Source organism: Streptomyces sp. NPDC050418 (genome assembly GCF_044458745.1).
In the GTDB taxonomy this organism is placed as follows: domain Bacteria; phylum Actinomycetota; class Actinomycetes; order Streptomycetales; family Streptomycetaceae; genus Streptomyces.
This window is the reverse complement of sequence record NZ_JBITIG010000005.1, coordinates 410375-467265: the sequence shown is the minus strand read 5'-3', so window position 1 is coordinate 467265 and position 56891 is coordinate 410375. Positions and strand designations below refer to the sequence as shown.

The 56891-nt window shown below is 71.7% G+C and carries 51 protein-coding genes and 1 pseudogene (1 of these 52 cut by a window edge); 31 read left to right on the top strand and 21 right to left on the bottom strand.

Annotated features, from left to right (window positions below):
• Positions 1-307 carry the final stretch of a sacsin N-terminal ATP-binding-like domain-containing protein gene (locus tag ACIBI4_RS14870; RefSeq protein ID WP_399204219.1) on the top strand. It extends 2885 nt beyond the left edge of the window, so the window shows 307 of its 3192 coding nt (coding positions 2886-3192); its start codon lies beyond the left edge, outside the window; its stop codon occupies positions 305-307.
• A gap of 80 nt (positions 308-387) precedes the next feature.
• Here the strand turns inward: ACIBI4_RS14870 and ACIBI4_RS14865 are convergent, their stop codons facing one another.
• Together ACIBI4_RS14865 and ACIBI4_RS14860 are read right to left on the bottom strand one after the other, a co-directional pair.
• Positions 388-2814 (bottom strand): HAD-IC family P-type ATPase, encoded by a 2427-nt coding sequence (locus ACIBI4_RS14865; RefSeq protein WP_399204218.1) that lies wholly within the window; start codon positions 2812-2814, stop codon positions 388-390.
• A gap of 74 nt (positions 2815-2888) precedes the next feature.
• The gene (locus ACIBI4_RS14860) at positions 2889-3179 is read right to left on the bottom strand and encodes a DUF2530 domain-containing protein (protein WP_399204217.1); all 291 of its coding nucleotides are present in this window, start codon (positions 3177-3179) and stop codon (positions 2889-2891) included.
• Positions 3180-3368: 189 nt separating this feature from the next.
• Here ACIBI4_RS14860 and ACIBI4_RS14855 point away from each other — a divergent pair, with 189 nt between their 5' ends.
• Positions 3369-4814, top strand: coding sequence for an NCS2 family permease (locus tag ACIBI4_RS14855; RefSeq protein WP_399204216.1), 1446 nt, complete (start codon positions 3369-3371; stop codon positions 4812-4814).
• Here ACIBI4_RS14855 and ACIBI4_RS14850 read toward each other — a convergent pair.
• Positions 4784-5095, bottom strand: coding sequence for a hypothetical protein (locus ACIBI4_RS14850; protein WP_399204215.1), 312 nt, complete (start codon positions 5093-5095; stop codon positions 4784-4786). The genes ACIBI4_RS14855 and ACIBI4_RS14850 overlap by 31 nt on opposite strands.
• Positions 5096-5263: 168 nt before the next feature.
• Here ACIBI4_RS14850 and ACIBI4_RS14845 point away from each other — a divergent pair, with 168 nt between their 5' ends.
• The 4 genes from ACIBI4_RS14845 to ACIBI4_RS14830 all read left to right on the top strand — a co-directional run bounded on the left by ACIBI4_RS14845 (position 5264) and on the right by ACIBI4_RS14830 (position 8945).
• Positions 5264-5701, top strand: a complete 438-nt coding sequence (locus tag ACIBI4_RS14845) for a MarR family winged helix-turn-helix transcriptional regulator (protein ID WP_399204214.1) — start codon at positions 5264-5266, stop codon at positions 5699-5701.
• Positions 5702-5774: 73 nt separating this feature from the next.
• Entirely contained in the window at positions 5775-7121 is a 1347-nt protein-coding gene (locus ACIBI4_RS14840; RefSeq protein WP_399204213.1) for an MFS transporter, read from the top strand.
• 73 nt (positions 7122-7194) lie between these two features.
• Positions 7195-7788 carry an RNA 2',3'-cyclic phosphodiesterase gene (thpR, locus tag ACIBI4_RS14835; RefSeq protein WP_399204212.1) on the top strand — a complete coding sequence of 198 codons (594 nt, stop codon included), beginning with the start codon at positions 7195-7197 and terminating at the stop codon, positions 7786-7788.
• A 167-nt stretch (positions 7789-7955) separates the two neighbouring features.
• Positions 7956-8945 (top strand): aldo/keto reductase, encoded by a 990-nt coding sequence (locus ACIBI4_RS14830; protein WP_399204210.1) that lies wholly within the window; start codon positions 7956-7958, stop codon positions 8943-8945.
• A gap of 57 nt (positions 8946-9002) precedes the next feature.
• Here ACIBI4_RS14830 and ACIBI4_RS14825 read toward each other — a convergent pair whose 3' ends face one another.
• Entirely contained in the window at positions 9003-9563 is a 561-nt protein-coding gene (locus tag ACIBI4_RS14825) for a hypothetical protein (protein ID WP_399204209.1), read from the bottom strand.
• Positions 9556-10236, bottom strand: coding sequence for a hypothetical protein (locus ACIBI4_RS14820; protein ID WP_399204208.1), 681 nt, complete (start codon positions 10234-10236; stop codon positions 9556-9558). Before ACIBI4_RS14820 ends, ACIBI4_RS14825 begins: the two co-directional genes overlap by 8 nt.
• Positions 10237-10546: 310 nt before the next feature.
• Between ACIBI4_RS14820 and ACIBI4_RS14815 the strand changes: the two genes are divergently transcribed.
• Together ACIBI4_RS14815 and ACIBI4_RS14810 are read left to right on the top strand one after the other, a co-directional pair.
• Positions 10547-11686, top strand: coding sequence for a sensor histidine kinase (locus tag ACIBI4_RS14815; protein WP_399204207.1), 1140 nt, complete (start codon positions 10547-10549; stop codon positions 11684-11686).
• On the top strand, positions 11683-12348 hold the full coding sequence (locus tag ACIBI4_RS14810) for a response regulator (RefSeq protein WP_399204206.1): 666 nt from the start codon (positions 11683-11685) through the stop codon (positions 12346-12348). Before ACIBI4_RS14815 ends, ACIBI4_RS14810 begins: the two co-directional genes overlap by 4 nt.
• On the opposite strand, the gene ACIBI4_RS14805 is transcribed toward ACIBI4_RS14810, so the two are convergent.
• A complete protein-coding gene (locus tag ACIBI4_RS14805; protein ID WP_399204205.1) occupies positions 12345-12881 on the bottom strand; it encodes a MarR family winged helix-turn-helix transcriptional regulator in 537 nt (178 codons plus the stop codon). The genes ACIBI4_RS14810 and ACIBI4_RS14805 overlap by 4 nt on opposite strands.
• A gap of 25 nt (positions 12882-12906) precedes the next feature.
• Here ACIBI4_RS14805 and ACIBI4_RS14800 point away from each other — a divergent pair, with 25 nt between their 5' ends.
• On the top strand, positions 12907-13365 hold the full coding sequence (locus ACIBI4_RS14800; RefSeq protein ID WP_399204204.1) for a carboxymuconolactone decarboxylase family protein: 459 nt from the start codon (positions 12907-12909) through the stop codon (positions 13363-13365).
• Here ACIBI4_RS14800 and ACIBI4_RS14795 read toward each other — a convergent pair.
• Together ACIBI4_RS14795 and ACIBI4_RS14790 are read right to left on the bottom strand one after the other, a co-directional pair.
• Positions 13346-14518: a sensor histidine kinase gene (locus tag ACIBI4_RS14795; RefSeq protein WP_399204203.1), complete on the bottom strand. Its 1173-nt coding sequence runs from the start codon at positions 14516-14518 to the stop codon at positions 13346-13348. The two genes, ACIBI4_RS14800 and ACIBI4_RS14795, sit on opposite strands and share 20 nt — an antisense overlap.
• A 14-nt stretch (positions 14519-14532) precedes the next feature.
• A complete protein-coding gene (locus tag ACIBI4_RS14790) occupies positions 14533-15195 on the bottom strand; it encodes a response regulator transcription factor (protein ID WP_399204202.1) in 663 nt (220 codons plus the stop codon).
• Between the two features lie 139 nt (positions 15196-15334).
• Between ACIBI4_RS14790 and ACIBI4_RS14785 the strand changes: the two genes are divergently transcribed.
• Positions 15335-16768 carry an ABC transporter permease gene (locus tag ACIBI4_RS14785; protein ID WP_399204201.1) on the top strand — a complete coding sequence of 478 codons (1434 nt, stop codon included), beginning with the start codon at positions 15335-15337 and terminating at the stop codon, positions 16766-16768.
• Between the two features lies 1 nt (position 16769).
• Positions 16770-17450 (top strand): ABC transporter ATP-binding protein, encoded by a 681-nt coding sequence (locus ACIBI4_RS14780; RefSeq protein WP_399204200.1) that lies wholly within the window; start codon positions 16770-16772, stop codon positions 17448-17450.
• Positions 17451-17463: 13 nt separating this feature from the next.
• Here the strand turns inward: ACIBI4_RS14780 and ACIBI4_RS14775 are convergent, their stop codons facing one another.
• Positions 17464-18141, bottom strand: coding sequence for an SGNH/GDSL hydrolase family protein (locus ACIBI4_RS14775; RefSeq protein WP_399204199.1), 678 nt, complete (start codon positions 18139-18141; stop codon positions 17464-17466).
• 95 nt (positions 18142-18236) lie between these two features.
• On the opposite strand from ACIBI4_RS14775, the gene ACIBI4_RS14770 reads away from it, so the two are divergent.
• A complete protein-coding gene (locus ACIBI4_RS14770) occupies positions 18237-19229 on the top strand; it encodes a hypothetical protein (protein ID WP_399204198.1) in 993 nt (330 codons plus the stop codon).
• 40 nt (positions 19230-19269) lie between these two features.
• Here ACIBI4_RS14770 and ACIBI4_RS14765 read toward each other — a convergent pair whose 3' ends face one another.
• Both ACIBI4_RS14765 and ACIBI4_RS14760 read right to left on the bottom strand, forming a co-directional pair.
• Entirely contained in the window at positions 19270-19680 is a 411-nt protein-coding gene (locus ACIBI4_RS14765) for a PPOX class F420-dependent oxidoreductase (protein ID WP_399204197.1), read from the bottom strand.
• 32 nt (positions 19681-19712) lie between these two features.
• Positions 19713-20489 carry a TetR/AcrR family transcriptional regulator gene (locus tag ACIBI4_RS14760; protein ID WP_399204196.1) on the bottom strand — a complete coding sequence of 259 codons (777 nt, stop codon included), beginning with the start codon at positions 20487-20489 and terminating at the stop codon, positions 19713-19715.
• Between the two features lie 109 nt (positions 20490-20598).
• Between ACIBI4_RS14760 and ACIBI4_RS14755 the strand changes: the two genes are divergently transcribed.
• Positions 20599-21591, top strand: coding sequence for an ATP-binding cassette domain-containing protein (locus tag ACIBI4_RS14755; RefSeq protein ID WP_399204195.1), 993 nt, complete (start codon positions 20599-20601; stop codon positions 21589-21591).
• Positions 21588-22451, top strand: a complete 864-nt coding sequence (locus ACIBI4_RS14750; protein ID WP_399204193.1) for an ABC transporter permease — start codon at positions 21588-21590, stop codon at positions 22449-22451. The genes ACIBI4_RS14755 and ACIBI4_RS14750 overlap by 4 nt, the downstream gene beginning before the upstream one ends.
• Positions 22452-22523: 72 nt before the next feature.
• Here ACIBI4_RS14750 and ACIBI4_RS14745 read toward each other — a convergent pair whose 3' ends face one another.
• The 6 genes from ACIBI4_RS14745 to ACIBI4_RS14720 form a co-directional block, all read right to left on the bottom strand.
• Positions 22524-23168 carry a class F sortase gene (locus ACIBI4_RS14745; RefSeq protein ID WP_399204192.1) on the bottom strand — a complete coding sequence of 215 codons (645 nt, stop codon included), beginning with the start codon at positions 23166-23168 and terminating at the stop codon, positions 22524-22526.
• A gap of 7 nt (positions 23169-23175) precedes the next feature.
• The gene (locus tag ACIBI4_RS14740) at positions 23176-24441 is read right to left on the bottom strand and encodes a hypothetical protein (protein WP_399204190.1); all 1266 of its coding nucleotides are present in this window, start codon (positions 24439-24441) and stop codon (positions 23176-23178) included.
• Positions 24442-24765: 324 nt separating this feature from the next.
• Positions 24766-25884, bottom strand: coding sequence for a phosphoserine transaminase (gene serC / locus ACIBI4_RS14735; RefSeq protein ID WP_399204189.1), 1119 nt, complete (start codon positions 25882-25884; stop codon positions 24766-24768).
• 98 nt (positions 25885-25982) lie between these two features.
• The gene (locus tag ACIBI4_RS14730; protein WP_399204188.1) at positions 25983-26942 is read right to left on the bottom strand and encodes an EamA family transporter; all 960 of its coding nucleotides are present in this window, start codon (positions 26940-26942) and stop codon (positions 25983-25985) included.
• A gap of 131 nt (positions 26943-27073) precedes the next feature.
• On the bottom strand, positions 27074-29872 hold the full coding sequence (locus tag ACIBI4_RS14725; RefSeq protein ID WP_399204187.1) for an FAD-binding and (Fe-S)-binding domain-containing protein: 2799 nt from the start codon (positions 29870-29872) through the stop codon (positions 27074-27076).
• A 45-nt stretch (positions 29873-29917) separates the two neighbouring features.
• Positions 29918-30490 carry a dihydrofolate reductase family protein gene (locus ACIBI4_RS14720; protein WP_399204186.1) on the bottom strand — a complete coding sequence of 191 codons (573 nt, stop codon included), beginning with the start codon at positions 30488-30490 and terminating at the stop codon, positions 29918-29920.
• Positions 30491-30678: 188 nt separating this feature from the next.
• Between ACIBI4_RS14720 and ACIBI4_RS14715 the strand changes: the two genes are divergently transcribed.
• From ACIBI4_RS14715 to ACIBI4_RS14680, 8 genes are all read left to right on the top strand, one after another.
• Positions 30679-31479: a TIGR03084 family metal-binding protein gene (locus ACIBI4_RS14715; RefSeq protein WP_399204185.1), complete on the top strand. Its 801-nt coding sequence runs from the start codon at positions 30679-30681 to the stop codon at positions 31477-31479.
• Between the two features lie 140 nt (positions 31480-31619).
• Entirely contained in the window at positions 31620-33257 is a 1638-nt protein-coding gene (locus ACIBI4_RS14710) for an acyclic terpene utilization AtuA family protein (protein ID WP_399204320.1), read from the top strand.
• Positions 33254-34852 carry an acyl-CoA carboxylase subunit beta gene (locus ACIBI4_RS14705; RefSeq protein WP_399204183.1) on the top strand — a complete coding sequence of 533 codons (1599 nt, stop codon included), beginning with the start codon at positions 33254-33256 and terminating at the stop codon, positions 34850-34852. Before ACIBI4_RS14710 ends, ACIBI4_RS14705 begins: the two co-directional genes overlap by 4 nt.
• A 28-nt stretch (positions 34853-34880) precedes the next feature.
• Positions 34881-36851, top strand: coding sequence for an acetyl/propionyl/methylcrotonyl-CoA carboxylase subunit alpha (locus ACIBI4_RS14700; RefSeq protein WP_399204318.1), 1971 nt, complete (start codon positions 34881-34883; stop codon positions 36849-36851).
• Positions 36848-38005 carry an acyl-CoA dehydrogenase family protein gene (locus ACIBI4_RS14695; RefSeq protein WP_399204181.1) on the top strand — a complete coding sequence of 386 codons (1158 nt, stop codon included), beginning with the start codon at positions 36848-36850 and terminating at the stop codon, positions 38003-38005. The genes ACIBI4_RS14700 and ACIBI4_RS14695 overlap by 4 nt, the downstream gene beginning before the upstream one ends.
• Positions 38006-38056: 51 nt before the next feature.
• Entirely contained in the window at positions 38057-39607 is a 1551-nt protein-coding gene (locus tag ACIBI4_RS14690; RefSeq protein ID WP_399204317.1) for a 4-coumarate--CoA ligase family protein, read from the top strand.
• A 40-nt stretch (positions 39608-39647) separates the two neighbouring features.
• Positions 39648-40382 carry an enoyl-CoA hydratase family protein gene (locus ACIBI4_RS14685; protein WP_399204180.1) on the top strand — a complete coding sequence of 245 codons (735 nt, stop codon included), beginning with the start codon at positions 39648-39650 and terminating at the stop codon, positions 40380-40382.
• Positions 40370-40993: a TetR/AcrR family transcriptional regulator gene (locus tag ACIBI4_RS14680; protein WP_399204179.1), complete on the top strand. Its 624-nt coding sequence runs from the start codon at positions 40370-40372 to the stop codon at positions 40991-40993. The genes ACIBI4_RS14685 and ACIBI4_RS14680 overlap by 13 nt, the downstream gene beginning before the upstream one ends.
• Positions 40994-41044: 51 nt before the next feature.
• Here ACIBI4_RS14680 and pdxH read toward each other — a convergent pair whose 3' ends face one another.
• Entirely contained in the window at positions 41045-41743 is a 699-nt protein-coding gene (gene pdxH / locus ACIBI4_RS14675; RefSeq protein WP_399204316.1) for a pyridoxamine 5'-phosphate oxidase, read from the bottom strand.
• 289 nt (positions 41744-42032) lie between these two features.
• Here pdxH and ACIBI4_RS14670 point away from each other — a divergent pair, with 289 nt between their 5' ends.
• From ACIBI4_RS14670 to ACIBI4_RS14655, 4 genes and pseudogenes are all read left to right on the top strand, one after another.
• Positions 42033-43127, top strand: a complete 1095-nt coding sequence (locus ACIBI4_RS14670; RefSeq protein WP_399204178.1) for a citrate synthase 2 — start codon at positions 42033-42035, stop codon at positions 43125-43127.
• A gap of 573 nt (positions 43128-43700) precedes the next feature.
• The gene (locus tag ACIBI4_RS14665; protein WP_399204177.1) at positions 43701-45113 is read left to right on the top strand and encodes a family 2B encapsulin nanocompartment shell protein; all 1413 of its coding nucleotides are present in this window, start codon (positions 43701-43703) and stop codon (positions 45111-45113) included.
• A pseudogene (locus ACIBI4_RS14660) lies at positions 45073-46286 on the top strand (family 2 encapsulin nanocompartment cargo protein terpene cyclase). Before ACIBI4_RS14665 ends, ACIBI4_RS14660 begins: the two are co-directional and overlap by 41 nt.
• A gap of 5 nt (positions 46287-46291) precedes the next feature.
• Complete coding sequence (locus ACIBI4_RS14655) at positions 46292-47218, top strand: geranyl diphosphate 2-C-methyltransferase (protein WP_399204176.1); 927 nt, start codon at positions 46292-46294, stop codon at positions 47216-47218.
• Positions 47219-47262: 44 nt separating this feature from the next.
• Here ACIBI4_RS14655 and ACIBI4_RS14650 read toward each other — a convergent pair whose 3' ends face one another.
• The gene (locus ACIBI4_RS14650) at positions 47263-47835 is read right to left on the bottom strand and encodes a GNAT family N-acetyltransferase (protein ID WP_399204175.1); all 573 of its coding nucleotides are present in this window, start codon (positions 47833-47835) and stop codon (positions 47263-47265) included.
• A gap of 189 nt (positions 47836-48024) precedes the next feature.
• On the opposite strand from ACIBI4_RS14650, the gene ACIBI4_RS14645 reads away from it, so the two are divergent.
• Positions 48025-49458 (top strand): PAS domain-containing protein, encoded by a 1434-nt coding sequence (locus ACIBI4_RS14645; RefSeq protein ID WP_399204174.1) that lies wholly within the window; start codon positions 48025-48027, stop codon positions 49456-49458.
• A 36-nt stretch (positions 49459-49494) separates the two neighbouring features.
• On the opposite strand, the gene ACIBI4_RS14640 is transcribed toward ACIBI4_RS14645, so the two are convergent.
• A complete protein-coding gene (locus ACIBI4_RS14640) occupies positions 49495-50259 on the bottom strand; it encodes an SIS domain-containing protein (RefSeq protein ID WP_399204173.1) in 765 nt (254 codons plus the stop codon).
• A gap of 232 nt (positions 50260-50491) precedes the next feature.
• Between ACIBI4_RS14640 and ACIBI4_RS14635 the strand changes: the two genes are divergently transcribed.
• Together ACIBI4_RS14635 and ACIBI4_RS14630 are read left to right on the top strand one after the other, a co-directional pair.
• A complete protein-coding gene (locus ACIBI4_RS14635; RefSeq protein ID WP_399204171.1) occupies positions 50492-51184 on the top strand; it encodes a metal-dependent transcriptional regulator in 693 nt (230 codons plus the stop codon).
• A 578-nt stretch (positions 51185-51762) separates the two neighbouring features.
• On the top strand, positions 51763-52623 hold the full coding sequence (locus ACIBI4_RS14630) for an alpha/beta fold hydrolase (RefSeq protein ID WP_399204170.1): 861 nt from the start codon (positions 51763-51765) through the stop codon (positions 52621-52623).
• Between the two features lie 70 nt (positions 52624-52693).
• Here the strand turns inward: ACIBI4_RS14630 and ACIBI4_RS14625 are convergent, their stop codons facing one another.
• Positions 52694-53362: a bifunctional DNA primase/polymerase gene (locus ACIBI4_RS14625; RefSeq protein WP_399204169.1), complete on the bottom strand. Its 669-nt coding sequence runs from the start codon at positions 53360-53362 to the stop codon at positions 52694-52696.
• A gap of 241 nt (positions 53363-53603) precedes the next feature.
• Here ACIBI4_RS14625 and ACIBI4_RS14620 point away from each other — a divergent pair, with 241 nt between their 5' ends.
• Together ACIBI4_RS14620 and ACIBI4_RS14615 are read left to right on the top strand one after the other, a co-directional pair.
• Positions 53604-55019, top strand: a complete 1416-nt coding sequence (locus tag ACIBI4_RS14620; RefSeq protein WP_399204168.1) for a transcriptional regulator — start codon at positions 53604-53606, stop codon at positions 55017-55019.
• Between the two features lie 121 nt (positions 55020-55140).
• The gene (locus ACIBI4_RS14615) at positions 55141-56760 is read left to right on the top strand and encodes a hypothetical protein (RefSeq protein WP_399204167.1); all 1620 of its coding nucleotides are present in this window, start codon (positions 55141-55143) and stop codon (positions 56758-56760) included.
• Positions 56761-56891 lie beyond the last annotated feature (131 nt).

Genomic DNA, 56891 nt, shown 5'->3' with positions numbered 1-56891 from the left:
CAGCAACGTGGTCACGGGCACGGTCACAGGGGAGTCCGCCGAGCACGAGGTCCCGGCCTCGGTACGCACTCTGCTCGGCCCCTCGACCCCCGCCTCGTACCGCGAATACGAGGAACTCCTGGTCGACGGCCTGGAGGTCGACTGGCACCGCGCACCGGACGGCACCGTCCACGCCGCAACCCTGGAGGGCGTGGCAGCGGGCCTGGCCTGGGCGGCGGCCCAGTGGCCCCGCCGCTTCGAGGTCGCGGCCCTCCTGGAGGACCCGTCCCGCACGGAGGAACTGGCGCGGGACCGCTGGTTCGACTGAGGACGCACAGAGCCCGTCCCTCGCAAAGAGGGACGGGCTCTCGTGCGTCCGGACTACGCCGGGAACTTCCTGTATCCGGACTACGCCGGGAACTTCCGGTCCACCCACCGGAACGCGAACTCGATCCCCGCCGCCGCCACCGCGGCGATGGCGACCGCCGACCACGGCATCGTCGTGCCCGCGAGCTTCAGCTGGAAGAAGTCCTGGAGCCAGGGGACGACCATGACCAGCATGAAGCCGAAGCCCATCGTGCCGATCAGGAGCAGGCGCCACCACGTGTAGGGGCGGGCGATGATCGCCAGGACCCAGATGGCGACGAGGAACAGGCAGAGCGTCGCCGCGCTGGTCTCCGCCTCGCGGGCGCCCGGGCCCGAGTAGTGGCTGCGGGCCAGGATGTACGTGACGAAGGTGGCGGTGCCCGCGATCACGCCGCCCGGGATCGCGTACCGCATGACGCGCTTCACGAAGTGCGGCTTGGCGCGCTCCTTGTTGGGGGCGAGCGCGAGGAAGAAGGCCGGGACGCCGATGGTGAGGGTGGAGAGCAGCGTGAGGTGGCGGGGCAGGAAGAGGTACTCGACCTGCGTGCAGACCACCAGGAGGGCGATGAGGACGGAGTAGACCGTCTTCACGAGGAAGAGGGTCGCGACGCGGGTGATGTTGCCGATGACGCGGCGGCCCTCCGCGACCACCGAAGGCAGCGTCGCGAAGCTGTTGTTGAGCAGGACGATCTGGGCGACCGCGCGGGTGGCCTCGGAGCCCGAGCCCATCGAGACGCCGATGTCCGCGTCCTTGAGCGCGAGCACGTCGTTGACGCCGTCGCCGGTCATTGCGACCGTGTGCCCCTTGGACTGCAGCGCGCCGACCATGTCCCGCTTCTGCTGCGGGGTGACCCGCCCGAACACCGCGTTGTCGTCGAGGACCTGGGCCATCTCGCCCTGGTCGGTCGGGAGCGTACGGGCGTCGACGGTGTTCTCCGCGCCCGGCAGGTCGAGCTTGCCGGCCACCGCGCCGACCGAGACGGCGTTGTCACCGGAGATGACCTTCGCGGCGACGTCCTGGTCCTTGAAGTAGCGCAGGGTGTCGGCCGCGTCGGGGCGAAGGCGCTGTTCGAGGACGACGAGGGCCGTGGCGCGGGCGCCTTCGGCGACCGAGGGGTCGTCGACCTCGCGGGCGTCGCTGCGCGCCAGGAGCAGGACGCGCAGACCCTGCTTGTTGAGGTCCTCGATCTCGGCGAGCGACGGGTCGTCGGCGGGCAGCAGCACGTCGGGGGCGCCGAGCAGCCACGTCGAGTTCTCGCCGTTGCCCTCGCTGAAGCTCGCCCCGCTGTACTTGCGGGCCGAGGAGAACGGCAGCGACTCGGTGCAGCGCCAGTCCTCGGCGTCCGGGTAGGCGTCGATGATCGCCTGCAGCGAGGCGTTCGGCCGCGGGTCGGATTCGCCGAGCGCGCCGAGGACCTTGCGGACGTACGTCTCGTCGGAGCCGTTGAGCATCCGCAGATCCGTGACGTCCATGCCGCCCTCGGTCAGCGTGCCCGTCTTGTCCAGGCACACCGTGTCCACGCGCGCCAGGCCCTCGATCGCGGGCAGCTCCTGCACCAGGCACTGCTTGCGGCCCAGGCGGATCACGCCGATCGCGAAGGCCACGGACGTGAGGAGGACCAGGCCCTCCGGGATCATCGGGACAATGCCGCCCACGGTGTACGCGATGGACTGCTTGAGGTCGTCGTCCTTGACGACGAGCTGCGAGATGACCAGACCGATCGAGGTCGGGACCATCAGCCACGTCACGTACTTGAGGATCGTGGAGATACCGGAGCGCAGCTCGGAGTGGACGAGTGTGAAGCGGCTGGCCTCCTCGGCGAGCTGCGCCGCGTACGCCTCGCGCCCCACCTTCGTTGCGGTGTGCGCACCGCCGCCGGCGACCACGAACGAGCCGGACATCACCTGGTCGCCCGGCTTCTTCAGGACCGGGTCGGCCTCACCGGTGAGCAGCGACTCGTCGATCTCCAGGCCGTCGGCCTCGACGCATTCGCCGTCGACCACGATCTTGTCGCCGGGCCCGATCTCGATCAGGTCCCCGAGCACGATCTCGGCGGTCGACACCTCGGCGGCGACCCCGTCACGCCGTACGGTCGGCTTCGCCTCGCCGATGACGGCCAGGCTGTCCAGGGTCTTCTTGGCGCGCCACTCCTGGATGATGCCGATGCCGGTGTTCGCGATGATCACGAAGCCGAAGAGGCTGTCCTGGATCGGTGCGACGAACAGCATGACGAACCAGAGCACGCCGATGATCGCGTTGAAGCGCGTGAAGACGTTGGCGCGCACGATGTCGGCCATGGAGCGGCTGCTGCGCACCGGCACGTCGTTGATCTCGCCGCGCGCCACCCGCTCGGCCACCTCGGCGGTGGTGAGGCCGCGGGCCCGGTCGGCGGACTCGGGAGGCGCTACCGGGTGTACGGGGTCGAGTTCGGCCCCGGCGTCGATGGTGCCTCGTTGCTCCTGCGTCATGCCTCAGACGGTACGGGGCGAGTGTTGCTGTTACCCGTCGAGAGGCAGGGTTTCAGGGTTACGGGGCCAAAAGATCAGACCTCGGTATTACGCGCGCCTTCGTGCCCGGCGGCTTCCCGCTCGGCCGCGTGCCGCTTGATCGCCGCGTCCCGCTTGCGCACGTACCAGATGCCGATGATCCCGAGCCCGCCGCCGGCCAGGCAGGTCCACACCCACCAGGTCAGATCGCGGTCGTCGAACCAGCCGTAGAAGGGGACCTGCACCAGGAAGAGGACGAACCACAGGATCGTGCCGCCGGTGATGGTGGCGACTACGGGGCCCTCCAGGGGCTCCGGTGCCTCGTGCTTCGCTTCCCACTTCGCCATGCAGTCAGCTTAGGCGCTCGCCCGCGGAGCGTCGGTGGCCGCCCCTGATCGGGTGCGACGCGCGTAGATAGCTTTTTAGGGCCTGTTTATTCATACTGAAACAGCTCTGGTATGGCTTGATTCTTTCGTCTGTTGCCACAAATCGAGCACGGCGTCACCCCCTCCGTTTCCCTCCGTCGAAGGTCACGCATGTCCACCTCGGCCCCGGCCCCGGTCGATCCCAAGCTCCCGCCGCCCCCCGCGGACGGCGCGCTCGACCGCTTCTTCAAGATCTCCGAGCGTGGCTCGACCGTCGCCCGTGAGGTCCGCGGAGGCTTCGCGACCTTCTTCGCGATGGCGTACATCATCGTGCTGAACCCGATCATCCTGGGCAGCGCGAAGGACATGTACGGCAACCAGCTGGACAACGCCCAGCTGGTCACCGCGACCGCGCTCACCGCCGCGTTCACCACCCTGCTCATGGGCGTCATCGGCAATGTGCCGATCGCGCTCGCCGCGGGCCTCGGCGTGAACACCGTCGTCGCGCTGCAGCTCGCGCCCCGCATGAGCTGGCCGGACGCGATGGGCATGGTCGTGCTCGCCGGTTTCGTCGTGATGCTGCTCGTGGCGACCGGACTGCGTGAGCGCGTGATGAACGCCGTGCCGCTGGGCCTGCGCAAGGGCATCGCGATCGGTATCGGCCTCTTCATCATGCTGATCGGACTGGTCGACGCGGGCTTCGTCTCCCGTATCCCGGACGCCGCCCACACCACGGTCCCGCTGCAGCTCGGCGCCGACGGTCACCTCAACGGCTGGCCCGTCCTCGTCTTCGTGATCGGCGCGCTGCTCACGCTGTCGCTGATCGTGCGCAAGGTGCCCGGCGCGATCCTGATCTCGATCGTCGTGATGACCGTCGTCGCGATGATCATCAACGCGGTCGCCGACATCCCCAGCTGGGGTCTGACCACGCCCGAGTGGCCGGGCAACCCGGTGGCCTCGCCGGACTTCGGTCTGGTCGGTCAGGTCAGCCTGTTCGGCGGCTTCGAGAAGGTCGGCCTGCTCACAGGCATCCTCTTCGTCTTCACCGTGCTGCTCTCGTGCTTCTTCGACGCGATGGGCACGATCATGGGCGTCGCCGACGAGGCGAAGCTGGTGGACGCGGACGGCCAGATGCCGAACATCAACAAGGTCCTGCTCGTCGACGGCCTCGCGGTCGCCGCGGGCGGCGCCAGCTCCTCCTCGGCCACCACCTGCTTCGTGGAGTCGACGGCCGGGGTCGGCGAAGGCGCGCGCACGGGTCTGGCGAACATCGTCACCGGCGGCCTCTTCACCGCCTCGCTGTTCCTGACGCCGCTGGCCCTGATGGTCCCGTCCCAGGCGGCCACGCCCGCGCTGCTCGCGGTGGGCTTCCTGATCCTGTCCGGTTCGATCACCGCGATCGACTGGAAGGACTACACGATCGCCATCCCGGCGTTCCTGACGATGCTGATGATGCCGTTCACCTACTCGATCACCAACGGCATCGGCATCGGCTTCATCAGCTTCTGCGTCCTGCGCCTGGCCGCGGGCCGCGGGCGCGAGGTGCCGGTCGCGATGTACGCGGTGGCCGCCGTGTTCGGCTTCTACTACCTGATGCCGGCGCTCGGGCTGACCTGAGCGGGCGCGGCATGACGGCCCGGGCTCCTCCTTGTGGGGAGCCCGGGCTGTTCCGTTTCCGGCGCCTGGTCCGCGTACGCCTCCCCGTGCGTCTCCCCGTACTGCTCTCCGTAGAACCTCTGTGTCTCCTCGACGGCCGCCTTGAAGCGCTCGTCGAAGTCGTTCCGCACCAGGGCGCGGATCACATAGTCCTGGACGTTCATTCCCCTTATGCCGGCATGGTGACGGAGTCGGTCGAGCAGCTCTCCGTCTATACGCAGGCTGAGCACGCTGGTCCCCATGCGGTCCAGAGTCGCCGGGAGCGCTCCGGTTCCGCGTCACTTTCCGCGATGGGCTCACCCATATGGGTGATCTTCCCTTGTGAGCGGCGTAGAAATCTTGAGGAACTCTTGAGGCGCGTGGGGTGTCAGGTTGTTTCCTTAGCGAGAGTAATGAGTTACTCTAACTACATGCCTGACCTTTCCCATGGCGACGACGCAGCCGCCGTGAACTCCCTGCGTTCGGCCGTGATGCGGCTCGGACGCCGGCTCAAGCACCAGCGTGTGGACGAGTCGCTCAGCCCGACCGAGATGTCGGTGCTCGGCACCCTCGCCCGATGCGGCTCCGCCACACCCGGCGAGCTCGCCCGCAAGGAGCACGTCCAGCCGCCGTCGATGACCCGCATCGTGGCACTGCTGGAGGCCAAGGGGCTGGTCGAGCTGGAGCCTCACCCCGAGGACCGCCGGCAGAAGGTGGTCAGCCAGACCGAGCAGGCCGAGGCCATGCTCGAACAGAGCCGCCGCAAGCGGAACGCCTGGCTGGCGACGCTCGCCGACGGGCTCGACGAGGACGAATGGGCGAAGCTGCGCGCGGCCGCCCCCGTCCTGGAGAAGCTCGCGCACCTGTAGCGCCGCACCTGTGGCGCCACACCCGCGGCCGCCGCGACGAACGAAGCCCTGAACGCCGAGGAGGCGAGCCCTTTTGAGTACGGGATCCGGAGCAGACTCCGCCCCCGCACCGACCGCCCACGACTCCACCGCCCGTACCAAGCCTTCGACCTTCTCCTCCCTGAAGATCCGTAACTACCGGCTCTTCTTCACCGGACAGGTCGTCTCGAACACCGGCACCTGGATGCAGCGCATCGCCCAGGACTGGCTGGTGCTCAGCCTCACCGGATCCGCCATGGCCGTCGGTATCACCACGGCCCTGCAGTTCCTGCCCATGCTGCTCTTCGGCCTGTACGGCGGCGTCCTCGTGGACCGTCTGCCGAAGCGCCCCCTGCTCTTCTTCACGCAGTCCGCGATGGGCCTCACCGGCCTCGCGCTCGCGACCCTGACGCTCACCGGGCACGTCCAGGTGTGGCACGTCTACCTGACGGCGTTCGTGATGGGTCTCGTCACCGTCGTCGACAACCCGGCCCGGCAGACCTTCGTCTCCGAGATGGTCGGCAAGGACCAGCTCGCCAACGCGGTGAGCCTCAACTCCGCCAACTTCCAGTCGGCGCGGCTGATCGGACCGGCCGTCGCCGGTGTCTCGATCGCGGCGGTCGGCTCCGGCTACGCCTTCCTCTTCAACGGACTCTCCTTCATCGCGCCGCTCCTGTCACTCGCGCTGATGCGCACGTCCGAGCTGCACGAGGTCGAGACGTCGCCGCGCGCCAAGGGCCAGCTCAAGGAGGGCCTGCGGTACGTGGCCGGACGGCCCGAACTGATCTGGCCGATCGTGCTCGTCGGGTTCATCGGCACGTTCGGCTTCAACTTCCCGATCTGGCTCTCCGCCTTCGCCGACGACGTGTTCCACGCCGGCGCCGGCACGTACGGCATGCTCAACACGCTCATGGCGGCCGGTTCGCTGGCCGGTGCGCTGCTCGCCGCACGGCGCGGGGCCACCCGTCTGCGGGTGCTCGTCGGGGCGGCCATCGCCTTCGGCGGACTGCTCGTGATGGCCTCGCTCTCGCCGTCCTTCTGGATCTTCGCCCTGCTGCTCGTGCCGCTCGGCGTGGCCGGTCTGACGGTGAACGTCACCGCCAACTCGTCGATCCAGATGGCCACGGACCCGGTCATGCGGGGCCGCGTGATGGCGCTCTTCATGATGGTCTTCACCGGTGGTACGCCGGTGGGAGCGCCGCTCGTCGGCTGGATCACGGACGCGTACGGCGTGCGGACCGGAATGGCCTTCGGCGGGCTCATCGCGCTGCTCGCGGCGGCGGGGGTCGGCCTGATGCTGGCCCGCGCAGGGGACCTGCGGATGCGGGTCCGCTGGCATCACGGCCACCCGCATGTGCGGTTTGTTCCGCGGGACCAGGTGGCCACGGCGGTGGCTGCGTAGGCTGCTGCGGGTTCGCGGCGGCCGGATGCGCAGGCTGCCGCGGATCCGTGAAGGCTGGGATGGAGGCCAGAGAGTGCGACTCTTCGTGGCGGTGCTGCCGCCGCCCGCAGCCGTGGACGAACTGCGGTATGTCGTCGATGAGCTGAGGAACTTCCCGGGCGCCGACAAGCTCCGGTGGACCGAGCCGGACGGCTGGCACTTCACGCTCGCCTTCCTCGGCGAGGTGCCGGACACCGTCCGCCCGGACCTCGACGAGCGGCTGCGCAGGGCCGCGCACCGCACCCCGGCCTTCGAACTCGGCCTCTACCGCAGCGGGCGGTTCGGGCAGCGGGCCCTGTGGGCCGGGGCCAACGGCGACACCGCGACGCTGCGGCGGCTCGCCGAGCGCGCGCACGCCGCCGGGAGCCGGGCGGGCCTCGCCCTGGAGGACCCGCACCGGTTCGTGCCGCATCTCACGCTGGCCCGCAGCGGCGCCGGACGGCACCAGACGCACCCTCCGCTCGTGGACCTCGTCCCGTACGCCGCCGAGCTGGACGGATTCGCCGGGACGCCGTGGACCGTGGAGCACCTCAGCCTCGTCCGCAGCCATCTGCCCAGGAGCGGCGTCCCCGGCGAACAGCCGCGGTACGAGGAGGTCGGGCGGTGGCCGCTCGAAGGCAGCGGCTAACCTCGATGGCGTGGACCCGAAGACTCGTAACCGGATCATGGCCGGTGTGCTCGTGCTGATGTTCGCTGTGATCGCGGTGGCATCCGTCGTCGGGGCGTAGCGCCCCTGGCCCGCCCCGCTCGCCCACCCTTGCCTGGAGTGGGCTCCAAGGCGTTGGCTTGGGCCCCATGGAGTACACACAGCTGGGACGTACAGGACTCAAGGTCAGCCGCCTCGTGCTCGGCACCATGAACTTCGGTCCGCAGACCGACGAGGCCGACAGCCACACGATCATGGACGCCGCCCTCGCCGCGGGCGTGAACTTCTTCGACACCGCCAATGTCTACGGCTGGGGCGAGAACAAGGGCCGCACCGAGGAGATCATCGGGACCTGGTTCGCGCAGGGCGGCGGCCGGCGCGACAAGGTCGTCCTCGCCACCAAGGTCTACGGGAACATGGCCGGCGACGGCGACGTCTGGCCCAACCACGACCGGCTCTCCGCCCTCAACATCCGCCGCGCCGTGGACGCCTCCCTCAAGCGGCTGCAGACGGACCACATCGACCTGTACCAGTTCCACCACATCGACCGCCGCACCCCGGTCGAGGAGATCTGGCAGGCCGTCGACGTACTGATCCAGCAGGGCAAGATCCTCTACGCGGGCTCGTCCAACTTCCCCGGCTGGAAGATCGCCCAGACCAACGAGACCGCCCGCAGGCTCGGCTCGTACGGCCTGGTCAGTGAGCAGTGCCTCTACAACCTCGCCGAACGCCGCGCCGAGATGGAGGTCATCCCGGCCGCGCAGGAGTACGGCCTCGGGGTCATCCCCTGGTCGCCGCTGCACGGCGGGCTGCTCGGCGGGGTCATCAAGAAGGAGGTCTCGGGCGGGCGCCGCGCGAGCGGCCGCAGCGCGGAGGCGCTCGCGAACACGAAGGTGCGCGAGCAGGTGCAGGCGTACGAGGACCTGCTGGACAAGCACGGCCTCGAACCGGGTGAGACCGCACTCGCCTGGCTGCTCACCCGGCCCGGCGTGACCGGCCCGATCGTCGGCCCGCGCACCGCCGAGCAGCTCGAATCGGCGTTGCGGGCGGTCGAGTTGGAGCTGTCCGAGGAAGTCCTGGCCGGTCTCGACGAGATCTTCCCGGGTCCGGGTCCTTCGCCGGAAGCCTTTGCCTGGTAGGCGGTTGCGTCGTCGGCAGGGGTGACCGCCGCGCCTCGCGCGGGGCGGCCACCCCGGTCAGACCTTCCGCCGCCGGTAGTAGGCGACGGTGACGAAGCCGAGCAGCGGGCCCCAGGCGAGCAGGGGCGCGTAGCAGAGCGTCATGACCCACCGGAGGGCTCCCTGGGGTGCGTCGGGCGAGCCCATGGTGTCCGGCTCGTTCCAGGAGAACGCCCCGCTGATGGTGATGAAGGTGACCAGCGCCGCCCCGAGCGCGGCCGGGACCACCGCGGCGAGCGGGGGAATCGTGCGGCCGCCGAGCCGGGGAGCCCAGTGCGGCAGCACCTCGCCCCAGCGCTGGACCAGACCGAGCGTGAGCAGGCCGAGCGCCTCGGCGAACAGGCTCAGGCCGATCAGGTGGAAGGAGTGCGGGCCCGGGAAGTGCGCGGGATCGAGGTCCCCGCCGAACCCCGAGTCCCAGCCCAGGGCGATGGCCGTGCGCCACAGCCCGGTCGGTACGAGGGTGAGGGCCGCGGCGTGCGCGGCCCAGCGGACGGGGCGTGACACCCGCGGGGCGGGTGCGTGCCGGGAGCGGCGGGCCGCGGCCGGTGCGGCGCCGGCCGGCAAGGTCTCAGCCACGGGGGGCAGCCTCGGGGAGTGCGGGAAGACCGGCGTGCACCACGTCGAACCCGCCCCGGATCACCGGTGCGAACGGCGCCGGAGCCATGCACGTACCGACCGGGGGCTGGACCGCGCGGCCCTCGTCGTCGGTCTCGCGCGGCTCGAAGTTCACGATGTCCCAGCCGAAGCCGAGCCGGCCGGGCTCCGCGCCCCGGCTCTCCTGGACGCTGATCCCGATGCGCCGGCCGACCTCCTGGACGTTCGACTTGGTGACGATCGCGGTGAGCGTCGCCGTCCGGCCGCCGGTCACCATGCAGTCGATCCGCGCGGTGGAGGTGCCGGTCTCGCCCGTCTCCGGCACGTAGTGGCTGATCCGCACGGTGCCCTTGGCGTCGGTGGGCAGTCCCGGCAGGTCGAGGCCCGGCATGGGGCGGGTGAACGGGGCAGCCTCGGCGTGCACGGTGAAGCGGATCGTGTGGTCGGGCGAGTAGGCGTACGCGATGCGCGCCGAGCCGTGAACACTCGCCTTCCGTACGGCAGTCGGCTTGACCGTGTGCGGGGAGCCGGCCGGTGCGCCGACCGCGGCCGGGGAGGCCGCGGCCACCGAGGCGAGCGCGATACCGACGGCGGCGAGCGAGGCGATGCGGCGCCCTCGTCGGGTGGCGGGGCGAGTGAGGGTGGTGCGTCCCATGGTGAACTCCCGTGTGAGGTGGGCCTGTTGTTGTCCGGCCGGGCTGACTGCCGGACTGTCTGCCGGCCTGCCAGCCGTCTGACTGCCAGCCGTCTGCCTGCCGGACGGGATCAACTCTTGTGTGCGGCGGCCGCCGGTCCCATCCGCCGATCGGCACAAAGCCCGGCCTCGCACGGAGGCGCTTTCTGCCGATCGGCAGAGGCGGGGAGGGATCTTCCTCTCGTACGCTGGCGGGTGGTGTGCGGTTGCCATGCGGTTGCCATGGGGTGCCGTACGGGCCGGGGGAAGGTCCGGGGGGACGGAGGGGACCGTGGTGACCGCGACGCTCGCCGCCGCAACAGGCGCTCGCGACCTGGTGCTCGGGGCGCTGCCCGCGGCGGCGGCGCTCGGCGTCCTGGCCTGGGTTCTGTTCCGCCCCCGCGCCCATCGCACCCGGCTCGCCCGCCCCGCTCTCGTCTGCGCGGCCCTCTCCCTCGCCACCTCGCTCGGCAAGCCCGCGCCGGGCCTGCCGACGGGGTCCGGCTGGAAGCTCCTGGAGGCCGCGCTCCTGCTGCCGCTGCTCGCCGCGGTCGTCCGCTGGTCGCCCCCGGTGCCGCGGTGGGAGCCCCGCGCCGCCGTGCCGCTCGCCGCCCTGGCCGTCGCGGTCTGGCCCGCGGTGCTGATCGACGGGTCGTTCCTGGAACGCGCGGGCGCCTTCGCGTTCTGGCTGCTGCCCGCGCTGGGGGCGGTGGCGGCCGGTGCGTATCTGCGCCGGATGGAGAGCCGGCGCCGGGCCGCCGTCACAGCGGCCCGGCGGGCTCAGCGGCTCCAGCTCTCCCGCGATCTGCACGACTTCGTGGCGCATGACGTCAGCGGGATCGTCGTCCAGGCGCAGGCAGCCCGCTTCATCGCCGCCACCGATCCCGAGCAGGCGGTGCTCGCGCTCGAACGGATCGAGCGGGCGGGGCTGAGCGCGCTGGCGGCGATGGACCGTACGGTCGAGATGCTGCACGGACCGGAGAGCGCGACCGCGCACGGCCTGCCCGGACTGGCCCAACTGCCGTCGCTGATCGACGACTTCACCTCGGTGGGTGCGACGCGTGCCGAGCTCCGTATGCCACCGGACGTGCCGGACGCTCTCTCCCGGGAGGCCGGCGCGGCGGCGTACCGCATCGTCGTCGAGGCTCTGACGAACATCCGCCGGCACGCACCCGGCGCCCGGCTGGCCCAGGTCTCGCTGACGTCGACACCCACGGAGGTGGAACTCCGTGTCACCGACGACGCACCCGCCACCCGGGCCCGGACCCCTCGCGCGCGCCGCGGCGGTCTGGGGCTGCCCGCGCTGACGGAGCACGCGCAGGCCGTCGGCGGCACGCTCACCGCGGGACCGGCCGACAGTGGTGGCTGGCACGTGACCGCCCTGCTGCCGAGGACTCCCGGCGCACCCCGCCCCACGAAGGAGCCGCAGTGATCCGCATCCTCCTCGCCGACGACCAGGACGATGTCCGCAGCGGGTTCCGGCTGATCCTCGGCTCGCAACCGGACATGACCGTCGTGGGCGAGGCCGCCGACGGGCTCACCGCGGTCGAACTGGCCCGGAGCCTGCGCCCCGATCTGGTCGTCGCCGACATCCGGATGCCGGGACTCGACGGCCTCGAAGTCACCCGGCGCCTCGCGGGCCCGGAGGCCGCCGACCCGATCCCGGTCCTGGTCGTCACCACCTTCGACCACGACGACCACGTACGGACAGCCCTGCGGGACGGCGCCTGTGGCTTCCTGCTCAAGCGGTCGGGCCCGGGGCTGCTGATCGAAGGGGTACGCGCGGCGATGTCCGGCGACCTGCTGATCAGCCCGCAGATCACCGTGCGGCTGCTGCGGACGCCGCCGCCCGTCGAGGCCCAGGCCCCCGCGAGAGGACCGTCCCCGCTCACGGCCCGCGAGGAGGAGGTCGCGCGGCTGGTCGCGGACGGGCTGACCAACACCGAGATCGGTGCCGCGCTGTTCATCTCCGCGGGGACGGCGAAGACGCATATCGCCCATATCCAGGGCAAGTTGGGAGCCCGTAACCGAGTGGGGATCGCCGCCTGGGTCTGGGACTCCGGGCTCGCGGGTCCCCGGACGGACACCCGCTAAGGCCCGCCCATCCAAGCCGCCGCGTCCAGCCGCAGCGCCGTCCGTGCCGGGACCACCGTGCGCAGGTCCTCCGTGAGGGCGCGGAGGCGGTCCTCGCCCAGGGTGCGGGTCCAGTCCGCCTGGAGGCGGTCGAAGATCTCGGCGGAGAGGCGAAGCATCTCGTTGCCGCGGGGGGTGCGGCGGATCAGTTTGCGGCGGGCGTCCGCGGGGTCGTCGGTGCGCTCGGCGTAGTCGAGGGCGATGAGGCGGTCGACCGTCTTGCCCGCGGCCTGCTTGGAGATGCCGAGGCGGCGGCCGATCTCGCTGGCGGAGGCGCCGTCGGGGCCGATGGCCTGCAGCGCGAAGCCGTACGCGGGCCTGCTGTCGGGGTGGCCGCGGTCGGCGAGCTCGGTGTGGAGCGCGTCGATGAGGGTGCGGAAGCCCGCGAAGAGGAGCAGGGGGAGCTCGAAGCCCGGACCTGGGGCGGGAGTTGGGCGCGCGGAAACCTCCTTGCCCGGATCGACAACCTGGTTTACCTTCTTCTCGTCAACCATGTTGTCGATTTTAGGGGGCGTACGCATGCTCGATGCACAGGCACAGAAGAAGGTCATGGCACTCCTCGGCGAATCGCCCGAACTGCTCAAGGGCTTCCTGGAGTTGAGCGCCGCCCTGGAGGGCAGCACCCTCGACCCCCTGGCCCGCGAGGTGGTCATCATGACCCTCGCCGTACGCAACGGGTGCCATGTGTGCGTGCTGATGCACACCGGCAAGCTGCGGGGCCTGGACGCGGAACCGGAGCGCGTCGAGAAGCTGATCAAGGAGCTGGGTGAGCAGCGGGAGTTGTCGGACGAACGCCTCGAAGCGGCCCGCCAGTTCACCCTCGACCTGCTCGCCACGACGGGTGCGGTGTCGGACCGGCGGCTCGCCGAGTTCCTGTCCCACGGCTACACGCGGCGCAACGCCCTGGAGGTCGTCCTGGCCATCGGCGCCTACACCATGTCCACCTTCGCCAACCGCCTCATGCGCGCGGAAGTGTGATCCGGATGGTCAGGCCGCCGGTGGGGTTGGGGCGGGCGTCCAGGGTGCCGTGATGGGCGGCCGTGATGGAGCGGATCAGGGGAAGCCCGAGGCCGTGGCCGGAGCGGTCGCTGGCGATCCGGGAGGAGTCCGCGCGGTGGAAGGGTTCGAAGAGCCGGTCCACCTCGGACTCCGGCACGTGCGGACCGGTGTTCGTGATCTCCACGACCACCTGGTCCGGGCCGGTGGCCGACTGGTCCGTCGTGCCGAACAGCGCCAAGTGCACGCTCCCGTCCGGCACGTTGTGCGTGAGCGCGTTGTCCAGGAGGTTGAGCAGCAGCTGCCGGAGCAGGGTGGTGCTGCCGGTCACCGCTACCTGCGGCTCGATCTCGGTGTCGAGCCGCAGGACGTACGAGGAGGCCCGGTCCGCGCGCTCGGCCGCGGCGGCCGTCGCGAGCCGGGAGAGGTCGACGGGCTCGGGGTCGAAGGGCACGTTCCCGGCGCTCGCGAGGCCGAGCAGCGCGCTGACGATCGCGATGCCCCGCTCGTTGGTCTCCCGCAGCATCGGGAGCAGCTCGGCCAGCTCCTCGCGGGTCGGGGCGTCGCCCGCGACCTGGAGGGCCGCGCGGGTGGTGGCGAGCGGGGTGAGCAGCTCGTGGGAGGCGTTCGCGGCGAAGCGCTGATGGGCCGCGAAGGACTCCTCCAGACGGGCCAGCATCTCGTCGAAGGTGTCGGCGAGCTGATGGAGTTCGTCGGGCGGTCCCTGCGCGGCGATCCGGCCGCTCAGGTTGCCGCCGGCAGCCTTGCGGGCCGCGTCGTTGATGGTGTGCAGGGGCGCGAGCAGCCGCTTGGACAGGAACCAGCCCGCGGTCAGGCCGAGTGTGCCGACCACGAGCACCCCGCCGATGGAGATCACCAGGACGGTGTTCCAGACGTCCTCCTTGGACGTGATGGCACGCGTGTCGAACTTCTGGCCGGGATCGGCGCTCTCCACCGGCTTGGCCGGCGTGTACTCGGGCAGCGGTGTGCTGGAGGGGTCGATACGGACCGGGGTGGTCAGGTCGTACGTGGGCACGTAGCGCATCCCGACGTAGATGACCGCGACCATCAGCGCCGCGCAGAGCCCGAGCGCGGTGGCGAAGCCGGCGAAGAGGCGGCCGTGGATGCTGAACATGCGGCGTACGGCCGTCATTTCGTCCCCAGGTAATAACCCGCACTGATCGCGGTGTGCACGAGCTGCGGTTCCCCCAGCTTTTTCCTCAGGGTGTGGACGACCAGCCGTACCGCATTCGTGAACGGGTCGGTCCGGGCGTCCCAGGCTTTGTCGAGCAGATACTCGGCGCTCAATACACCGCCTTCGGCGCGCATCAGGAGTTCGAGGACCGCGAGTTCCTTGGGCGTGAGTCTCACTTCCGCGCCCGCGCGCGTCACGCGGCGCCGGTGCGTATCGAATTCCACGTCCGCGAACGTGAGGACGGGGGAGTGGGCCATCGGACTGCGCCGGTACAACGAGCGCAGCCGGGCGACGAGTTCGGGAAAGTCGAAGGGCTTCGCGAGATAGTCGTCGGCGCCGAGGCCGAGCCCTTCCACCTTGTCGCCGAGCCGTCCCGCGGCCGTCAGCATCAGGATCCGGCAGCCCAGGTCCATCTCCACGATCCGCCGGCACACCTCGTCGCCGTGCACCCCAGGCAGATCGCGGTCGAGCACCACGGCGTCGTAGTCGTACACCGTCACCCGCTCCAGAGCGCTCGCCCCGTCGTGCACCACGTCGACGGCGATGGCCTCGCGGCGCAGTCCGATTTCCAGGACGCGCGCCATGTACTGCTCGTCCTCCACCACCAGCACCCGCACGGCCCGCACCTTTTCCTTCGGAGGCTCCTCAGGCTCCTCAGGTTTATCAGAGCCCGTATTTGAACGGTGTTTGAGGCGCACGCCCCGCGCCGACTTCGCGAAACGCTGCTCAAAACGGCCCGCTCCTAGCGTGGGGCGCATGAATTTGTTCAAGCGTGCCTGGTGGCGGCTGACCGCCCATCCAGGCAAGACGGCATTGATGACAGGGCTGTTCTTCGTCATCTGCACCCTTGTCCTGTCCGGATTCCTGATCCGGTCGGCCGCCGCGCGCGCCGCCGCCGAGGCGAAGCAGAGCGTGGGTGCCGTGGCCACCATGCAGCTGGACATCAACGCGCTGCTCGACGCGGGTGGCGGAACGAAGTCCGACGGTGCGCAGCCCGGCATGATCGGCGACGAGGGCGATCTGAAGCGCGCGCTCGTGGACCGGATCTGCGCCTCCTCGGTGGTCGCCAAGTGCAACTACTCCAAGGACGGAGTGGCCGCGCCCACCGACGAGGTCGAGCTGCACGAGCCGGTGCCCGCCCCCGCCGGGCAGGACGGCTCGCCGCCGTTCTTCAAGGCGGACGGCATCCGCGACCTCGACCAGGTCTCCGCGTTCCGCAACGGCGACGCGAAGCTGATCGCCGGCTCCGCGATCAAGCCGGACAGCAAGGACGACGAGGTGGTCGTCGAGGAGCGGGTGGCGAAGGACAACGGGCTGAAGGTCGGCGACCGGATCAAGCTCGGCGCCAACATTCAGCACCCGGACGGACGCCTGACCAGCAAGGACACCGAGTTCACCGTCGTCGGCATCTTCCGCGACAGCAGGCCCGACACCGACACGTACGTTCCGCCGATGATGGCGCCCTCGAACCAGATCTACGTCACCCCGGACGGCGCCACCCGGCTCGACGGCAAGAAGGTCGGCAAGGAGGGCGGCAACCTCAGGCAGGCCACGTTCACCCTGCGCGACCCGGCCGACCTCGGGCGGCTCAAGAAGGACGCCGAGGCGGCCGGCGCGGATCTGAAGATCTTCCCGATGGCCGTCAACGACAAGCAGTACAAGCAAGTCGTCGGGCCCATCACCAAGACCGCCGACTTCGCGACCGTCACCGTGTGGCTGGTCGCCGTGGCCGGCACGGTCATCCTCGCCCTGATCATCGCCTCGTCCCTGCGTGAACGCCGCAAGGAGCTGGGCATCCTGCTGTCGCTCGGCGAGAAGAAGCCCAAGCTGCTCGGCCAGCAGCTCGTCGAGGTCATGGCCTGCGCGCTGCTCGCCGTCGGGTTCGCGGCGGCCGGCAGCCAGTTCCTGTCGCAGGCCGTCGGCGACCGGCTCCTGGCCGGCAACGTATCCGCGGCCGCGGACGAGGCCGCCTCCGGCGACACCGGCCCCGACCACAGCAATACCAACGCGCTCCCGCAGGAGAAGGAGCCCGAGGCCGATCCCATCGACTCGATCGATGTGCGGCTCGGCGCCGCCGACATCGCCAAGGTCGGCGCCACCGGCCTGGGCATCGCGGCCCTGGCCACCCTCGTCCCCGGCGCACGGGTGCTGCGCCTCAACCCCCGCGACATCCTCACGAAGGGCGACTGACATGACCGCGATCCTCGAACTCGCCGGGGTGAGCCGCACGTACACCAGCGGCACCCGCCGCCGTACGGTCCTCAAGAACGCCGACTACGCCTTCGAACCCGGCCGCATGTACGCCATCGTCGGCCCCTCCGGCAGTGGCAAGTCCACCCTCCTGTCCCTGGCCGGCGGCCTGGACGCGCCGACCACCGGCACGGTCCGCTTCCGTGGCCGGGACATCGCGGACCTGGGCCCGGGCCGCTACCGCAACCGGCACGCGGCCACCGTCTTCCAGTCCCTGAACCTGCTCACGTACATGACGGCCGTCCAGAACATCACCTCCGCCATGGAGATCACCGGAGTACGGGGTCTGCGGGGCGGCCGCCGCAAGCAGCGCGCCGTCGAGCTTCTCGACCTGCTCGGAGTCGAGCGCGAGGACCAGCACCGGCGCACCCTGCAGCTCTCCGGCGGCCAGCAGCAGCGCGTGGCCATCGCCCGCGCGCTGGCCTGCGAGGTCGACCTGCTCTTCGCGGACGAGCCGACCGGAGCGCTCGACCAGGAGACGGCGGCCGGGATCATCGAGGTGTTCCGGAAGCTGGCGCACGACGACGGCAAGTGCGTGATCGTCGTGACCCACTCGCGGGAGGTCGCGGAGGCCTCGGACCAGGTCCTTCAACTCAAGCGCGGCAAGCTGGCAGTTGCCTAGAGCGGGTGTCGCCTCAGGACGGGTCGTACGGCCCGCACAGATCCCACGCCTGGTGCAGCGCGTCCGCGAACGCGGCGGCGAGCTTGTGCTCGCCGCTCGCGTTCGGGTGCGTGCCGTCGTACGTGTCGAAGTCGAGGTCGTACCCGGCCGGCGGCGAGGCGAGCAGCAGCGGCGAACGGTCCGTGTCCAGGTCGGCGACGGCCTTCGCGAGCAGTTCGTTGAAGCGGGCGACCTCGGCGGCGAAAGCGTGGTCGTCGCGCGCGCGGACGTTGGGGATCACCGGCAGGATCACGGCGGCGATCCGCGGGTTGGCCGCGCGGGCGTTCCCGACGAAGGCGCGCATGTTCCGCGCGGTGGCCTCGGCGTCCGTGTAGAAGCCGAGGTCGATCAATCCGAGCGAGATCAGGAGCAGGTCCGCGCGGCTCTCGCGCACGGTCTCCTCGATCACGGGGGCCATGTGCTGCCAGCCCTCGCCCCAGCCCGCGAGGTGCTGCTGCGGGAAGTCCGGGTCGGCGTACTCGTACGAGACCGGGGCGTCGAGCGCCTTGTCGTGCAGCGCGGTGCGCGGGCCGACCACCTGGAACGGGCCGTCGTACGAGGTGCGCAGGTGCTGCCACATGCGGTGGCGCCAGGTGTGTTCGCCGGCGCTGCCGATGGTCATGGAGTCACCGACGAAAAGGAGCCTGAGCATCCGCTCATCATGGCGGATCGGCGGCCCCGCCGCGCTGTGAGGCTGCCCACGCCCGCGGCCCCCGTGAGCGGCTCCCGGCCACGTACGGTGGGCGCATGCGTCTGCTTCTCGGTGCGGCGGTCACGGCCGCCTTGGTCCTTGGCCCTGCCTCCGGCGCGTTCGCGGACGGCGAGGGCAACGACGGCTTCACGATCGAGGACCCGCGGATCACGGAGTCGAGCGGCCTCGTCGCCAGCAGGAAGCACCCCGGCGTGTACTGGACGCACAACGACAGCGACGACGGCTCGTACCTCTACGCCGTGGACAGCAAGTCCGGGAAGACCCTCGCGCGGATCACGATGGCGGGCGTCGGCCAGGCGCGGGACGTCGAGGCGATCTCGATGGGTCCGGACGGCGATCTGTACGTCGGCGACATCGGCGACAACCTCGGCGGCACATGGGACCACGTGTGGATCTACCGGCTGCCCGAGCCCGCCGAGCTGCGCGACCAGACCGTCAAGGCCACGCAGTACGACGTGACATACGCGGACGGGGCCCGGGACGCGGAGGCGCTGATGGTGCACCCGAAGACCGGCAAGGTCTACATCGCCGACAAGAAGGACGACGGCACCGGCGGTCTGTACGAAGGTCCCGACGAGCTGAAGCCCGGCGCGGGCAATGTCTTCAAGCGGATCTCCGGCATCGACCTGTGGACCACCGACGGCGCGTTCTCGCCGGACGGCCGCACCCTCGTGCTGCGCAGCTACTTCGGCGCCCAGTCGTACACCTGGAAGGACGGGAAGCCCGACGGCGGTGAGCGGGTGGACGTGCCGATCCAGCGGCAGGGCGAGTCCGTGACGTACTCGCCGGACGGCACGACGCTGATGTTCGGCTCCGAGGGGCAGAGCAGCGACGTCGTCCCCGAAGAGGCGCCGGGCGCACCCGAGGCGTCCGGTGAGGGCGGTTCGGGCGGCGGCGGTTCGGACTCCGGCGGATCCGGCGGCTCGGGCGGGGACGGCGACGGGCTCAAGAACGGGGCCCTTGCGCTCGGGGCGGCCGTGCTCGCGATGCTCGGCCTGAAGGCGCTGTTCAAGCGCAAGGAGAAGTAACTCCCTTGGAGGCGGCGGGGCGGCGGGCGTTACCGCCGTCTCACTCGCCGGCCATCCGCACCTCGTAATGCAGCGTCCGGTACTTCTTCATCCGGTGGAAGAGCGGTACCAACACCCCTTGCAGGAGCCGGTGTTTGCGCTGCAGCAGCTGGGCCGCGCGCAGCGCCTCCGCGCTGTCCACGTCGAGCAGTCGCACCTGTGCCTTGGAGGACGGCCCGGTGGGCACGCCGCGTGCGGTGGACGGGGCGATCTCCACCTCGGGGTTGTTCCGCATCCGCTTGGCCTTCCAGGCCTTGTCGTACGTGCGGATGTAGGCGTGGTCGCCGTCCACGGCGATGTTGACCGGAGTGCCGACGGCCGTGCCGTCCCGCTTGTACGTGGTGAGCAGGATGTTGCGCTGCTTCACGAAGGGGGCGAGTTCGGGGCTCGGGGTGGCGCTGTCAGAAGGCATGCCTTTCATGGATGCACCGATCGCGCGTTCTGTCACGCCCCCGCGCCGGAACCCCGTTCCTCGACGAGCTGCGCGAAGCCGTCGATCAGCCGCCGCAGGCCGAACTCGAAGTGGTCGTAGTCGGTGCTGAAGGTGTCCTCGGACAGCGAGGCCATCTGCGGGAACGCGCCGCTGAGCATGGCCCGTTCGAGGAAGGGCTGCTGGCTGCCCCAGAACTCCTCGTCGCTCAGGCCCGTCTCCCTGGCCGCCTCGATCGCGTCGACCTCGGTCCTCACGTGGCCGGTGACCCAGCTGGTCACGGTGATGATGACGGAGAGGAGCTCGGGGTCGGTGAGGCCCATGGTGCGCAGCGGGGCGATCACCACCTCCATGCTGCGGATCGCGCTCGGGCCGAGCACGGCGCGCGCCTGGTTGACCTTGAGCAGCCAGGGGTGGGAGCGGTAGTAGTCGCGCTGGGTGCGGGCCATGGACTCGACGCACTCGCGCCAGTGCTGCGGGACCTCCGCCTCCTCGGCCACGGCCTCGCCCTGTACCCGGTCCAGCATCAGATCGAGGAGCTCGGCCTTGCCCGGCACGTACCGGTAGAGCGACATCGTGCCGGTGCCGAGCTCGGTGGAGAGCCGGCGCATCGACACCGCGGCGATCCCCTCGCGGTCGGCGAGTTCGACGGCGGCCCCGACGATCCGGTCGAGCGTGAGGGCCGGCTTCGGGCCGCGTGTGGGCCGCTCGGCGGTGCCCCACAGCAGTTCGAGGCTGCGCTGGATGTCACCGCTGCCGCTGGTCGCGATGCCGCTGTCCTTGCTGCTCATGGCCTCACCTTATGTCCTCGCACCACCGCCTCCACGGAAACTGGGTACGGTGTACTCGATTTAGGGTACGGTGTACTCAGATGGCTTGGCGAGTGGTCGGGAGGACCAGATGGACACGTATGCCGTGCGGGCCGAGGGCCTGCAGAAGAGGTACGGCGAGAAGCGCGCCCTGGACGGCTTCGACCTGACCGTCCACCGCGGCACGGTGCACGGCCTGCTCGGCCCGAACGGCGCGGGCAAGACCACCGCCGTCCGCGTCCTCGCCACGCTCCTGAAGTTCGACGGCGGCAGCGCGCGGGTCGCGGGCGTCGACGTGAACGAGGACCCGCGGGGCGTACGCCGCCGGATCGGGCTCGCGGGCCAGTACGCGGCGGTCGACGAGAACCTCACGGGACGCCAGAACCTGGAGATGTTCGGCCGTCTCTTCCACCTGGGCGGCCGCCGAGCCAAGCTCCGCGCGGACGAACTCCTCGAGCGCTTCGACCTGGTGGAGGCCGCGGGCAAGACCGCGGGCGACTACAGCGGCGGTATGCGCCGCCGTCTCGACCTCGCCGCGTCGATGATCCTCGCGCCCGAGGTGCTCTTCCTCGACGAGCCCACCACCGGCCTCGACCCGCGCGGCCGCGGTGAAGTCTGGGAGGCCGTACGGGCGTTGGTGGCGGGCGGCACCACCGTGCTCCTCACCACGCAGTACCTGGAGGAGGCCGACAAGCTCGCCTCCCGCGTCACCGTGATCGACCAGGGCCGCGCCATCGCGGACGACACCCCCGCCGAGCTCAAGAACACGGTCGGCGGCGACCGGATCGAGGTCGTGGTCGCCGACGACGCGGACCTCGTCGCCGCGCTCGCCGTGGTGGCCCGCGTGGGCGAGGGCGAGCCGTCGCTCGACCGTGCGGAGCGCCGGGTCCACGCCCCCGTCGCCGACCGCGTGGCGGCGCTCACCGACGTCGCAAGGACCCTGCAGGACCAGGGAGTCCAGGTCGAGGACATCGGACTGCGCAGGCCCAGTCTCGACGACGTCTTCCTGACCCTGACCGGCCACACCACCCGGGCCGACGACACCGAACGGACCCGGGCCGTACGCGAGGAGGTGGCGGCATGAGCGCCCCCACGATTCCCCCGGGCGCGGGCGTCGACCTGCGCGTCGACTCCGGCGCACAGCGCCGCCTGTACTGGGCGGTGGCCGACAGCGCCAACATCACCCGCCGCTTCCTCACCCACTACCGCAACAAGCCCTCCTACCTGCTCTGGCAGCTGGGGTTCCCGATCATCTCCGTGCTCCTGTACGGCTATGTCTTCGGCGGCGCGATGAAGGCGCCGGAAGGCGGCGGCGGCAGCGGCGCCTACCGGGACTTCCTGATGGCCGGCATGTTCGTGATGACGATGGCCTTCGGCTTCATGAACACGGCGACCTCCGTCGTCTACGACGCCACCAAGGGCGTCATCGACCGCTTCCGCTCCATGCCGATGGCCCCGTCCGCGGTGGTCTCCGGGCGCGGTCTGACCGACATCATCGTGGCCTGCGCCGAGCTGACCATCCTCGCGCTCACCGCGCTCGCGATGGGCTGGCGCGCCCACGGCTCGTTCACCGCGACCGCCGCCGGCTTCGCGCTGCTCCTGCTGCTGCGCTTCAGCCTGATCTGGGTGGGTGTCTGGCTCGGCCTGCTCGTGCCGTCCCCGGAGGCGGCCGGCGGCCTGTATGCCGTCGTCTTCCCGCTGACGATGGTCTCCAGCATCTTCGTCCCCACCTCGTCGATGCCGGGCTGGCTCGGCACGGTCGCCGCGTGGAACCCGATCTCGGCGACGGGCACGGCGGTCCGCGATCTGTTCGGCAACCCCGTGGCCGCGGACGGCAGTTGGATCGAGCAGAACGCGACGCTGATGGCCGTGGTCTGGCCGCTGGTGATCACGGCCGTGTTCCTGCCGCTGGCCGTGCGCAGGTTCCAGAAGCTCAGTCGCTGATACGAGGAGAGGGCGCCCTTCACGCAGAGGGCGCCCTCTCCTTGCCTGCAACCGGACTTCGTCCGGATCTCCTCAAACGCCGGAGGGGCTGGTTTCGCCCGTCAGGTGCGCGAACACCACGACGTTCGAGTCCCAGTGGCGGTCCTTCGTGAGGCTGCCGCCGCAGGTGATCAGACGGAGCTCCGCCCGGTCCGACGTGCCGTACACCTTCTGCGTCGGGAAGGCGTCCTTCTTGTACGTCGAGACCGCGTCGACCTTGAAGACGGCCGTCGTGCCGTCCTCGCGGCGGATGTCGATCTCCTGGTCCTTCTTCAGGTCCTTGAGGTCGTGGAACACCGCCTTCTCGACCTGCGGGGTGTCCATGTGGCCGGCGATGGCCGCCGCGCCCTTCTCGCCCGGCGTCGGACCGTCCTTGTACCAACTGGCCTCCATCGGCCGGTCGTACGGCGGGGTCTGCATCGCGCCGCTGCCGTCCAGGCCGACCGTGCCGAGGTCCGCGTCCACGGAGAGCGAGGGGATCGCGATGTGGTCGGGGACCGAGGCCTTCAGGACGGAGACGGGCGTGACATGCGCGGCGTTCTGCGCGCTGCCCGCCGGGTCGTCCGCCTGGGACGAGCAGCCCGTGGTGACGGCGACGGACAGGGCCGCCGTCACCACGAGCACGGCCGCGGAGGTACGCGCCCTGGTGCGGGTCCTGGCCGGGACCTCGGTGCGCATGGGCACCTCAGCCGCGGTTCTTGCGCTGACGCAGCAGACCGGCGCCCGCGAGCGAGCCGGCACCGAGGGCCGCGAAGCCCACGACCGCCGCGGAGTTGAGACCCTCCTGGCCGTGCGAGGCCGGGGCCATACCGGTGTTCACGGAGCCCTGCGGGGTCTTGTGGTCCGACGGGTTCAGCGGCTTGACCGCGCTCTTGGTGGTCACCTTGAAGGTGACCGAGTGGGCGCCGGTGCCGGTGGACACCTGGTAGGAGCCGGACTTCACATCGGCGACCGTCGCGGTGCCGTGCCACTTGCCGTCCTTGCCGAGCGCCAGGGAGACCTTGCCGCCGAAAGCCTGCGAGTTCGCGGAGACGTCGCTCTTGGGGTTGATCGAGGGCGCGTCGACCGTGACGGCGATCTTGTCGCCCTTCGAGCCGCTGCCGGGGTTCACGGCGAGCGTGGACTTGCCCGGGGTGGGCTGCGGCGTGGGCTTGTCGCTGCCCTGCACACCGAACTTCGCCGAGTCGACGACCTTGCCGTCGAGCAGCGCGTCCACCCGGTAGTAGCCGGACTTGGCGCTGTCCGCGACGGTCGCGGTGCCGTGCCAGGTGCCCTCGTGCTGAGGGTCGCGCTCCAGCTTCACGGTGCCGCCGAAGGCGTCGGACTTCACGGTGGCCACGGAGTCGGAGCCCGCGTCCTTGACGGTCACGGAGACCTTGTCGCCGACCTTGCCGCCGTCGGTGGACAGGGCGAGGGAGGGCTTGGCCGGGTCCGGGGTGGGCTTCGGGGTGTCGCCCGTGTTGACCGCGAAGGACGCCGAGCCCTGGGCGCCCGTGTCGCCGTAGTTCGCGGTGACCGTGAGCTTGCCGGTGCCGATGCCGTACCCGGCCTTCACCGTGCCCGTGCCGGTGTACGTGGTGTCGCCCTGCGCGCTGACCGAGATGCCGCTGAGCGCGTCGGAGGAGGCGGTGACCTGCGCCTTGCCGGACGTGGTGACCTGGAAGGTGACCTGCTCGCCCGCCTTGTAGCCGGTCTCGTCCTTGGGGGAGGACGTGATCGAGACCTGGGCCTCGGCCTTGTCGGGCGCCGGGGCCGTAGGGGTCGGGTCCGAAGGGGTCGTCGGGTCCGAGGGGGCGGTCGGGTCCGAGGGGGTGGTCGGGTCCGAGGGCGCGGTCGCCGAGGGGGACGGGTTGTCGGACGGCGTGGCGTCCGCGGCGAAAGCAGTCGCCGGTACGGCGAGGGCCATCGAAGCTGCTACGGCGATCGCCGAGACGGTGAGTGCCTTACGCATGAACGAACCTCCTTGCAGGGCCGGGGAATTGTTCCCCGGTGCACTGTTCATGAGGTTCATCCTGAGCGTGCGGTTTCCTGCCCGCACGTCCATGACCAGGGCCCTTCGCCGAAGGTCCTCCCCGCCATCGGGGGCTCCATCTGCGGGCTTTCCCGAACCCTTGGCCCGCCCTTTGCCCACGTATTAGGGACGAAGGTCCCCCGCCTCGCGTCAGCGGTGGATAAGCGCCGTTAGAAGGCCTTGATGAATGCAACACAACCGCAATACGGCGGAGGGCCGGCACCCACAGGTGCCGGCCCTCCGCCGTGTCGTGCCGGGGTCGCGCTACAGCTTCTCGATCACGTAGTCGATGCAGGCCGTCAGGGCCTGGACGTCCGCCGGGTCGATCGCCGGGAACATCGCGATGCGCAGCTGGTTGCGGCCGAGCTTGCGGTACGGCTCGGTGTCGACGATGCCGTTGGCGCGCAGGACCTTCGCGACGGCCGCGGCGTCCACGTCGTCGTTGAAGTCGATCGTGCCGATGACCTGCGAGCGCTTGGCCGCGTCCGTGACGAACGGGGTCGCGTGCTTGCTGTCCTCGGCCCAGCCGTAGAGCCGGCCCGAGCTGTCCTTCGTACGGGCCGTGGACCAGGCCAGACCGCCCTGCCCGTTGATCCAGTCCAGCTGCTCGGCGAGCAGGAAGAGCGTGGTGAGGGCGGGGGTGTTGTACGTCTGGTTCTTGCGCGAGTTGTCGATCGCCGTCGGGAGGCTGAAGAACTCCGGGACGTGGCGGCCGCTCGCGTGGATGCGCTCGGCGCGCTCGATCGCGGCGGGCGAGAAGACGCCGAGCCACAGGCCGCCGTCGGAGGCGAAGGACTTCTGCGGGGCGAAGTAGTAGACGTCGGTCTCGGTGATGTCGACCGGGAGACCGCCCGCGCCGGACGTGGCGTCCACCAGGACGAGGGAACCCTCGTCGGCGCCCGCGACCCGCTTGACGGGGGCGGCGACACCGGTCGAGGTCTCGTTGTGCGTGTACGCGTACACGTCCACGCCCGCCTCGGCCTGCGGGTCCGGGTGCGTGCCCGGGTCGGAGGCGATCACGGTGGGCTCGGCCAGCCAGGGCGCGAGCTTCGCGGCCTTGGCGAACTTCGAGGAGAACTCGCCGAAGTTCAGGTGCTGGCTCTTGTTCTCGATGAGCCCGTGGGTCGCGACGTCCCAGAACGCGGTGGAGCCGCCGTTGCCGAGGATGACCTCGTAGCCCTCGGGGAGCTGGAACAGGTTGCTCACCCCGTCCCGTACGCGCCCGACCAGGTTCTTGACCGGGGCCTGGCGGTGGGAGGTGCCGAGCAGGGAGGTGCCGGTGGCGGCCAGAGCGTCGAGCGCTTCCGTACGCACCTTGGAGGGGCCCGCGCCGAATCGGCCGTCGGCGGGCTTGATGTCATTCGGGATCTGGATCTCAGCCACGAGGGGAGCCTAGCGGCTCGCGATGTACGGGGATGGGGTGGTCCATCCCGCGAGATGGGCGCTGACGCCCCCGTACCCCCGGCCGCCCGGCGCAGGACCTACAGCGAGGGTGACTGCTTGACCTGGGTCCGCACCGCTCCCATGCTCGCCACGATCACCAGGCCGATCGCCACGACCTGTGCCACGGCCAGGCCCTGGTCGAGCAGCAGGAAGCCCGCCGCCGCGGCCATCGCCGGCTCCAGGCTCATCATGATCGCGAAGGTGGAGGCGGGGAGGCGGCGCAGAGCCAGGAGTTCGAGGGTGTACGGCAGGACCGAGGAGAGGAGGGCGACACCGATGCCGAGCATCAGCGTGGTCGGCACGAGCAGCTTCGAGCCCGCCTCCGCGATGCCCAGCGGCAGCATCACCAGGGCCGCGACGGCCATCGCGAGCGCGAGCCCGTCCGCGGACGGGAAGCGCTGCCCGGTCTTCGCGCTGAAGACGATGTACGCGGCCCACATCGCACCGGCCCCGAGCGCGTACGCCGCACCCACCAGGTCGAGGGACCCGAAGCCGCCCGCGCCCCCGAGCAGGAGCACACCGAGCAGGGCGAGCCCCGCCCACAGCAGGTTGACCAGGCGCCGGGTGGCGAACACGGAGAGCGCGAGCGGGCCGAGCACCTCCAGGGTGACGGCCGGGCCGAGCGGGATGCGGTCGACGGCCTGGTAGAACAGCCCGTTCATCGCGGCGAGCGAGAGACCGAAGGCGAGCACGGTGCCCCAGTCCCGGCGCGAGTGCCCGCGCAGCTTGGGACGGCAGACGACGAGGAGGACGAGCGCGGCGGCGACCAGCCGCAGCGTCACCACGCCCACCGCACCGGCGCGCGGCATCAGGCTCACCGCGAGCCCGGCGCCGAACTGCACGGAGAGCCCGGCCGCGAGGACGAGCCCGATCGGGCCGAGATTCCCCTGCGTGCCGCGCTGCCTGAGCCGCCCGAACGCCCCGACGGCCTCGGGTTCGGCGACGGCAGCCCCCGCGGCGACCACGGTGGAGCGGTCGGTCCCGGGCTGTGCGTTCACGGTGGCTCCTGGAGAGGGCGGTGCATCATCTTGGACGGTGCATCATCTTGGACTGTCACGTCCAAGGTACTGGACTGAGTCAGGCTTGTAACCCCATTTTGAACGTGACACGGACGACTCCGCCCGGTGTCTCACGCACCGGCCCGCTCGTCCAGCGCCCGGGCGAGAACCTCCGCAAGATGAAAACCCCGCCGGCCGGCCAGCTGTTCCAGCTGCGTACGGCAGGAATAGCCGTCGGCGAGCAGGACCGCGTCCGCGGGCGCCTCCCGTACGGCGGGCAGCAGCTGGTCCTCCGCGCAGGCCACGGAGACCTCGTGGTGCCCGGGTTCGAAGCCGAAGTTCCCCGCGAGGCCGCAGCAGCCACCGCTCAGCTCACCGCTCAGCCCGGCCCGCTCCCGCAGCGCGCGCTCGGCCGTCTCGCCCAGGACCGCGTGCTGGTGGCAGTGGGTCTGGCCGACGACCGGGCGGTCCAGGCGGGGCGGGGTCCAATCAGGGGCGAGTTCCTCCAGGGCCTGGGCGAAGGTGCGGACCGAGGCGGCGAGGCGGTGGGCGCGCGGATCGTCGCCGAGGAGTTCCGGCAGGTCGGAGCGGAGGGCGGCGGCGCAGCTCGGTTCGAGGACGACGAGCGGCCGGTCCGCAGGGACCCGGTCGAGCGTGCGGCGCAGGACCGTACGGGCCAGGTCGAGCTGCCCGGTCGACAGATACGTCAGGCCGCAGCACACCCCTGACGGAGGCAGCGCGACGTCGAGCCCGGCCGCTTCGAGGACCCGGACGGCCGCGGCGCCGACGGAAGGCGAGAGGTGGTTGGTGAAGGTGTCGGGCCAGAGGGTCACGGCGGGGGCGGCCGAGGGGCGCTCCGGTGCGCGGTGCCGCCGGAACCAGCTGCGGAAGGTACGCGGCGCCAGGCGCGGGATGGCCCGCTCAGGCGCGATCCCGGCGATCCGTCCCGCGAGCGCGGCCAGCGGCTTCACCGCGACCAGCGCGTTCACCAGGCGCGCGAAGGGCGCCGCGAGCCGCAGCCGGCGCGGCAGCCGCCCGAGCGTGTAATGCGCGCGCGGCCGTCGCCGTCCCGCGTAGTGCTGGTGCAGGAACTCGCTCTTGTACGTGGCCATGTCCACGCCCACCGGGCAGTCCGAGCGGCACCCCTTGCACGACAGACACAGATCGAGTGCGTCCCGTACCTCCTCGGACCGCCACCCGTCGGTGATCACCTCGCCGGCGAGCATCTCGTGCAGCAGCCGCGCCCGCCCTCGCGTGGAGTGCTCCTCGGCGCCCGTGGCGCGGAACGAGGGGCACATCACGGCGCCCGGACTCGCGCTCGTATTACGGCATTTGGCGACCCCGACGCACCGGCGCACGGCCGCCGAGAAGTCCCCGCCGTCGTGCGGATAGCCGAACGCGACCGGTACCGGTTCGCGCGGGAGCGGTGCGAAGCGCAGGTTGGCGTCGAGCGGGTCGGGGCGCACCAGCATCCCGGGATTGAGCCCGTCGGCCGGGTCCCACACGCCCTTGACCCGCTCGAACAGCCGGACCAGCGGCTCCCCGTACATCTTCGGCAGCAGCTCGGCCCGCGCCTGCCCGTCCCCGTGCTCACCGGACAGCGACCCGCCGTGCGCGACGACGAGCCCGGCCAGTTCCTCCGAGAAGCGGCGGAAGCGCGCGATGCCCGGCGCGGTGAGGAGGTCGAAGTCGATCCGGACGTGGATGCAGCCGTCCCCGAAGTGCCCGTACGGCGTGCCGCGCAGGCCGTGCGCGGCCAGCAGCGCGCGGAACTCCCGCAGATACGGGCCCAGGCGCGCGGGCGGTACCGCGCAGTCCTCCCAGCCGGGCCATGCCTCCGCGCCGTCCGGCATCCGGGTCGCGGTCCCCGAGGCGTCCTCGCGGATCCGCCACAGGGCGCGCTGCCCGGCCGGGTCGGTGACGATGCTCGCGTCCGCCGCGTCGGCGGCCCGTACGATCCGCTCGCCGTGCGCCCGCGCCTCGGCCGCGCTCGCGCCGCCCGTCTCGACGAACAACCAGGCGCGGCCCCGCGGGAGTTGCCGCTGCGCCCCGCCGCGTACGAGATCGGCGGCCATCCCCTCCACGGTCAGCGGACCGTACGGAAGGAGCCCGGGCGCGGCCTCGGCGGCGGCGCTCTCGTCGGCGTATCCGAGGATCACGAGCGCACGGGACGCGGGCGCCTCGACCAGCTTGACGGTGGCCTCGGTGAGCACACCCAGCGTGCCCTCGCTGCCGCAGAAGGCCCGTGCGTGGTCCACCCCGTGCTCGGGAAGCAGCGCGTCGAGCGCGTACCCGGAGATCCGCCGCGGCAGCTCGGGAAATCCCGTGCGCAACAACGCGAGTTGCCCGTCGACGAGCGGCCGCAGCCCCTGCGGCGCGCCTTCCCAGCCCTGTCCGAGCGTGAAGCTCTCGCCGCCGTACGACAGCACCTTCAGGGCCCGTACGTTGTCGGCGGTCGTGCCCCACGCCACCGAGTGCGAGCCGCACGAGTTGTTGCCGATCATCCCGCCGAGCGTGCAGCGGCTGTGCGTGGACGGGTCGGGGCCGAAGGTGAGACCGTGCGCGCCCGCCGCGGTCCGCAGCCCGTCCAGGATCACCCCGGGCTGCACCACGGCCTCGCGGCGCTCCGGGTCGAGGTCGAGGATCCGGTCCATGTGCCGGGTGAAGTCGAGGACGACCCCGACTCCCGTCGCCTGCCCGGCGATCGAGGTCCCCGCCCCGCGCGCCACGACGGGCACCCGCCGCTCGCGGCAGATCTCCAGGACGGCCTCGACGTCCGCCGCGTCCCGTGGCGCCACCACCCCGTCGGGCACCCGCCGGTAGTTGGACGCGTCCATCGTGAACAGCGCCCGCTGCCCGGCCGTGAACGCCACGTCGCCCCGGACGGCGCGTTCGAGGGCCTGCCTCAACTCCTGGATGTCGTTGTCCATGCCCCTCAGGGTGCCCGCATCACCGAGGGGATACGGGGGACGGCGTCACCGGACGACGTCGAAGACCATCTTCTGGATGCCGTTGGAGTACGCCTGCTGCTCCACCAGCTTCAGCATCTGCTTGTCCTTGTCCGTGTCACTGAACAGGCGCTTCCCTGCGCCGAGCAGCAGCGGGAAGACCAGCAGGTGGTAGCGGTCGATGAGGCCGGCGTCCGAGAGGTTACGGCCCAGTTCGGTGCTGCCGTGCATGCTGATCGGCCCGCCCTCGGTCTCCTTCAGGGCGGCGACCTCGTCGAGCGAGCGCAGGATCGTCTGCTCGCCCCAGCCGTCGACCAGGTCCTCCTGCTTGAGGGTGGTGGACACGATGTACTTCGGCAGCGTCTTGTACCGCGTGAACTCCTCCATCGCGGGCCACACGGGGCTGAACGCCTGGTAGCTGGCCCGGCCGAAGAGCATCGCACCGGCCTCCTCCTGCTCCCGGCCCTTGAGCTCGTACGCCTCGGGCAGGAACTCCAGGTCCTTGAAGGTCCAGCCGGAGCTGCGGTGCCCGGGCTCGCCGCCGGGGGCCTCCATGACGCCGTCGAGGGAAACGAAGGCCGTGCTGATGAGGGTGCGCATGTCGCGGTCTCCAAAGAACGGGTGCGTTGGTTACACCCTCTCTGACGGCCGGGGTCCGCGAAAGTCATCGGTCGCACCGGTGCGCCGTCCGGAAAATTTCCAAGCACGCTTGCTTGTTTCTGGTCGCGCTGCCATGCTCGCCGCACACACCGACGTCCCGCGATGTCCCGTGAAGGGGAGTGCGTGCCGTGTCCGAAGTCGTGCGGGCTGTACTCGACGATCTGGCCCAGGAATCGAGCGAACTCGACGGGATCGTCGGCGAGTTGGGTGAGGCGGCCTGGCGGCTCGCGACGCCTGCCGAGGGATGGACCGTCGCGCACCAGATCGCGCATCTCGCCTGGACCGACCGCGCCGCACTGCTGGCCGTGACCGACCCGGAGGGGTTCGGTGCGGAGGTCGAGAAGGCGCTCGAAGCGCCCGACACCTTTGTGGACGAGGCCGCCGAAGACGGCGCGCGTCTCGCGCCCGCCGAGCTGCTCGCAGGCTGGCGCGGCGGACGGGAGCGGCTGCTCGACGCGTTGCGGGCGGCGCCCGGAGGGGTGAAGTTCCCGTGGTTCGGTCCGCCGATGAGCGTGGCCTCGATGGCGACCGGACGCCTGATGGAGACCTGGGCGCACGGACAGGACGTGGCCGACGCGCTGGGCGTGCACCGCGCGCCGACGGAGCGGCTGCGGCATGTCGTACGGATCGGGGTGCGGGCGCGGGACTTCTCGTTCCTGGTGCACGGGCAGGACGCGCCGGGGGAGGAGTTCCGGATCGAACTGCGCGCGCCGAGCGGTGAGTTGTGGACCTTCGGGCCCGAGGACGCGGCCCAGCGGGTGAGCGGCGACGCGTATGACTTCTGCCGCCTCGTCACACAGCGCGCCCACCGGGACGACGTCGACGTACGGGCCCAGGGCCCCGACGCGGACCGCTGGCTCGACCTGGCCCAGGCCTTCGCCGGGCCGCCCGGGAAGGGGCGGGCCCCCGAGGGCGGTGGGGCCCGGTGACGGGCGGCGCGGCGCCCTCGCCGTCTGCCTCGCCCTCGCCGACTCCTTCGCTCTTGCCCTCGCCGGCTCCCTCGCCCGATCCGGGCCGTCCGCTGCGGATCGCCAACGCGTCCGGGTTCTACGGGGACCGGCACGACGCGATGCGGGAGATGCTCACCGGAGGGCCGGTCGATGTCGTCACCGGGGACTATCTGGCCGAACTGACCATGCTGATCCTCGGCCGGGACCTGATGAAGGACCCGGCGGGCGGGTACGCGAAGACCTTCCTGCGGCAGTTGGAGGAGTGCCTCGGGCTCGCGCGCGAGCAGGGGACGCGGATCGTCGTCAACGCCGGTGGGCTGAACCCCGCCGGACTCGCGGCGAAGGTACGGGAGCTGGCGGACCGGGTCGGCGTCGCGACGCGCGTCGCCCACGTCGAGGGCGACGATCTGCGGGACCGCGGCTGGGGCGCGGGCGTGCTCACCGCCAACGCGTACCTCGGCGGCGGCGGGATCACCGCCGGTCTGCGGGCCGGCGCGGACGTGGTCGTCACCGGGCGCGTGACCGACGCGGCGCTGGTCACCGGGTCCGCGGCCTGGTGGTTCGGCTGGGACGGCGAGGCGTACGACGCGCTCGCCGGAGCCGTCGTCACCGGGCATGTCCTGGAGTGCGGGGCGCAGGCCACCGGCGGCAACTACGCCTTCTTCACCGAGCACGACCGCGCGCGGATGCTCCGCCCCGGCTTCCCGCTCGCCGAACTCTCCGCCGACGGCAGCAGCGTCATCACCAAGCACCCGGGCACGGGCGGCGTGGTCGACGTCGGCACGGTGACGGCCCAACTGCTCTACGAGACAGGGCCGGTGCGCTACGCCGGACCCGACGTCACCGCCCGCCTCGACTCCGTACGGCTGAGCGGTGACGGCCCGGACCGGGTGCGGATCGAGGGCGTCCGCGGAGAGGCACCGCCGCCCACGCTCAAGGTGGGGCTCAACCGCATCGGAGGGCACCGCAACCAGGTCGAGTTCGTCCTGACAGGGCTCGACATCGAGGCCAAGGCCGCCTTCGTACAAGCCCAGTTGGAGGAAGCGCTCGGCAAGCAGCGGCCTCAGGAGCTGCGCTGGGAGCTCGTGCGGACCGACCGCGAGGACGCCGCGACCCAGGAGACCGCGAGCGCGCTGCTCCGCCTCGTCGTACGGGACGCCGACCCCGAGCTCGTCGGGCGGCGGCTGAGCGGGGCGGCCGTGGAGCTGGGACTCTCCGGCTACCCGGGGTTCACGCTCACCGGGCCGCCCGGGCGCGGGGCGCCGTACGGGGTGTTCGAGGCCGCGTACGTACCGCAGGACGAGGTCACCCACGTGGCCGTGCTGCCCGACGGGACACGGGAGACCATCACCGCGCCGGCGGTCACGCGCGCACTCGACCCCGTACCGCCTCCGCGGCTGCCACCGCCGCTGCCCCGCGACGGCGGCACGCGTCGTGCCCCGCTCGGAAGGGTCGCCGGGGCGCGCAGTGGTGACAAGGGCGGGGACGCGAACGTCGGCGTGTGGGTGCGGTCGGACGCGGCGTGGCGATGGCTCGCGCACGAGCTGACCGTCGAGCGGCTCGTCGGACTTCTGCCGGAGGCCGAGGGGCTGACGGTGACGCGGCATCCGCTGCCCGAGCTGCGGGCCCTGAACTTCGTGATCGAGGGCATCCTCGGCGCCGGCGTGGCCGCACGGCACCGCTTCGATCCGCAGGCCAAGGGCCTGGGGGAGTGGCTGCGCTCCCGCCACCTGGACATACCGGAGGTACTCCTGTGACGGTCCTGCCGTCCGCACTCGACCCCGCGAGCCCCGACTACCGCGCCCACCGCGAGGCCATGCTCACCAAGCTCACCGAGCTGGAGACCGAGCACGCCAAGGCCCTTGCGGGCGGCGGCGAGAAGTACACCGAACGGCACCGCGGACGCGGCAAGCTCCTGGCCCGCGAACGGATCGAGCTGCTGCTCGACCCCGACACCCCGTTCCTCGAACTCTCCCCGCTCGCCGCCTGGGGCAGCGACTACCCGGTGGGCGCCTCGATGGTCACCGGCATCGGGATCGTCGAGGGCGTCGAATGCCTGATCACGGCCAACGACCCGACCGTACGCGGCGGCGCGTCCAACCCCTGGACCCTGAAGAAGGCCTTCCGCGCCCACGAGATCGGGCACGCCAACCGGCTGCCCTCGATCCACCTGGTCGAGTCCGGCGGCGCCGATCTCCCCTCCCAGAAGGAGATCTTCATCCCGGGCGGCGCCCTCTTCAAACACCTCACGCAGTCCAGCGCCGCCGGCATCCCCACCGTCGCCGTCGTCTTCGGCAACTCCACCGCCGGAGGCGCGTACGTCCCCGGGATGTGCGACCACGTGATCATGGTCAAGGAGCGCGCCAAGGTCTTCCTCGGCGGCCCGCCCCTGGTCAAGATGGCCACCGGCGAGGAGTCCGGCGACGAGGAGCTCGGCGGCGCCGAGATGCACGCCCGTACCTCCGGACTTGCCGACTACCTCGCGGCCGACGAGCACGACGCGCTGCGCCAGGCGAGGAGCGTCGTCCGCCGCCTCAACTGGCGCAAGGCGTACGAGGACCCGGGCCCCGCCGCGCCGCCGAAGTACGACGAGGAAGAGCTCCTCGGCATCATCCCCGGCGATCTCAAGATCCCCTTCGACCCGCGCGAGGTCATCGCCCGGATCGTCGACGCCTCCGACTTCGACGAGTTCAAGCCGCTGTACGGCCCGAGCCTCGTCACGGGCTGGGCACAGCTGCACGGCTACCCCGTCGGCATCCTCGCCAACGCCCAGGGAGTGCTCTTCTCCGAGGAGTCCCAGAAGGCCGCGCAGTTCATCCAGCTCGCCAACCAGCGCGACATCCCACTGCTCTTCCTGCACAACACCACCGGCTACATGGTCGGCAAGGAGTACGAGCAGGGCGGGATCATCAAGCACGGCGCGATGATGATCAACGCCGTCTCCAACTCCCGCGTACCGCACCTCTCCGTCCTCATGGGCGCCTCCTACGGCGCCGGGCACTACGGCATGTGCGGCCGCGCCTACGACCCGCGCTTCCTCTTCGCCTGGCCCAGCGCCAAGTCCGCCGTCATGGGCCCGCAGCAGCTCGCGGGCGTCCTGTCGATCGTGGCGCGCGCCTCCGCCGCCGCGAAGGGACAGCCCTACGACGACGAGGGCGACGCCGCGCTGCGCGCCATGGTCGAGCAGCAGATCGAGGCCGAGTCGCTGCCGATGTTCCTGTCCGGGCGGCTCTACGACGACGGGGTCATCGACCCGCGCGACACACGCACGGTCCTCGGCCTGTGTCTGTCGGCGATCCACACGGCGCCGTACGAAGGGGCGAGGGGTGGCTTCGGTGTCTTCCGGATGTGAGGAACCCATGGGACAGAGAGAGAGCCGGATGATCGCCAGCGTGCTCGTCGCGAACCGCGGCGAGATCGCCTGCCGGATCTTCGGCACCTGCCGCGACCTGGGCATCGCCACGGTCGCCGTGTACTCGGACGCGGACGCCGCCGCCCTGCACGTACGCGAGGCGGACACGGCCGTACGGCTGCCGGGGTCGGCGCCCGCGGACACGTATCTGCGCGGCGACCTGATCGTGAAGGCCGCGCTCGCGGCCGGCGCGGACGCCGTGCACCCCGGCTACGGCTTCCTCTCCGAGAACGCGGACTTCGCGCGCGCCGTCACCGACGCGGGCCTCACCTGGATCGGACCGCCGCCCGCGGCCATCGAGGCGATGGCCTCGAAGACCCGCGCCAAGGCCCTGATGGGCCTCGCGCCGCTGGACAAGGTGACGGAGGACGACCTGCCGGTCCTCGTGAAGGCCGCGGCGGGCGGCGGTGGGCGCGGGATGCGCGTCGTACGCCAACTCGCCGAGTTGGACGGTGAGTTGGAAGCCGCGCGGGCCGAGGCTCTCAGCGCCTTCGGGGACGGCGAGGTCTTCGTCGAGCCGTACGTGGAGGGCGGACGCCACGTCGAGGTGCAGATCCTCGCCGACACCCACGGCACCGTGTGGACCCTCGGCACCCGCGACTGCTCGCTGCAGCGCCGCCACCAGAAGGTCATCGAGGAGGCACCGGCCCCCGGGCTCACCCGGGCCCTGGAGGCCCGGATGCTCGACCTCGCGACGCGGGCGGCGCGCTCCGTGTCGTACGTGGGGGCGGGCACCGTGGAGTTCCTGGTCGCCGGGGACACGGCGCACTTCCTGGAGATGAACACGCGCCTGCAGGTCGAACACCCGGTGACGGAGGCCGTGTTCGGGGTGGACCTGGTCGAGCTTCAGCTGCGGGTGGCGGAGGGCGAGGCCCTGCCCGCGCGGCCTCCGTCGGCCACCGGGCACGCCGTCGAGGTCCGGCTGTACGCCGAGGACCCCGCGGCGGACTGGGCGCCGCAGACCGGCACCCTGCACCGCTTCGAAGTGCCCGAGGGGGTACGGGTCGATACCGGCTTCACCGGGGGCGACGCCATCGGGGTGCACTACGACCCGATGCTGGCCAAAGTGGTGGCGTACGCCCCGACGCGGGCCGCTGCCCTGCGCAGACTCGCGGGGGCCCTCACCCGTTCCCGCCTGCACGGACCGGTCACCAATCGGGACCTGCTGGTCCGGGCCCTGCGGCATCCGGAGTTCGTGGGGGGTGGCGTGGATACCGGGTTCTTCGACCGGTACCTGCCGGAGCTGGTGGCCCCCGCGGAGGGGGTGGTCGCGGAGGTGTACGGGGCTGCGGCCACTGCTTCTCTCCCCCACCCCGCCCCTTCCCGAAACTGGGGGCTCCGCCCCCAGACCCCCGCATCCGAACTTCGTTCGGATCGCCTCAAACGCCGGCGGGGCTGGGTCGGCGCCTGGCGGAATCTCCCCTCCCAGCCCCAGGTCAAGACCTACGAGGGCCGCACCCGGCACACGATCCGCTACTACCGCACCCGCACCGGCATCCACTTCCCCGACCTCCCCGAGGTCCGCCTCATCGAGGCAGAACCCGGCCGAGTCGCACTCGAAATCCACGGCATCCGCCGGGAGTTCCACATCGCCACGTACGGCGACGGAAAGGTCTACGTCGACACCCCGGGCGGCCCCACCTGGACCCTCACCGAACAGTCCAGGTTCCCCGAACCGGAGACCACCACCGCCCCCGGCGACCTGCTCGCCCCGATGCCCGGCACCGTCGTCCGCATCGCCGACGGGCTCGCCGCCGGGGTCGAAGTCGAGGCCGGAAAGCCCCTGTTGTGGCTGGAGGCCATGAAGATGGAGCACCGGGTCACCGCCCCGGTCTCCGGCACGCTCACCGTTCTGCACGCCGCCCCCGGCCGCCAGGTCGAGGTCGGCACCCTGCTCGCCGTCGTACAGCCCGTGCCCGAGGAGGAACCACAGACATGACCGTTCTCGAGACCCAGGAGCACAAGGATCTGCGCGCGGCCGTCGCCGCGCTCGGCGCCCGCTACGGCCGGGACTATCTGACCCGGGTCGTCCGCGCGGGCGGCCACCCCGAGGAGCTGTGGGCGGAGGCCGGCAAGCTCGGCTATCTCGGCGTGAACCTTCCCGAGGAGTACGGGGGCGGCGGGGGCGGGATCGCCGAACTCTCCATAGTTCTGGAGGAGTTGGGGGCCGCCGGGTCCCCTCTGCTCATGCTCGTCGTCAGTCCCGCGATCTGCGGCACGGTGATCTCCCGCTTCGGCACCGAGGCGCAGAAGCGCGCCTGGCTGCCCGGCCTCGCGGACGGCTCGCGCACGATGGCGTTCGGGATCACCGAGCCGGACGCGGGCTCCAACTCCCACCGCATCACCACGACCGCGCGACGCGACGGCGACGAGTGGGTGCTCACCGGCCGCAAGATCTTCATCTCCGGTGTGGACATCGCCGACGCCACCCTCATCGTCGGCCGCACCGAAGACGCCCGTACCGGGAAACTCAAGCCCTGTCTCTTCATCGTTCCGCGTGACGCCGACGGCTTTCAGCGCCACCCTGTCGACATGGAACTCCAGGCCGCCGAGAAGCAGTTCGAGCTCGTCCTCGACGACGTGCGGCTGCCCGCGGACGCGCTCGTCGGCGACGAGGACGCGGGTCTGCTCCAGCTCTTCGCGGGCCTCAACCCCGAGCGGATCATGACGGCCGCGTTCGCGATCGGCATGGGCCGCTACGCGCTCGCGCGCGCCATCTCGTACGCCAAGGAGCGCAGCGTCTGGAAGGAGCCGATCGGCGCGCACCAGGCCATCGCGCACCCCCTCGCGCAGGCGCACATCGCCCTGGAGTCGGCGCGGCTGATGATGCAGAAGGCCGCGTACCTCTACGACGCGGGCGACGACGCCGGCGCCGGTGAGGCCGCCAACATGGCGAAGTACACGGCCGGTGAGGCCTGCGTCCAGGCCGTCGACCAGTCCGTGCACACCCTCGGCGGCAACGGCCTCACCCGCGAGTACGGTCTGGGATCCCTCATCACCGCCTCCCGGGTGGCGCGCATCGCGCCCGTCAGCCGGGAAATGATCCTCAACTACGTGTCCCACCAGACCCTCGGTCTGCCCAAGTCGTACTAGGAAGCAGTCGTACCAGGAAGCGCTACCGGCCGTACGGAGGACTCGACGATGGTGTTCCGCAGCGAGTACGCACCTGTACCACCCGTAGAACTGGCCATCCACGACGCCGTATTGGGAGGGGCCGCCGCCTACGGCGAGGCGCCCGCCCTGATCGACGGCGTCGAGGGCAGGACGCTCACGTACGCGCAGCTCGACGGCTTCCACCGCAAGGTGGCCGCCGGGCTCGCGGACGCCGGGGTGCGCCAGGGCGACGTGGTCGCCCTGCACAGCCCCAACACCATCCTGTGGCCGGTCGCGTTCTACGGGGCGACCCGGGCGGGCGCCACCGCCACCACCGTCCATCCGCTCTACACGCCCGAGGAGTTCGCGCGGCAGCTGCGCGACGCGCAGGCGAGCTGGATCATCACGGTCTCGCTGCTGCTGCCCGTCGCGCAGGCCGCCGCCGAACTCGCGGGCGGCATCCGGGAGATCATCGTCTGCGACGAGGCGCCGGACCACCGCTCACTCCTGTCGATGGTCATGGCGGACCTCCCGGAGCCCGCCGTCACCATCGACCCCGCCACGGACCTCGCGGTCCTGCCGTACTCCTCCGGCACCACCGGCGTCCCCAAGGGCGTCATGCTCACCCACCGGTCCATCGCCACGAACCTCGCGCAGCTCCATCCGACGATGCCGATGGGCCCGGGCGACCGCATCCTCGCGGTGCTGCCGTTCTTCCACGCGTACGGACTCACGGCGCTCCTCAACGCGCCGCTCGGCCACGGCGCCTCGGTGGTCGTGCTCCCCAAGTTCGACCTCGAAGCCTTCCTCACCGCCATCGAGAAACACCGCATCACCGGCCTGTACGTGGTCCCGCCGATCGCCCTCGCCCTCGCCAAGCACCCGGTCGTCGACCGCTTCGACCTCTCCTCGGTCCGTTACGTGATCAGCGCCGCCGCACCCCTGGACGGCGCCCTCGCCGCCGCCTGCTCGGCCCGTCTCGGCGGCGTCCCGGTCGGCCAGGGCTACGGCATGACGGAACTCTCCCCGGCCACCCACGTCACCCCGATCGACGGCCCCATTCCGCACGGCAGCGTGGGCAAACTCCTGGCCGGCACCGAGATGCGGATCGTCTCCCTCGACGACCCCGCGAAGGATCTCGGACCGGGCGAGGAGGGCGAGGTGGTGTTCCGTGGCCCGCAGGTGATGCACGGCTACCTCGGCCGCCCCGACGCGACCGCCGCCATGATCGACGAGGACGGCTGGCTGCACACCGGCGACATAGGACGGGTCGACGAGGAGGGCTGGCTGTTCATCGTCGACCGCGTCAAGGAACTCATCAAGTACAAGGGCTTCCAGGTCGCCCCCGCCGAACTCGAAGCACTCCTGATCGCGGACCCGCGTATCGCGGACGCGGCGGTCATCGGCGTCTACGACAAGGACGGCAACGAGTACCCGAAGGCGTTCGTGGTCCGCGCGGACCCGTCCCTCACGGAGGAGGACGTGCAGGCGTACGTGGCCGGGCACGTGGCGCCGCACAAGAAGGTCAGGGAGGTCGCGTTCATCGAGTCGGTCCCGAGGGCGGCCACCGGCAAAATCCTCCGCAGGGAACTGCGGGAGTAGGTTCCCGGTTCACGCAGCCGCACCCACCCGAGAGGCCCCTGTGAAGCACATCAGCCGTACCCACGACCGCGGCATCACCACCCTCACCCTCACCTCGCCCCACAACCGCAACGCCCTCTCCGCCGACCTCGTCGGCGAGCTCGCCACCGCCCTGCGCCGCGCCGCTGTCGACCAGGACGTGCGGGCCGTCGTCCTGACCCACGAGGGGCCCACGTTCAGCGCGGGCGCCGACCTCAAGTCCCCGGCGAACCCGTACGCGTTCGTCGACCTGCTGCGCGCGATCGTCGAACTCCCCAAACCCGTCGTCGCCCGCGTGAACGGCTCCGCGCGGGCCGGCGGCCTGGGGCTGCTCGGCGCCTGCGACCTGGTCCTGGCCTCCGCCGATTCGACCTTCGCGTTCACGGAGGTCCGGATCGGCGTGGCCCCCGCGATCATCTCCCTGACCCTGCTGCCCCGTATGGACGCACGGGCCGCGAGCCGCTACTACCTCACCGGCGAACGCTTCGACGCCGCCGAGGCCGCCCGGACCGGCCTGATCACCATGGCCGCCGACGACGTGGACACGGCGGTACGCGAGGTCTGCGAGACCTTCCGCAAGGCCGCACCGCAGGGGCTGGCCGAGGCGAAACGCCTTGTCACGGCTAGAGTCCTGGAAGCCTTCGAGCGCGACGCGGAAGACCTGGTGCAACGGTCGGCCACGCTCTTCGCCTCCGCCGCCGCCCGCGAAGGCATGACCGCCTTCTTCGAACGACGGGACGCTCCATGGGTGCTGTGACCAGGGCCGCCACGACCCCGGCCGACCGCACCCCGAAACAGGACCGCACCCCCAAGCAGGACCGCAGCCGCGCCACCCGCCGGCGCCTCCTGGAGGCAGCCGTCGCCTGCCTCGCCGAGCTCGGCTGGGCCCGCTCCACCGTCTCCGTCGTCGCCGAACGCGCCGGCGTCTCGCGCGGCGCCACCCAGCACCACTTCCCCACCCGCGAGGACCTGTTCACGGCCGCCGTCGAGTACGTCGCCGAACAGCGCTCCGACGCCCTGCGCGAGGTCTCCGCGAAGACCCGCGCCGAGGTCGTCGCCGCCCTCGTCGACCTGTACACCGGGCCCTTGTTCCGGGCCGCACTCCACCTGTGGGTCGCCGCGTCCCACGAGGAGCAGCTGCACGCCCGGGTTGCCGAGCTGGAGGCCCGCGTCGGCCGCGAGACCCACCGCATCGCGATCCGCCTCCTCGACGCCGACGAATCACGCCCCGGCGTCCGCGAAACCGTCCAGGGCCTCCTCGACATGGCCCGCGGCCTGGGCCTCGCCAACGTCCTCACCGACGACACGGGCCGCCGCGACCGCGTCGTGGCGCAGTGGGGCAAGCTCCTCGACGAGGCGCTCGGCTGAGGAAACCCGGCCGCTGCCGAGGAACCCGGCCGCTGCCGAGGAACCCGGCCGCTACGGAGCCAGCCGCTCCACCCGCCACCCGTCGCCCTCGGCGACATACCGCAGCCGGTCATGCAACCGGTTCTCGCGCCCCTGCCAGAACTCCACCGCCTCGGGCACGACGAGGAACCCGCCCCAGTGCGGCGGCACCGGCACCGGCTCGCCCGCCGGATAGCGCGCCGCCAACTCCTCGTACCCACGCTCCAGTTCCGCGCGCGAGCCGATCACCGAGGACTGCGCGCTCGCCCACGCCCCGAGCTGCGAGCCGTGCGGACGCGACGCGAAGTACGCCTCCGTCTCCTCGCGGGTGACCCGCTCGGCGCGCCCGGTGACGTTCACCTGCCGGGCCATCCGATGCCACGGGAACAGCAGCGAGACCGCCGGGTTCGCCCCGAGCTCGCGGGCCTTGCGCGAGGTGTAGTTCGTGTAGAAGACGAAGCCCCGGACGCCGTACGCCTTCAGGAGCACGGTCCGTGCGCTGGGCCGGCCGTCGGTGTCGGCGGTCGAGACGACCATCGCGTTCGGCTCGTCGAGCCCCGCGGACGCGGCCTCGGCGAACCAGCGGCCGAACTGGCTCATCGGGTCCGCCGCGAGGTCACCCTCCAGGAGCGGTGTGGTGCGGTACTGCTCGCGCATGGCGGCGGGATCGGGTCCGCCGGTCCCGTCCGCAGGGTTGCGGTGCTGATCGTTCACGGCGTCATCCTGTCGTATCGCGGGCGCCGTCACCCTGCCGCACCCGGCGTCCCGCACGAGTGTGGTTCGCGGCACTCAGTGCCAGCAACTCTCCCCATCGGTGGCACCAAGGGATATCGTCCTGGCCCACGGGGCATCACCGGGGTGGCCGAGGACGGACCGCGAGTCGAGAGAGACCGCGTAACCGGACTGCGGCAGCCCACTTCTGACCGTCGGTCACCACCGCAGCATCACCCGCAGCATACGAGCCGCCAGCGCACCCGAACCGTTCCTGACCATCACGACAAAATCGTTGAGGAGCCGCCAGATGTCCGACTTCGTACCTGGGCTTGAGGGGATCATCGCGTTCGAGACGGAGATCGCCGAACCGGACAAGGAAGGGGGCGCGCTCCGCTACCGCGGCGTCGACATCGAAGACCTGGTCGGCCATGTCTCCTTCGGCAACGTCTGGGGCCTCCTCGTGGACGGCGCCTTCAACCCGGGTCTCCCGCCCGCCGAACCCTTCCCGATCCCGGTCCACTCCGGCGACATCCGCGTCGACGTGCAGTCAGCGCTCGCCATGCTCGCCCCGGTCTGGGGCCTCAAACCGCTCCTCGACATCGATGCCGAGCAGGCCCGCGACGACCTCGCGCGCGCCGCCGTCATGGCCCTCTCGTACGTCGCGCAGTCCGCGCGCGGGCAGGGGCAGCCGATGGTGCCGCAGCGGGAGATCGACAAGGCCGCGTCCGTCGTCGAGCGCTTCATGATCCGCTGGCGCGGTGAGCCCGACCCGAAGCATGTCGCCGCCGTCGACGCGTACTGGACCTCCGCCGCCGAACACGGCATGAACGCCTCGACGTTCACCGCGCGCGTCATCGCCTCGACCGGCGCCGATGTCTCCGCCGCCCTCTCCGGCGCGGTCGGCGCGATGTCCGGACCGCTGCACGGCGGCGCGCCCTCCCGCGTCCTCGGCATGATCGAGGAGATCGAGCGCACCGGGGACGCGGAGGCATACGTCCGCAAGACCCTCGACCGCGGCGAACGCCTCATGGGCTTCGGCCACCGCGTCTACCGCGCCGAGGACCCGCGCGCCCGCGTCCTGCGCCGCACGGCGCGCGAGCTGGGGGCGCCGCGGTTCGAGGTCGCGGAGGCCCTGGAGAAGGCGGCCCTCGCGGAACTCCACGCCCGCCGCCCCGACCGCGTCCTCGCCACGAACGTGGAGTTCTGGGCGGCGATCGTCCTCGACTTCGCGGAAGTCCCCGCGAACATGTTCACGTCCATGTTCACGTGCGCCCGTACGGCGGGTTGGTCGGCGCACATCCTGGAACAGAAGCGCACGGGCCGGCTGGTCCGGCCGTCGGCCCGGTACGTGGGGCCCGCGTCCCGGGGGCCGGAGGCGGTGGAGGGGTTCGAGGCGTCGTAACCGCAGACACACGCAGACGACCCGCGGTCTCGGGTTCCCCTGGGGGAGCCGGCCGGACGTACCGGCGAGACCGCGGGTCGGGTGACTGCTGGGATTGGGCCGGCTGTGCGGATCGCTCCCGCACTGGTCCGGCACCGCACATTGAAACGACGACGGGCCGCTAGCCCGCAGTCACCTCACGCGTCCGGTTGTCATACATCTGCCGAACCACCTCCCTTCTCGTGTGCACCACACATTAGGAAGACCTCCGGGCCCGTACAACCGGTTTTTCGACGCCTATACCGAACTCTCCGGTCAGCCGTGCGACCGCCCGGCCGGATCCTGGCGCGTTTGCGCCCCGGCGATGCGGGCCCGGCCCGGGACACCGGGCCGGAGAAGGGCCGAATCGGGGCCGAATTCCGCTGGTGTCCGGGAAACACCGTCAGGTCATGATCAACGGATCGAGTTAATGTGCCCGGCTTCCCATGGTCTGCGGGGCAGCGCGACTCCTAGCGTCGAGGTGGATCCGGACGTGCCCGTACCGCCCCGGACACGACGTTCCCTCACCGCTCTGAACAAGGAGAACGCGCACCGATGACTGTCGACTCGAGCCCGCAGACGCAGCCGGAGACACCTCGGCCATCAAGCCTCGGCACGGCGGCGGCCCGCAACCTCGCCACCACCACCAAGTCCGCCCCGCAGATGCAGGAGATCACCTCCCGCTGGCTCCTGAAGATGCTGCCCTGGGTGGAGACCAAGGGCGGCGTGTACCGCGTGAACCGCCGGCTGACGTACACCGTCGGCGACGGACGCGTGGAGTTCGTCCAGGACGGCGGCGACGTCCGCGTGATCCCCCGCGAACTCGGCGAACTGGCCCTGCTCCGCGGCTTCGACGACGTCGGCGTGCTGACCGCACTCGCCGACCGCTGCGTCCAGCGCGACTTCCTGGCCGGCGAGACGCTGGTGGAGCGCGGCGCGAGCGCCGACCGGCTGCACCTCATCGCCCATGGCCGCATCAGCCGGACCGCCGCCGGCGAGTACGGCGACGACGTCGCCCTGGACGTCCTGGCCGACGGCGACCGGTTCGGGGACGACGCCCTCCTGGACGGCAGCGGGCCTTGGGAGCACACGGCCACCGCCGAGACCGCGGGCACCCTCCTCACCTTGTCGCGCGCCGACTTCGAGGCGGTGCTCGCCACGGCGCCCGCCCTGCGCGACCACATCGCACGCTTCACCGCGCTGCCCCGCCAGCGCCAGAACCACCGCGGCGAGGCGGAGATCGCGATGTCGGCCGGGCACACCGGCGAGCACGGACTGCCCGGCGCGTTCGTCGACTACGAACTCGAACCGCGCGAATACGAACTCTCGGTGGCCCAGACCATCCTGCGGATCCACACGCGGGTCGCCGACCTCTACAACGAGCCGATGAACCAGACCAAGGAGCAACTCCGGCTCACCATCGAGGCGTTGCGCGAGCGCCAGGAGCACGAGCTGGTCAACAACAGGGAGTTCGGCCTGCTCCACAACGCCGACTTCAAGCAGCGCCTCCAGCCGTACTCGGGGCCGCCCACGCCCGACGACCTGGACGAGCTGCTCTGCCGCCGCCGCGGGTCGAAGTTCTTCCTCGCGCACCCGCGGACCATCGCGGCGATCGGGCGCGAGTTCAACGCCCGCGGGCTCTACCCCGACCATGTCGACCTCGGCGGCCAGCAGGTTCCGGCCTGGCGCGGGGTGCCGATCCTGCCGTGCAACAAGATCCCCATCACCAAGGAGGGGACCAGTTCGGTCCTGTGCATGCGTACCGGCGAGGACAACCAGGGCGTCATCGGGCTGCACCAGACGGGGCTGCCGGACGAGTACGAGCCGGGTCTTTCGGTGCGGTTCATGAACATCGACGAGCAGGCCGTCACGTCCTACCTCGTCAGCACGTACTACTCCGCCGCGATCCTCGTGCCGGACGCGGTCGGTGTCCTGGAGAACGTGCAGATCGCCCGCAGGCCCAGGTAGGGCAAGCCCGCCCGTCCCACGAAGGAGCCCACGTTGCCCGCGCACTTCCTCGCCGGGGCCGCGGCCCGTGCCCGCGACATCATGGCCGTCACCGGCGAACGGCCCGGCACACCACCCGCACCGCCCGGCGCTCCGGTCACGGTCGTCCCGGCCCCGGTCGTCCCGTCCCCGTCCCCGTCCGGCAGCACGGTGGCGGGCCGGGCGATCCCCGGGCTCTACCACCACCCGGTGGCGGAGCCCGACCCGGCGCGCGTCGAGGAGGTCAGCCGGAGGATCAAGGCCTGGGCGCTGGAAGAGGTCCATCTGTACCCCGAGGAGTGGGAGGAGCAGTTCGACGGCTTCTCCGTGGGCCGCTACATGGCCGGCTGCCACCCGGACGCCCCCACCGTCGACCACCTGATGATCGCCACCCGCCTGATGGTGGCCGAGAACGCGGTGGACGACTGCTACTGCGAGGACCACGGCGGTTCGCCCGAGGGCCTGGGCGAACGCCTGCTCCTGGCCCACACCGCGCTCGACCCGCTGTACACGACGGAGGAGTACCAGGAGCCCTGGGCGCAGTCGCTGCACTCGGACGCACCCCGGCGCGCCTACCGCTCCGCGATGGCCTACTTCGACCAGGCGGCGAGCCCCTCCCAGAGCGACCGGTACCGGCACGACATGGCGCGCCTGCACCTGGGCTACCTCGCCGAGGCGGCCTGGGCGCAGCAGGACCACGTACCCGAGGTGTGGGAGTACCTGGCGATGCGCCAGTTCAACAACTTCCGCCCCTGCCCGACCATCACCGACACCGTCGGCGGCTACGAACTGCCGGCGGACCTGCACGCACAGCCCGCGCTGCAGAAGGTCATCGCGCTCGCGGGCAACGCCACGACGATCGTGAACGACCTCTACTCGTACACCAAGGAACTCGCCGCTCCCGGACGGCACTTGAACCTGCCCGTCGTGATCGCCGAACGCGAGGGCCGCTCCGCCCGGGACGCCTATCTGAAGGCGGTCGAGGTCCACAACGAGCTCATGCACGCCTTCGAGCGGCACGCCGCGGCCCTGGCCGCCGACTGCCCGGTCCCGGCCGTGCACCGCTTCCTGCGCGGCGTGGCCGCCTGGGTCGACGGCAACCACCACTGGCACCGGACCAACACCTACCGCTACAGCCTGCCCGACTTCTGGTAGCAAGAATGGACTCATCTGTGACCAGCGTGACCAGCACGTCCAGCACCGAGCGCTCCGCCACCGCCACCGCCACCGCCCCGCCCACCGTGTCCGTCCCCGGCCCGGCGACCCCCTACCAGGGCGACATCGCGCGCTACTGGGACGGCGAGGCCCGGCCCGTGAACCTGCGGCTCGGCGACGTCGACGGTCTCTACCACCACCACTACGGCATCGGCGACGTCGACCGCGCCGCGCTCGGCGACCCCGAGGACAGCGAGAGCGAGAAGAAGCTGATCGCCGAGCTGCACCGGCTGGAATCGGCGCAGGCCGACGCCCTCCTGGACCACCTCGGCGCCATCAGCAGCGACGACACCCTGGTCGACGCGGGCTGCGGGCGCGGCGGTTCGATGGTGATGGCGCACCAGCGCTTCGGCTGCAAGGTCGAGGGCGTCACGCTCTCCGCCAAACAGGCCGACTTCGCCAACCGGCGCGCCCAGGAACTCCGCATCCAGGACCATGTCCGCGCCCGCGTCTGCAACATGCTCGCCACACCCTTCGGCACCGGCGAGGCCGCGGCCTCGTGGAACAACGAGTCGAGCATGTACGTGGATCTGCAGGACCTCTTCGCGGAGCACTCCCGCATCCTGGAGGTCGGCGGCCGCTATGTGACCATCACCGGCTGCTGGAACCCGCGCTACGGCCAGCCCTCGAAGTGGGTCTCCCAGATCAACGCGCACTTCGAGTGCAACATCCACTCGCGCCGCGAGTACCTGCGCGCCATGGCCGACAACCGCCTCGTCCCGCAGGCCGTCGTCGACCTCACCCCCGCCACGCTGCCCTACTGGGAGCTGCGGGCCACCTCCTCGCTGGTCACCGGGATCGAGGAGGCGTTCATCAACTCGTACAAGGACGGCTCGTTCCAGTACGTCCTCATCGCCGCCGACCGGGTCTGAACCGCGGCCGGCGGGCCCGTCTCCACAGGGGGACGGGCCCGCCGCTACTTCAGGTCGAGCCGCATCAGCACCCGCGGATGCCCCGCGAGCACCGACGTCGTGTCCGCAGCCCAAGTGAAGCCCGCGCGCTCGAAGTTCTTGCGCAGACCCGCGTACGCCATCGTCAGATCCACCTTCGCGTCACCGTTGTCCAAGGGGTACGCCTCCACGGCCGGGGCGCCGTGCTCGCGGGCGAAGGCGACGGCGCCCTCGATCAGCGGGTGGGTGATGCCCTGTTTGCGGTGGCCGGCGCGGACCCGGATGCACCACAGGGACCAGACCGGCAGGTCGTCCACGTGCGGGATCTTGCGGTTGCGGGCGAACGTGGTGTCCGCGCGCGGGGCCACCGCGGCCCAGCCGACCGGGGTGTCGCCGTCGTACGCGAGGACGCCCGGCGGCGGGTCGGCGCGGCACAGGCCCTCGACGTAGGCGGCGCGTTCGGGCGGCGTCAGCGCGTTGGCGATCTTCGACGGGACGCGGTAGCTGAGGCAGAAACAGACGTTCGCGGTGGGGGACTTGGGGCCGATGACGGCACGTACATCCTCGTAGACGGTGGCCGCGCGGACGGTGATGGTCATGAGGCCAGGCTGGCACGGAGGGGCCGGGGCGGCCCGGTGATGTGGCCGGGACGTTGCCGGGCTGCAACGATTTCCGCGAACCCGGTGTGGGCTGCGTCACGTTCGAGTTGAATGATCCGTGTGCGGTGCGCGCCCGGCGAGGGAGCGGCGCGGGCCGGCCGTTGGACTCGACCTGCAGGGGGTGGCCAGGTGAGTGCTTCCCGGCGCAGTGGGACTGCGCGGCCCGCGGATCCCGGGGATCCCGGAGATCCGGACGAGGGTCCGGGGGGTGCCGATGGCGCCGATGTTCCAGGGGCGTCCGGCGGTCCCGGGTCCGCCGAACTCCTTGCCGCGCTCCTCGACGGGATGGACGCGGCGCTCTGCGCGTTCGACGCGGACGGTGTGGTGACGCACTGGAACCGCGAGGCGGCCCGCATCCTCGGCTGGAGCGCTCAGGACGCGGTCGGCCGGCGCGGGTTCGCGGGCTGGGCCGTACGGACGGCCGACGCGGACGAGATCGAAGGACGGCTGCTCGCGGCGATGCACGCGCCGGGGCGGCAGGTGCATGAGTTCGCGCTGGTGACGAAGGACGGCGGGCGGGTCCTCGTCCGGACCCAGTCGGCGGCCGTGCCCGGCCCCGACGGCAAACCCGCGGGGCTGTACTGCGCGTTCAGCGAGGTGCACGCGCAGATCGACCTGGAGCGGTCCATCGCGTTGAGCGAGGCGCTGTTCGACGACGCGTCGTGGGGCGTCGTCCTCGTCGACGCGGACCTGCGCCCCGCCGTGGTGAACGCGCACGCCGCGCGGGCCCTCGGCGTGGGACGCACCGCGGTGCTCGGGCGGCCGCTCGGGGAGCTGCTGACGCAGGGCGTCGAGGAGTTGGAGAGCGCGCTCACCCATGTCCTCGCGGAGGGCGCGCCGCCCGCGCCCGCGGAGCTGTGGGTGTCGGTGCGCGGCACCGCCTCCGGTGCGGCGGAGCGGCGGTGCTGGCGCAGCGGCTTCCTGCGGCTCGGCTCGCCGCTGGCGGAGGAACCCGTGCCGCTGGGCGTCGGCTGGCTGTTCCAGGACGTCACGGAGGCGAAGGTCCTGGAGCAGGAGGCGGCCCAACTGCGCTTCCGCAGCAACCAGTTGCACCGCGCCGGACGCGCGGCGGGGGAGTGCGAGGACCCGATGGAGGCGGCGACCGTCCATCTGGACTTCGCGCTCGCGGGCTTCGCCGACCACGCGCTGATCGACCTCGCGTCGTCGCTCGAACCGGTGCGCCTGGTGCGCGCGGCGGCCAGCCCGGTGGGCTCGCCCGGGCCGGTGCTCCCGGTGCCGGTCGCGGGGATCCCGGTGCGCTATCCGGAGGGGCACCCGGCGCTGCAGTGCGTGCACCGGACGGGTTCCGTACGGGCTTCGGCGGGCGCGGCGTCCGCGGAGGCGGCAAAGGGCTGGGCGACGGCGCGCCAGTGGCCGGACCCGACCGTGCACGCGCTGTGCGCGGTCCTGCGGAGCCGGGGGCGCACGCTGGGGGTCGTGACGTTCCTGCGCAGCGGGAGCCGTCCGGCCTTCGAGCGCTCCGACGCGACGTACGCGGAGAGCGTGGCGGGCCGTGTGGCGGGCGCGGTGGACCTGGCGGGGCTCGGCCCGGCGGGAGGGTGACCCCACCGGGCCCGGGCGCCGCCCGCCCGTGAACCGTCAGTGCCGGTAGAAGATCCGGTCGCCGTACTCGGTCAGGATCCGGCCGTTCCACTCGTGGCCGCCGTCCACGTTGCCCGAGCGCAGCAGCGGCGGCTCGATGCCGCGGGCGGCGAGCTCGCCGGCGGCCGAGGCGAGCGTGGCCTGCAGGAGCGCGCTGGTGACGACCGTCGAGGCCGGGGCGAACGGCGCCTCGATGCCGTCCGTGGTGAGCTCCGCGTCCCCGACCGCGATCTTGCTGTCGAGCACCACGTCGCAGTGGTCCTTCAGGAAGGTGCCGGAGACGTGCCGCGAGCGGGTCTCGGTGGCGTACGCGACCGAGGTCACGGCGATCACCCGCAGCCCCAGGGCCTGGGCGTTCATGGCCATCTCGACCGGCAGCGCGTTGCGGCCCGAGAGCGAGATGATCACCAGTACGTCGCCGGGCTGGGCGGGCGAGGAGTCGAGCACGGCGCCCGCGAGGCCGTCGACCCGCTCCAGGGCGGAGCCCAGCGTGGCGGGCATGACGTCGACACCGACCACGCCGGGCACGGCGAGCAGGTTCATCAGGGCGAGTCCGCCCGCGCGGTAGACGATGTCCTGCGCGGCCAGCGAGGAGTGGCCCGCGCCGAAGGCGAAGAGCCGCCCGCCCGCCTCGACGGTGTCGGCGATCAGCCCGCCCGCGGCCGCGATGTGCGCGGCCTCCTCGTCGCGCACCCGCTCGAGCAGGCCGATGGCCGCGTCGAAGTACTGGTCGGCGAGCTTGTTCTCGCGCGTAGGGCTCATCGCCTGGTGCCCCTTTCCGGGGGTGGGTGCCAACGTGCCGCGGATCACGTTGCGGTCTGGACCAAGCCGCTGTCAATACGGGACGGGGGCGCCGTATGCCCGGAAAAGGCACCTGGAACCCGGGCCGTACGACGGTTCCGGGACCGGGAATCTCCGGCGCGGCACGGTTGTCAGTCCGATGCGTAACAATTGAGCCCAGGGCCAGCGCGACGAACTTCATCGAGGGGCACGTATGTCCGGACTGATCGACACCACGGAGATGTATCTCCGCACCATCCTCGAGCTCGAGGAGGAAGGTGTGGTCCCCATGCGCGCCCGGATCGCCGAGCGCCTCGATCAGAGCGGTCCGACGGTCAGCCAGACGGTCGCGCGCATGGAGCGCGACGGTCTCGTGTCCGTGGCGGCGGACCGCCATCTGGAGCTGACCGACGAGGGCCGCCGCCTCGCCACGCGCGTGATGCGCAAGCACCGCCTCGCCGAGTGCCTGCTCGTCGATGTGATCGGTCTGGAGTGGGAGCAGGTGCACGCGGAGGCCTGCCGCTGGGAGCACGTGATGAGCGAGGCCGTGGAGCGCCGCGTCCTCGAGCTGCTCCGGCACCCGACGGAGTCGCCGTACGGCAACCCGATCCCGGGCCTGGAGGAGCTGGGCGAGAAGGCCGAGGCCGACCCGTTCCTGGACGAGGGCATGGTCTCCCTCGCGGACCTGGACCCGGGCGACGAGGGCAAGACCGTGGTGGTCCGCCGCATCGGCGAGCCCATCCAGACGGACGCGCAGCTGATGTACACGCTGCGGCGCGCGGGCGTGCAGCCGGGCGCGGTGGTCAGCGTGACGCCGGCCGCGGGCGGGGTGCTCGTGGGCAGCAGCGGCGAGGCCGCGGAGCTGGATGCCGAGGTCGCCTCGCACGTCTTCGTCGCGAAGCGCTAGGCGCACCGGACGACGCAGGTCCCAACTGCCTCGGGCGCCACGGCAGTTGGGGAAAGCGTTTTCAAGATTCACGGACGGATTCGCCCCGCGCGGGCGATTTAGGTGCGAGGCTGTCCGTAAGGCATGGATCTGAGGGCTCTTGACCGCGTGGGCACCGGTGAGGGAGGGGCGGGAGGATGTGCCGTACAACCCGCCGTACGGAGACGGCGCACGCCTGCCCCACCCCGGTAGCCGTCTCCGCCGCGTCACCAGGCCGCCGCACAGCAGAGGGCCCCGGCACCTCGCGGTGCCGGGGCCTGTCCTCCCCTGCGCTGACCCGGAGCCCCGAGCTCCCAGGGTCAGCCCCGTCGGACCGGTTTCCCCGAGCGGTCCGCCTCCCGCAGAAGATCTCCCCTCGGCCGCGCCGGTCAATCCTTGAGCGCGGTCACTCGAACGAGGGGTGTTGCCCCGCGAAACAGCAGTTTCGAATGGGGGTTCGATAACGTGGCCGTACGTTGGACCGTACGGCAAGGGTTCCAGGGAGCAGGACGGCAGCAGCAGGACGGCAAGAGGCCCGAGCGAGGGGGGTGCCAGGACGTATGGTGCGGCGCATCGATGTGACCGGAGCGGGTGGCGTGCGCCTGGCCGCCTGGGAGTTCGCCGATCCCCCGAAGGATGACCAGCGGCGCTCGGAGCCCGGTGTGCTGTTACTCCACGGCCTCATGGGCCGCGCCTCGCACTGGGCGGGATCGGCCCGCTGGCTCGCCGAGCGGCACCGCGCGGTCGCGCTCGACCAGCGCGGGCACGGCCAGAGCGACAAGCCGGCCGGCGGCCCGTTCACCCGCGAGGCCTATGTGGACGACGCCGAGGCCGCGCTCGAACAGCTCGATCTCGCCCCCGCCGTCCTCATCGGCCACTCCATGGGAGCCCTCACCGCCTGGCAGCTCGCCGCCCGCCGCCCCGACCTCGTCAGCGGCCTCGTCATCTGCGACATGCGGGCCTCCGCGCTCGGCGCCGCCTCGCAGCGCGAGTGGTCCGACTGGTTCCGCGCCTGGCCCGTCCCCTTCGCCACCCTCGCCGACGTCCGCAAATGGTTCGGCGAGGACGACCCGTGGGTCGAGCGGCCCAATCCGGCGCGCGGCACGTTCTACGCCGAGGTCATGACCGAGTCCGAGGAGGGCTGGGGCCCCGTCTTCGACCGCGAGCAGATGCTGCACACCCGCGAGACCTGGGTGTACGACGCGCACTGGGAAGAGCTCGCCCAGGTCCAGTGCCCCACGCTCGTGGTCCGCGGACTCGACGGCGAGCTGGGCCGCGCCGAGGCGCAGGAGATGGTGCGGGTGCTGCCCCGCGGGAAGTACGCGGAGGTGCCCGACGCGGGCCACCTCGTGCACTACGACCAGCCGGAGGGCTGGCGCGCCGTCGTCGAACCGTTCCTCGACGGGGTGCTCACGGGCTGAGGCAGCGGGCGGACACCGCCCGCCCGGCCCCTCGCCTCAGCGCCTGCACACACGCGGGCGCGCCGGCGCCTCAGCGCCGGGCCTCGCGCCCGCACGCATACGCCAGCGCGCTGATCAGCTCCTCCGCGTCCGGCAGCCAGCGGTTGGCGGGGGTGGGGCGGCGCGCCCACTGGGCCGCGCCCTGCGAGCCGAAGCGGGTCGGCGGGGCGGCCACCCAGTCTCCCTCGCCGAGGGTCCGCAGATCGAGCGCGGCGGGCGGCCAGCCCAGCTTCCGTACGAGCTCGGGGACCTTCGCGGCCGCGCCCGGCAGCACGAAGAACTGCATCCGGCGATTGGGCGTGAGCGTCACCGGGCCCAGCGTCAGCTCCATCCGCTCGAGGCGGGCCAGGGCGAGGAAGCCCGCGGTCTCCGGGACGTCGATGGCGTCGAACGTGCGCCCCGTCGGCAGCAGGATCGAGGACTTGGGCTGCTTCGACCACAGCCGGCGCGCGACCGTGGCGCTGCCGGTGGCCTGGGTCGCCCAGTCCTCGCGCGCCGGGTGGGCGCCGGGCAGGGCGCACGCCGGGGCGTGGCACGAGCAGGATTCGGTACCGGAGGCGTCCTCGCGGACCTCGAGCCACGTGCCCGGGAACACATCCCAGTGGCGCTCCTCCGCATACCGCACGGCGGTGTCGAGCAGCGACTCTCCGCGCTGCTGGGGGATCCGGTCGGTCGCTGCGGGGGTGATGGTCTCTTCCACGGCGTGTTCAACTTCGGCCGTCACCCCGGGTTACGGGCTCCGCGCGCGCCGCCCAGGCGCATCGATCCTGCATACGGGGCGCATGGGTGCATGGGCGGGGGCGCGCGTGCGGATCAGCCGCGGGGATGGGTAGCCACGTGTGAGGGGTCGGTCACGGGCTGTACGGATGCCTGCATCTTCCCCTCCGTACCTGGGCATTGATCGCATCAGTGATCATTTCGGCGCACACAGGGGGTACGTCATGGCCGCAAGGCCTCTCGTGGCGCGGCAGCCGAACGAACGGCTGCAGGCGCTCATCCAGGAAGCCGGCTGCTCCAACGCCGGGCTCGCGCGCCGGGTGAACATGTGCGGCGCGGAGCACGGACTCGATCTGCGCTATGACAAGACCTCCGTGGCCCGCTGGCTGCGCGGGCAGCAGCCGCGCGGGCGGGCACCCGCGATCATCGCGGAGGCGCTCGGCCGCAAGCTCGGGCGGACCGTCACGATCGACGAGATCGGGATGGCCAACGGCAAGAACCTCGCGTCGGGCGTCGGCCTGCAGTTCTCGCCGACCGTGCTCGGGGCGATCGAGCAGGTCTGCGAGCTGTGGCGCAGCGATGTGGGGCGGCGCGACTTCCTGTCCGGTTCGTCCGTGGCCGCGTCCGCGCTCGTCGAGCCCAGCAGGGACTGGCTCATCACGGCGATGGACCAGCAGGTCGCCCGGTCCGCCGGGGCGCGCGTGGGGACCGCGGACGTCGCGGCGGTCAAGGCGATGACCGAGGCGCTCACGCAGCTCGACCATCAATTCGGCAGCGGGCACGTCCGCCCCGTGGTCGTGCATTACCTCAACTCCGTGGTGTCCGGGCTGCTCGCCGGCTCGTACCGGGAAGCGGTCGGGCGCGAGCTCTTCGCGGCCGTGGCGCGGCTCACGGAGCTCGCGGGCTACATGGCCGTCGACACCGGCCAGCCGGGCCTCGCCCAGCGCTACTACATCCAGGCCCTGCGCCTGGCGCAGGCCGCCGGCGACCGTGGCTACGGCGGCTACGTCCTGGCCGCCTCCATGAGCCACCTCGCCGCCCAGCTCGGCAACCCGCGCGAGATCGCGCAGCTCGCCCGGGCCGCGCAGGAGGGGGCGCGCGGGCGGGTCACGCCGCGCGCCGAGGCGATGTTCTACGCGGCCGAGGCGCGCGGGCACGCGCTGCTCGGTGACGCGCGGGCCACGCAGGCCGTCGTGGCGCGGGCCGAGGCGGCGATGGAGCGGGCGGAAGGGGACGCGTCGTCCTCCGGCTCCTCCTCGGGCTCCGGCTCGGGCGACGACCCTGTATGGATCCGTCATTTCGACCGGGCGTATCTCGCGGACGAACTCGCCCACTGCTACCGGGACTTGGGGCAGGCCGAGGAAGCCGAGCGGGCCGCGCGCGCCTCGCTCGACGGGCACCCCGCCACACGGGTGCGGCGGCGGGCCATCGGCCTGGTGCTGCTCGCCTCCGCGCAGGTGCAGCAACGGGAGGTCGAGGAGGCCTGCCATACGGGGATGCGGGCGGTGGAGCTGCTCGGTTCGCTGCGCTCGAACCGCGGGGCGGAGTACCTGGACGACCTCCAGACCCGCCTCGAACCCTTCCGGGAGGAGGCGGTGGTACGGGAATTCGGGGCGCGCCTGGACATCCAGGCGGCGTGAGTCCGCGTCGCAGAGTCGTCAATTGGGGCTAAAGGGGCGGATCGGAGCTGCGTATCGGGGTGGGGTGGGGAGCCGGTAGCGTGTCCGGCGATTCGAGCGTTCCCCATTGGTAGGAGTCCCGGTGACGCAGAGCGGACAGGGCCCGGAGTCCGAGCGGCCCGCCCACGAAGGCGTCGTGCTGCCCGCCGACGGCGGACAGCCCCTGCTGCCCGGCCAGGGTGCGGACCCGTCGTCGTACGGCCAGGGTGCAGAACCGTTGCTGCCCGGTCAGGGCGCCGCCGACCCCGCGGTGCCCGCGGGCGGTCAGCCGTGGGGTGAGCCCTGGGGGCCGGAGCCGACCCCCGCCGCCGGACAGGCGTGGGGTGCGCCGGAGGTGCCCGGGGCTGCGGCGGGTGCGGGCGGTCCCGGCTCCCCGGGCGGTACCGGCGGCCCGGGGATGGACGCGGACGCCACGCAGTACATATCCCCGGTCCAGGCGCAGGCGCAGGCCCATGCCCAGCCGCCGTTCCCGCCTCAACAGCACGCACAGCCGCAGGCCCACGCTCACGGGCAGCCCCAGCTGCAGCCCCAGCCCCAGCCCCAGATGCAGCCGGATCCCCACGCCCAGCCGCCGCTCCCGCCCCAGCAGCACGCTCAGCCCCAGCACGCCCAGCCCTCGGTCGACGAGGCCGCGACGCAGATGATCCCGCCCGTGATGGGCGGCCCGGGTGCTCCCGGTGTGCCGCTGCCCCCGCAGACCCCGCCCGGCGCGCTCCCCCCGGAGCAGTCCGCCGAGTCCACGTACATCCTCGGCGGCCAGGCCGCGCAGCCCCCGGTGCCGCCCACGGCACCCGTTGCACCCGTTGCGCCCGATGCCCAGGCCACCCAGTACCTGCCGCCGGTCCCGCCCGCGCCGACCGGAGCCCCGTACGGCATTCGGCCCGGGGCGCCCGAGGACCGGCAGCCGCCGGCCGAGTTCGACAGCCTGTTCCGCAGCGAACCGGCCGACTCCACCCAGCAGATGCCGCGCTTCGAGGAGCCCTCGCGCCCCCGGGCCGCCTCCCACCAGGCCCCCGCCGGCGGTCGCGCCGCCGCGCGGCGTGGCGCGGGCGGCGGTGGCGGCAACGGGCCGTCCCGTAACCAGATCCTCGCCGTCGTCGGTGTCGGGATCGCTGTCGTCGGGATCGCGGCCGGCGGGCTGATCGGGCTGCTCGGCGGGGACGACGACGGCGGCGAGAAGGATCCGGAGCCCGCGGCCGCCACGGCCCCGGCGGAGAAGTCCTCGTCCGCGCCGCCCGCCGTCGACCCGGCGAAGACGCAGGCCCAGGCGCTGGACAAGCTGCTCGCCGACTCCAACAACAGCCGGGACGCGGTGATCCGCTCCGTCGAGGCGATCAAGACCTGCAAGAACCTGGGCCAGGCCGCGACGGATCTGCGGGACGCCGCCCGCCAGCGCACCTCGCTGGTGACCCGGCTCGCGCAGCTCAAGACGGACAAGCTGCCGCAGCAGCAGCAACTGCGGGACGCGCTCAACAAGGCCTGGAAGGCGTCCGCCTCGGCGGACAACCACTACGCGGCCTGGGCCGACCAGGTGGGCCAGAAGAAGGGCTGCCCGAAGGGGCAGGCGCGGGCGACGAACCAGACCCGCGCCGCGAACAAGGCCAGTGGTGACGCGACGAACGCGAAGAACGAAGCGGCTCCGCTGTGGAACGAGATCGCCGAGCAGTGGGGTCTGCCGAACCGCACGCCTCAGCAGCTCTGAGCACGACGGGCACACACGACACAGCAGGACAGCAGTGCGGGGGGGGGGGGGGGGGGGGGGGGGGCCCCCCCCCCCCCACCCCCCCCCCCCCCGCGCCCGCCCCCCCCCCCCCCGCGCGCGCGGGGGGTAGG

Coding starts and splice junctions, on each gene's coding strand:
- ACIBI4_RS14865 (WP_399204218.1), bottom strand. CDS start 2,814: ATGACGCAGGAGCAACGAGGCACCATCGACGCCGGGGCCGAACTCGAC.
- ACIBI4_RS14860 (WP_399204217.1), bottom strand. CDS start 3,179: ATGGCGAAGTGGGAAGCGAAGCACGAGGCACCGGAGCCCCTGGAGGGC.
- ACIBI4_RS14855 (WP_399204216.1), top strand. CDS start 3,369: ATGTCCACCTCGGCCCCGGCCCCGGTCGATCCCAAGCTCCCGCCGCCC.
- ACIBI4_RS14850 (WP_399204215.1), bottom strand. CDS start 5,095: ATGGGGACCAGCGTGCTCAGCCTGCGTATAGACGGAGAGCTGCTCGAC.
- ACIBI4_RS14845 (WP_399204214.1), top strand. CDS start 5,264: ATGCCTGACCTTTCCCATGGCGACGACGCAGCCGCCGTGAACTCCCTG.
- ACIBI4_RS14830 (WP_399204210.1), top strand. CDS start 7,956: ATGGAGTACACACAGCTGGGACGTACAGGACTCAAGGTCAGCCGCCTC.
- ACIBI4_RS14820 (WP_399204208.1), bottom strand. CDS start 10,236: ATGGGACGCACCACCCTCACTCGCCCCGCCACCCGACGAGGGCGCCGC.
- ACIBI4_RS14805 (WP_399204205.1), bottom strand. CDS start 12,881: ATGGTTGACGAGAAGAAGGTAAACCAGGTTGTCGATCCGGGCAAGGAG.
- ACIBI4_RS14800 (WP_399204204.1), top strand. CDS start 12,907: ATGCTCGATGCACAGGCACAGAAGAAGGTCATGGCACTCCTCGGCGAA.
- ACIBI4_RS14795 (WP_399204203.1), bottom strand. CDS start 14,518: ATGTTCAGCATCCACGGCCGCCTCTTCGCCGGCTTCGCCACCGCGCTC.
- ACIBI4_RS14785 (WP_399204201.1), top strand. CDS start 15,335: ATGAATTTGTTCAAGCGTGCCTGGTGGCGGCTGACCGCCCATCCAGGC.
- ACIBI4_RS14780 (WP_399204200.1), top strand. CDS start 16,770: ATGACCGCGATCCTCGAACTCGCCGGGGTGAGCCGCACGTACACCAGC.
- ACIBI4_RS14775 (WP_399204199.1), bottom strand. CDS start 18,141: ATGCTCAGGCTCCTTTTCGTCGGTGACTCCATGACCATCGGCAGCGCC.
- ACIBI4_RS14770 (WP_399204198.1), top strand. CDS start 18,237: ATGCGTCTGCTTCTCGGTGCGGCGGTCACGGCCGCCTTGGTCCTTGGC.
- ACIBI4_RS14765 (WP_399204197.1), bottom strand. CDS start 19,680: ATGCCTTCTGACAGCGCCACCCCGAGCCCCGAACTCGCCCCCTTCGTG.
- ACIBI4_RS14760 (WP_399204196.1), bottom strand. CDS start 20,489: ATGAGCAGCAAGGACAGCGGCATCGCGACCAGCGGCAGCGGTGACATC.
- ACIBI4_RS14755 (WP_399204195.1), top strand. CDS start 20,599: ATGGACACGTATGCCGTGCGGGCCGAGGGCCTGCAGAAGAGGTACGGC.
- ACIBI4_RS14750 (WP_399204193.1), top strand. CDS start 21,588: ATGAGCGCCCCCACGATTCCCCCGGGCGCGGGCGTCGACCTGCGCGTC.
- ACIBI4_RS14745 (WP_399204192.1), bottom strand. CDS start 23,168: ATGCGCACCGAGGTCCCGGCCAGGACCCGCACCAGGGCGCGTACCTCC.
- ACIBI4_RS14740 (WP_399204190.1), bottom strand. CDS start 24,441: ATGCGTAAGGCACTCACCGTCTCGGCGATCGCCGTAGCAGCTTCGATG.
- ACIBI4_RS14725 (WP_399204187.1), bottom strand. CDS start 29,872: ATGGACAACGACATCCAGGAGTTGAGGCAGGCCCTCGAACGCGCCGTC.
- ACIBI4_RS14720 (WP_399204186.1), bottom strand. CDS start 30,490: ATGCGCACCCTCATCAGCACGGCCTTCGTTTCCCTCGACGGCGTCATG.
- ACIBI4_RS14710 (WP_399204320.1), top strand. CDS start 31,620: ATGCGGGAGATGCTCACCGGAGGGCCGGTCGATGTCGTCACCGGGGAC.
- ACIBI4_RS14700 (WP_399204318.1), top strand. CDS start 34,881: ATGATCGCCAGCGTGCTCGTCGCGAACCGCGGCGAGATCGCCTGCCGG.
- ACIBI4_RS14695 (WP_399204181.1), top strand. CDS start 36,848: ATGACCGTTCTCGAGACCCAGGAGCACAAGGATCTGCGCGCGGCCGTC.
- ACIBI4_RS14680 (WP_399204179.1), top strand. CDS start 40,370: ATGGGTGCTGTGACCAGGGCCGCCACGACCCCGGCCGACCGCACCCCG.
- ACIBI4_RS14670 (WP_399204178.1), top strand. CDS start 42,033: ATGTCCGACTTCGTACCTGGGCTTGAGGGGATCATCGCGTTCGAGACG.
- ACIBI4_RS14665 (WP_399204177.1), top strand. CDS start 43,701: ATGACTGTCGACTCGAGCCCGCAGACGCAGCCGGAGACACCTCGGCCA.
- ACIBI4_RS14655 (WP_399204176.1), top strand. CDS start 46,292: ATGGACTCATCTGTGACCAGCGTGACCAGCACGTCCAGCACCGAGCGC.
- ACIBI4_RS14650 (WP_399204175.1), bottom strand. CDS start 47,835: ATGACCATCACCGTCCGCGCGGCCACCGTCTACGAGGATGTACGTGCC.
- ACIBI4_RS14640 (WP_399204173.1), bottom strand. CDS start 50,259: ATGAGCCCTACGCGCGAGAACAAGCTCGCCGACCAGTACTTCGACGCG.
- ACIBI4_RS14635 (WP_399204171.1), top strand. CDS start 50,492: ATGTCCGGACTGATCGACACCACGGAGATGTATCTCCGCACCATCCTC.
- ACIBI4_RS14630 (WP_399204170.1), top strand. CDS start 51,763: ATGGTGCGGCGCATCGATGTGACCGGAGCGGGTGGCGTGCGCCTGGCC.
- ACIBI4_RS14620 (WP_399204168.1), top strand. CDS start 53,604: ATGGCCGCAAGGCCTCTCGTGGCGCGGCAGCCGAACGAACGGCTGCAG.